Source organism: Kitasatospora sp. NPDC088783, assembly GCF_044750705.1.
In the GTDB taxonomy this organism is placed as follows: Bacteria; Actinomycetota; Actinomycetes; order Streptomycetales; family Streptomycetaceae; genus Kitasatospora; species Kitasatospora fiedleri.
The window spans coordinates 751435-806953 of the sequence record NZ_JBIVKJ010000003.1 but is presented as its reverse complement, the minus strand read 5'-3'; the positions used below and the strand labels follow the sequence as shown (position 1 = coordinate 806953).

General features: G+C 74.1%; 55 protein-coding genes and 1 riboswitch (2 of these 56 running past the window's edge). Of the genes, 39 read left to right on the top strand and 16 right to left on the bottom strand.

The annotated features are described in order from the left end of the window. The 3 genes from ACIP60_RS12175 to ACIP60_RS12165 all read left to right on the top strand — a co-directional run. Nucleotides 1-513, top strand: the 3' portion of a protein-coding gene (locus ACIP60_RS12175; RefSeq protein ID WP_282202210.1) for an ABC transporter substrate-binding protein. 6 nt of this gene lie to the left of the window's left edge; the window shows 513 of its 519 coding nt (coding positions 7-519); the start codon falls outside the window, past its left edge; the stop codon is at nucleotides 511-513. 60 nt (nucleotides 514-573) lie between these two features. Continuing rightward, a complete protein-coding gene (locus ACIP60_RS12170; RefSeq protein ID WP_400682544.1) occupies nucleotides 574-1524 on the top strand; it encodes an asparaginase in 951 nt (316 codons plus the stop codon). A 152-nt stretch (nucleotides 1525-1676) separates the two neighbouring features. Beyond that, the gene (locus ACIP60_RS12165) at nucleotides 1677-1898 is read left to right on the top strand and encodes a dodecin (RefSeq protein WP_400682541.1); all 222 of its coding nucleotides are present in this window, start codon (nucleotides 1677-1679) and stop codon (nucleotides 1896-1898) included. Nucleotides 1899-2046: 148 nt separating this feature from the next. Here the strand turns inward: ACIP60_RS12165 and ACIP60_RS12160 are convergent, their stop codons facing one another. Continuing rightward, complete coding sequence (locus tag ACIP60_RS12160; RefSeq protein ID WP_030458155.1) at nucleotides 2047-2538, bottom strand: inorganic diphosphatase; 492 nt, start codon at nucleotides 2536-2538, stop codon at nucleotides 2047-2049. Between the two features lie 76 nt (nucleotides 2539-2614). On the opposite strand from ACIP60_RS12160, the gene dacB reads away from it, so the two are divergent. The 6 genes from dacB (at nucleotide 2615) to folE (ending at nucleotide 10777) form a co-directional block, all read left to right on the top strand. Further along, nucleotides 2615-4192, top strand: a complete 1578-nt coding sequence (gene dacB, locus ACIP60_RS12155) for a D-alanyl-D-alanine carboxypeptidase/D-alanyl-D-alanine-endopeptidase (protein WP_400682537.1) — start codon at nucleotides 2615-2617, stop codon at nucleotides 4190-4192. A gap of 376 nt (nucleotides 4193-4568) precedes the next feature. Beyond that, nucleotides 4569-5741: a zinc-dependent metalloprotease gene (locus tag ACIP60_RS12150; RefSeq protein ID WP_400682535.1), complete on the top strand. Its 1173-nt coding sequence runs from the start codon at nucleotides 4569-4571 to the stop codon at nucleotides 5739-5741. A gap of 276 nt (nucleotides 5742-6017) precedes the next feature. After that, nucleotides 6018-7151, top strand: coding sequence for a tRNA lysidine(34) synthetase TilS (gene tilS, locus ACIP60_RS12145; protein ID WP_400682532.1), 1134 nt, complete (start codon nucleotides 6018-6020; stop codon nucleotides 7149-7151). Nucleotides 7152-7229: 78 nt separating this feature from the next. Next, nucleotides 7230-7769: a hypoxanthine phosphoribosyltransferase gene (gene hpt, locus ACIP60_RS12140; RefSeq protein ID WP_400682712.1), complete on the top strand. Its 540-nt coding sequence runs from the start codon at nucleotides 7230-7232 to the stop codon at nucleotides 7767-7769. 223 nt (nucleotides 7770-7992) lie between these two features. Continuing rightward, the gene (ftsH, locus tag ACIP60_RS12135) at nucleotides 7993-10035 is read left to right on the top strand and encodes an ATP-dependent zinc metalloprotease FtsH (protein ID WP_400682530.1); all 2043 of its coding nucleotides are present in this window, start codon (nucleotides 7993-7995) and stop codon (nucleotides 10033-10035) included. 133 nt (nucleotides 10036-10168) lie between these two features. Further along, nucleotides 10169-10777: a GTP cyclohydrolase I FolE gene (gene folE, locus ACIP60_RS12130; RefSeq protein WP_111554814.1), complete on the top strand. Its 609-nt coding sequence runs from the start codon at nucleotides 10169-10171 to the stop codon at nucleotides 10775-10777. Between the two features lie 72 nt (nucleotides 10778-10849). Here folE and ACIP60_RS12125 read toward each other — a convergent pair whose 3' ends face one another. Beyond that, complete coding sequence (locus ACIP60_RS12125; RefSeq protein WP_400682528.1) at nucleotides 10850-12031, bottom strand: alpha/beta hydrolase; 1182 nt, start codon at nucleotides 12029-12031, stop codon at nucleotides 10850-10852. A 391-nt stretch (nucleotides 12032-12422) separates the two neighbouring features. Between ACIP60_RS12125 and ACIP60_RS12120 the strand changes: the two genes are divergently transcribed. From ACIP60_RS12120 to ACIP60_RS12090, 7 genes are all read left to right on the top strand, one after another. Beyond that, nucleotides 12423-14267, top strand: a complete 1845-nt coding sequence (locus ACIP60_RS12120) for a phosphatidylglycerol lysyltransferase domain-containing protein (RefSeq protein ID WP_400682525.1) — start codon at nucleotides 12423-12425, stop codon at nucleotides 14265-14267. Between the two features lie 137 nt (nucleotides 14268-14404). Further along, nucleotides 14405-15271, top strand: a complete 867-nt coding sequence (folP, locus tag ACIP60_RS12115) for a dihydropteroate synthase (RefSeq protein ID WP_400682523.1) — start codon at nucleotides 14405-14407, stop codon at nucleotides 15269-15271. 2 nt (nucleotides 15272-15273) lie between these two features. Further along, a complete protein-coding gene (locus ACIP60_RS12110; RefSeq protein WP_100836831.1) occupies nucleotides 15274-15774 on the top strand; it encodes a nuclear transport factor 2 family protein in 501 nt (166 codons plus the stop codon). A 164-nt stretch (nucleotides 15775-15938) separates the two neighbouring features. Next, on the top strand, nucleotides 15939-16298 hold the full coding sequence (gene folB, locus ACIP60_RS12105) for a dihydroneopterin aldolase (protein ID WP_100838542.1): 360 nt from the start codon (nucleotides 15939-15941) through the stop codon (nucleotides 16296-16298). A gap of 35 nt (nucleotides 16299-16333) precedes the next feature. Then, nucleotides 16334-16933 (top strand): 2-amino-4-hydroxy-6-hydroxymethyldihydropteridine diphosphokinase, encoded by a 600-nt coding sequence (gene folK / locus ACIP60_RS12100; protein ID WP_111554808.1) that lies wholly within the window; start codon nucleotides 16334-16336, stop codon nucleotides 16931-16933. A gap of 122 nt (nucleotides 16934-17055) precedes the next feature. Then, on the top strand, nucleotides 17056-17553 hold the full coding sequence (locus tag ACIP60_RS12095) for a DUF3180 domain-containing protein (protein ID WP_400682520.1): 498 nt from the start codon (nucleotides 17056-17058) through the stop codon (nucleotides 17551-17553). Nucleotides 17554-17657: 104 nt separating this feature from the next. Next, entirely contained in the window at nucleotides 17658-18662 is a 1005-nt protein-coding gene (locus ACIP60_RS12090) for a hypothetical protein (protein WP_400682519.1), read from the top strand. A gap of 64 nt (nucleotides 18663-18726) precedes the next feature. Here ACIP60_RS12090 and ACIP60_RS12085 read toward each other — a convergent pair whose 3' ends face one another. Continuing rightward, on the bottom strand, nucleotides 18727-19302 hold the full coding sequence (locus tag ACIP60_RS12085) for a TerD family protein (protein ID WP_400682518.1): 576 nt from the start codon (nucleotides 19300-19302) through the stop codon (nucleotides 18727-18729). Between the two features lie 112 nt (nucleotides 19303-19414). Then, nucleotides 19415-19906, bottom strand: coding sequence for a hypothetical protein (locus ACIP60_RS12080; protein WP_100838541.1), 492 nt, complete (start codon nucleotides 19904-19906; stop codon nucleotides 19415-19417). A 62-nt stretch (nucleotides 19907-19968) separates the two neighbouring features. Here ACIP60_RS12080 and arfB point away from each other — a divergent pair, with 62 nt between their 5' ends. Next, nucleotides 19969-20397: an alternative ribosome rescue aminoacyl-tRNA hydrolase ArfB gene (arfB, locus tag ACIP60_RS12075; protein ID WP_100836825.1), complete on the top strand. Its 429-nt coding sequence runs from the start codon at nucleotides 19969-19971 to the stop codon at nucleotides 20395-20397. A gap of 7 nt (nucleotides 20398-20404) precedes the next feature. Here arfB and ACIP60_RS12070 read toward each other — a convergent pair whose 3' ends face one another. After that, entirely contained in the window at nucleotides 20405-20956 is a 552-nt protein-coding gene (locus ACIP60_RS12070) for a flavin reductase family protein (protein ID WP_400682517.1), read from the bottom strand. Between the two features lie 223 nt (nucleotides 20957-21179). Between ACIP60_RS12070 and ACIP60_RS12065 the strand changes: the two genes are divergently transcribed. Beyond that, nucleotides 21180-22967, top strand: coding sequence for a diguanylate cyclase domain-containing protein (locus tag ACIP60_RS12065; RefSeq protein WP_400682516.1), 1788 nt, complete (start codon nucleotides 21180-21182; stop codon nucleotides 22965-22967). Between the two features lie 77 nt (nucleotides 22968-23044). Then, entirely contained in the window at nucleotides 23045-24019 is a 975-nt protein-coding gene (locus tag ACIP60_RS12060) for a hypothetical protein (protein ID WP_400682514.1), read from the top strand. 46 nt (nucleotides 24020-24065) lie between these two features. Here ACIP60_RS12060 and ACIP60_RS12055 read toward each other — a convergent pair whose 3' ends face one another. The 4 genes from ACIP60_RS12055 to ACIP60_RS12040 all read right to left on the bottom strand — a co-directional run bounded on the left by ACIP60_RS12055 (nucleotide 24066) and on the right by ACIP60_RS12040 (nucleotide 28222). Continuing rightward, nucleotides 24066-24920, bottom strand: coding sequence for a ketose-bisphosphate aldolase (locus ACIP60_RS12055; RefSeq protein ID WP_400682513.1), 855 nt, complete (start codon nucleotides 24918-24920; stop codon nucleotides 24066-24068). A 94-nt stretch (nucleotides 24921-25014) separates the two neighbouring features. Further along, entirely contained in the window at nucleotides 25015-26190 is a 1176-nt protein-coding gene (nagA, locus tag ACIP60_RS12050) for an N-acetylglucosamine-6-phosphate deacetylase (protein WP_400682512.1), read from the bottom strand. Beyond that, a complete protein-coding gene (locus tag ACIP60_RS12045) occupies nucleotides 26187-27119 on the bottom strand; it encodes an ROK family protein (RefSeq protein ID WP_400682511.1) in 933 nt (310 codons plus the stop codon). The genes nagA and ACIP60_RS12045 overlap by 4 nt, the downstream gene beginning before the upstream one ends. Nucleotides 27120-27298: 179 nt before the next feature. After that, complete coding sequence (locus ACIP60_RS12040) at nucleotides 27299-28222, bottom strand: SIS domain-containing protein (RefSeq protein ID WP_400682509.1); 924 nt, start codon at nucleotides 28220-28222, stop codon at nucleotides 27299-27301. Nucleotides 28223-28390: 168 nt separating this feature from the next. Between ACIP60_RS12040 and ACIP60_RS12035 the strand changes: the two genes are divergently transcribed. The 4 genes from ACIP60_RS12035 (at nucleotide 28391) to otsB (ending at nucleotide 31774) form a co-directional block, all read left to right on the top strand. Beyond that, the gene (locus ACIP60_RS12035; RefSeq protein WP_400682508.1) at nucleotides 28391-29179 is read left to right on the top strand and encodes a DeoR/GlpR family DNA-binding transcription regulator; all 789 of its coding nucleotides are present in this window, start codon (nucleotides 28391-28393) and stop codon (nucleotides 29177-29179) included. A 184-nt stretch (nucleotides 29180-29363) separates the two neighbouring features. Beyond that, a complete protein-coding gene (locus ACIP60_RS12030; protein ID WP_400682507.1) occupies nucleotides 29364-30626 on the top strand; it encodes an extracellular solute-binding protein in 1263 nt (420 codons plus the stop codon). Nucleotides 30627-30651: 25 nt separating this feature from the next. Continuing rightward, nucleotides 30652-30882 carry a DUF3263 domain-containing protein gene (locus ACIP60_RS12025; RefSeq protein WP_400682505.1) on the top strand — a complete coding sequence of 77 codons (231 nt, stop codon included), beginning with the start codon at nucleotides 30652-30654 and terminating at the stop codon, nucleotides 30880-30882. 46 nt (nucleotides 30883-30928) lie between these two features. After that, nucleotides 30929-31774, top strand: a complete 846-nt coding sequence (gene otsB, locus ACIP60_RS12020) for a trehalose-phosphatase (RefSeq protein ID WP_400682503.1) — start codon at nucleotides 30929-30931, stop codon at nucleotides 31772-31774. An 81-nt stretch (nucleotides 31775-31855) separates the two neighbouring features. Here the strand turns inward: otsB and ACIP60_RS12015 are convergent, their stop codons facing one another. Further along, nucleotides 31856-33322, bottom strand: a complete 1467-nt coding sequence (locus ACIP60_RS12015; RefSeq protein ID WP_400682502.1) for a trehalose-6-phosphate synthase — start codon at nucleotides 33320-33322, stop codon at nucleotides 31856-31858. Between the two features lie 107 nt (nucleotides 33323-33429). Further along, the gene (locus tag ACIP60_RS12010; protein ID WP_100836814.1) at nucleotides 33430-34428 is read right to left on the bottom strand and encodes a glucosyl-3-phosphoglycerate synthase; all 999 of its coding nucleotides are present in this window, start codon (nucleotides 34426-34428) and stop codon (nucleotides 33430-33432) included. 148 nt (nucleotides 34429-34576) lie between these two features. After that, nucleotides 34577-34704: riboswitch (SAM riboswitch) on the top strand. Between the two features lie 17 nt (nucleotides 34705-34721). Between ACIP60_RS12010 and thrC the strand changes: the two genes are divergently transcribed. The 7 genes from thrC to ACIP60_RS11975 all read left to right on the top strand — a co-directional run bounded on the left by thrC (nucleotide 34722) and on the right by ACIP60_RS11975 (nucleotide 40463). After that, the gene (gene thrC, locus ACIP60_RS12005; protein ID WP_199846992.1) at nucleotides 34722-36002 is read left to right on the top strand and encodes a threonine synthase; all 1281 of its coding nucleotides are present in this window, start codon (nucleotides 34722-34724) and stop codon (nucleotides 36000-36002) included. Nucleotides 36003-36042: 40 nt separating this feature from the next. Beyond that, a complete protein-coding gene (locus tag ACIP60_RS12000; protein WP_111554793.1) occupies nucleotides 36043-36321 on the top strand; it encodes a MoaD/ThiS family protein in 279 nt (92 codons plus the stop codon). A 560-nt stretch (nucleotides 36322-36881) separates the two neighbouring features. Next, the gene (locus ACIP60_RS11995) at nucleotides 36882-37088 is read left to right on the top strand and encodes a cold-shock protein (protein WP_014137493.1); all 207 of its coding nucleotides are present in this window, start codon (nucleotides 36882-36884) and stop codon (nucleotides 37086-37088) included. A gap of 323 nt (nucleotides 37089-37411) precedes the next feature. Continuing rightward, nucleotides 37412-39034 (top strand): chaperonin GroEL, encoded by a 1623-nt coding sequence (groL, locus tag ACIP60_RS11990; protein WP_100836811.1) that lies wholly within the window; start codon nucleotides 37412-37414, stop codon nucleotides 39032-39034. Between the two features lie 196 nt (nucleotides 39035-39230). Further along, nucleotides 39231-39812, top strand: a complete 582-nt coding sequence (locus ACIP60_RS11985) for a Uma2 family endonuclease (protein WP_400682501.1) — start codon at nucleotides 39231-39233, stop codon at nucleotides 39810-39812. 22 nt (nucleotides 39813-39834) lie between these two features. Continuing rightward, the gene (locus tag ACIP60_RS11980) at nucleotides 39835-40197 is read left to right on the top strand and encodes a hypothetical protein (RefSeq protein WP_100836809.1); all 363 of its coding nucleotides are present in this window, start codon (nucleotides 39835-39837) and stop codon (nucleotides 40195-40197) included. Further along, the gene (locus tag ACIP60_RS11975) at nucleotides 40194-40463 is read left to right on the top strand and encodes a DUF4031 domain-containing protein (protein ID WP_400682500.1); all 270 of its coding nucleotides are present in this window, start codon (nucleotides 40194-40196) and stop codon (nucleotides 40461-40463) included. The genes ACIP60_RS11980 and ACIP60_RS11975 overlap by 4 nt, the downstream gene beginning before the upstream one ends. A gap of 29 nt (nucleotides 40464-40492) precedes the next feature. Here the strand turns inward: ACIP60_RS11975 and ACIP60_RS11970 are convergent, their stop codons facing one another. Further along, nucleotides 40493-41122, bottom strand: coding sequence for a hypothetical protein (locus ACIP60_RS11970; protein WP_400682499.1), 630 nt, complete (start codon nucleotides 41120-41122; stop codon nucleotides 40493-40495). Between the two features lie 164 nt (nucleotides 41123-41286). On the opposite strand from ACIP60_RS11970, the gene ACIP60_RS11965 reads away from it, so the two are divergent. The 5 genes from ACIP60_RS11965 (at nucleotide 41287) to ACIP60_RS11945 (ending at nucleotide 46931) form a co-directional block, all read left to right on the top strand. After that, nucleotides 41287-41988 carry an ABC transporter ATP-binding protein gene (locus tag ACIP60_RS11965; protein WP_400682498.1) on the top strand — a complete coding sequence of 234 codons (702 nt, stop codon included), beginning with the start codon at nucleotides 41287-41289 and terminating at the stop codon, nucleotides 41986-41988. After that, the gene (locus ACIP60_RS11960) at nucleotides 41985-44690 is read left to right on the top strand and encodes an FtsX-like permease family protein (protein ID WP_400682497.1); all 2706 of its coding nucleotides are present in this window, start codon (nucleotides 41985-41987) and stop codon (nucleotides 44688-44690) included. Before ACIP60_RS11965 ends, ACIP60_RS11960 begins: the two co-directional genes overlap by 4 nt. A gap of 80 nt (nucleotides 44691-44770) precedes the next feature. Beyond that, a complete protein-coding gene (locus ACIP60_RS11955; RefSeq protein WP_400682496.1) occupies nucleotides 44771-45115 on the top strand; it encodes a PadR family transcriptional regulator in 345 nt (114 codons plus the stop codon). Then, nucleotides 45112-46131 carry a hypothetical protein gene (locus ACIP60_RS11950; RefSeq protein WP_400682495.1) on the top strand — a complete coding sequence of 340 codons (1020 nt, stop codon included), beginning with the start codon at nucleotides 45112-45114 and terminating at the stop codon, nucleotides 46129-46131. The genes ACIP60_RS11955 and ACIP60_RS11950 overlap by 4 nt, the downstream gene beginning before the upstream one ends. A gap of 113 nt (nucleotides 46132-46244) precedes the next feature. Then, nucleotides 46245-46931 carry a copper homeostasis protein CutC gene (locus tag ACIP60_RS11945; RefSeq protein WP_400682494.1) on the top strand — a complete coding sequence of 229 codons (687 nt, stop codon included), beginning with the start codon at nucleotides 46245-46247 and terminating at the stop codon, nucleotides 46929-46931. A gap of 36 nt (nucleotides 46932-46967) precedes the next feature. Here the strand turns inward: ACIP60_RS11945 and ACIP60_RS11940 are convergent, their stop codons facing one another. After that, nucleotides 46968-49055, bottom strand: coding sequence for a HelD family protein (locus ACIP60_RS11940; RefSeq protein ID WP_400682492.1), 2088 nt, complete (start codon nucleotides 49053-49055; stop codon nucleotides 46968-46970). Nucleotides 49056-49371: 316 nt separating this feature from the next. Here ACIP60_RS11940 and ACIP60_RS11935 point away from each other — a divergent pair, with 316 nt between their 5' ends. Beyond that, nucleotides 49372-49536, top strand: coding sequence for a hypothetical protein (locus tag ACIP60_RS11935; protein ID WP_158585433.1), 165 nt, complete (start codon nucleotides 49372-49374; stop codon nucleotides 49534-49536). 37 nt (nucleotides 49537-49573) lie between these two features. On the opposite strand, the gene ACIP60_RS11930 is transcribed toward ACIP60_RS11935, so the two are convergent. Next, nucleotides 49574-51202 (bottom strand): DNA repair helicase XPB, encoded by a 1629-nt coding sequence (locus ACIP60_RS11930; RefSeq protein ID WP_400682490.1) that lies wholly within the window; start codon nucleotides 51200-51202, stop codon nucleotides 49574-49576. A 60-nt stretch (nucleotides 51203-51262) separates the two neighbouring features. Between ACIP60_RS11930 and ACIP60_RS11925 the strand changes: the two genes are divergently transcribed. The 3 genes from ACIP60_RS11925 (at nucleotide 51263) to ACIP60_RS11915 (ending at nucleotide 54904) form a co-directional block, all read left to right on the top strand. Beyond that, complete coding sequence (locus tag ACIP60_RS11925) at nucleotides 51263-52870, top strand: recombinase family protein (RefSeq protein WP_400682709.1); 1608 nt, start codon at nucleotides 51263-51265, stop codon at nucleotides 52868-52870. A 326-nt stretch (nucleotides 52871-53196) separates the two neighbouring features. After that, nucleotides 53197-53916 (top strand): hypothetical protein, encoded by a 720-nt coding sequence (locus ACIP60_RS11920; protein WP_400682489.1) that lies wholly within the window; start codon nucleotides 53197-53199, stop codon nucleotides 53914-53916. Between the two features lie 415 nt (nucleotides 53917-54331). Beyond that, a complete protein-coding gene (locus tag ACIP60_RS11915; protein ID WP_400682488.1) occupies nucleotides 54332-54904 on the top strand; it encodes a recombinase family protein in 573 nt (190 codons plus the stop codon). 411 nt (nucleotides 54905-55315) lie between these two features. Here the strand turns inward: ACIP60_RS11915 and ACIP60_RS11910 are convergent, their stop codons facing one another. Together ACIP60_RS11910 and ACIP60_RS11905 are read right to left on the bottom strand one after the other, a co-directional pair. Further along, nucleotides 55316-55504 (bottom strand): hypothetical protein, encoded by a 189-nt coding sequence (locus ACIP60_RS11910; RefSeq protein ID WP_400682487.1) that lies wholly within the window; start codon nucleotides 55502-55504, stop codon nucleotides 55316-55318. After that, nucleotides 55491-55519 carry the 3' end of a hypothetical protein gene (locus ACIP60_RS11905; RefSeq protein ID WP_400682486.1) on the bottom strand. Its footprint extends 103 nt past the window's final position, so 29 of the gene's 132 nt are visible here — the last part of the coding sequence; its start codon lies beyond the right edge, outside the window — the gene reads right to left on this strand; the stop codon is at nucleotides 55491-55493. Before ACIP60_RS11905 ends, ACIP60_RS11910 begins: the two co-directional genes overlap by 14 nt.

Here is a 55519-nt window from a genome sequence, read left to right as displayed (position 1 = left end):
GTGAGCGCGGTCGACGGGCTGGCCGGCCTGGCCCTGGAGGAACTGCGGGTGCTCCGCCGGGACGCGCTGGAGCAGGAGGCCGACCTGTCCTACCTGCGCCGCCTGCTGCACGGCCGGATGGACATCCTGCGGGCCGAACTCCAGCGCCGTGAGATCCCGCTGACGGGCGCGAGCGAGGCCCAGTGCGCGCTGCTGGACCGGCTGCCGGCCATCCTCGCCGACGCCCCGTCCGCGACCCGCCGCCCGGCCCGGCACCTCACCCTCGGCCCGCCGCGCGGCGAGCGCTACCGGCGGGAGGCGGACGCCCTGATGGGCGACGTCCAGCTGGCCGACCTGTCCGCGCACGCCACCGCCGACCTGCTGGCCGCGATCGAGCGGCTCGACGTGCACCAGCGCGAGGTCTCCGGCCGCCGCCACGCGCTCCAGCGCACCGCGGACGACTGCGGGGCGGAGATCACCCGCAGGTACCGTGAGGGGGAGGCCCGGGTCGACGACCTGCTCAGCGAGCGCTGAGCGGGGCGGACGCGGCCGGGGTCCACCCACCCTCACCGCACCCGCCCTGGAGAACCACCCGTGTCGCAGCCCGCCCCGCCCGCCCTCGCCGAGGTCATACGCTCCGGCTTCACCGAGGGCCGCCACCGCGGTTCGCTGGTCCTGCTCGACGCCGACGGCGCCGTCGAGTACGCGCTCGGCACCCCCGAGCTGCCGGTCTACCCGCGCTCCACCGCCAAGCCCTTCCAGGCGGTGGCCACCCTCCGGGCCGGCCTCGACCTGCGCGGCGAACAGCTCGCGCTGGCCGCCTCCAGCCACTCCGCCGAGCCCTTCCACCGCGCCGCCGTCCGCAGGGTGCTGGCCGACGCCGGCCTCACCGAGTCCGCCCTGCGGCTGCCCGCCGACCTCCCGCTGGACCCGGTGGAGGCCGAGGAGCTGCTGCGCTCCGGCGGGGAGCGCGCCCCGATCCTGATGGACTGCTCCGGCAAGCACGCCGCCTGGCTGGCCGCCTCCGCCGCCAACGGCTGGGACCTGGCGACCTACCTCGACCCGTCCCACCCGATCCAGGTGCTGGCCCGCACCGCCCTGGAGCAGGCCACCGGCGAACCGGCCGCCCACCTGGGCACCGACGGCTGCGGCGCCCCGCTGCTGGCCGTCTCGCTCACCGGCCTGGCCCGCGGCTACCGCGCCCTGCTGCTGGCCGACCCCGGCACCGAGCGGCGCCGGGTCGCCGACGCGATGCGCGCCCACCCCGAGTACGTGGCGGGCACCCGCCGGGCCGACACCTGGCTGATGCGGGCGGTGCCCGGGGCGCTGTCCAAGATGGGCGCCGAGGCCGTCCAGGTGGTGGCGCTGGCCGACGGCCGGGCCCTCGCCTTCAAGATCGAGGACGGCGCGGAGCGCGCCCGCGGCCCGGTGCTGGCCGCCGCGCTGCGCCGACTGGGCGTCCAGGACCCGGTGCTGGACCGGATCGCCGCCGCCCCGCTGCACGGCGGCGGGAACGTGGTCGGCGAGGTCCGCGCGGCGTTCTGAGAGCCCGTCGGCGCCCCGGTCGAGCCCCGGTCGAGACCCCGCCGACGCCGCGGCCGACGCCCCGTCGGCGGAAGCCGGGATGCCCGGGGCGGCGCTTCGGTGCACGGTGGACGGCGGGGGAGCCACCCGTCGCCGCACAGGGAGAGACCGCCATGACCGACCACACCTACCGGGTCACCGAGATCGTCGGGTCCTCGCACGAGGGCGTGGACGCCGCGATCCGCAACGGCCTCACCCGGGCGAACCGGACGCTGCGCAACCTGGACTGGTTCGAGGTGGTCCAGGTCCGCGGCCACCTCAAGGACGGCGAGGTCGAGCACTACCAGGTCGGCCTCAAGGTCGGCTTCCGGCTCGACGACAACGACGGCACCTGAGGACCGTCCGGGCGCACCGGGAAGGCACCGGGAACGCACCGGGCACGCAGCGGAAGCGCCACCGGGAAGCAGCAGGGGCGGGAGCCCGGAAACTCCGGACTCCCGCCCCTGCGCGTGCGGTGCGGGCCACCCCGAGGGGTGTCACGGCTCAGTGGCCGCCCTGCTCCTCCAGGCGCTTGATCGAGGCCGTGATCTCGGCCTCGGCCTCGGCGCGGCCGACCCAGTCGGCGCCCTGGACGGACTTGCCCGGCTCCAGGTCCTTGTAGACCTCGAAGAAGTGCTGGATCTCCAGGCGGTCGAACTCCGACACGTCCTGGAGGTCCTGGAGGTGCGACCAGCGCGGGTCGGTCGCCGGGACGCACAGCAGCTTGTCGTCGCCGCCGGCCTCGTCGGTCATGTGGAACATGCCGATGGCGCGGCACTTGATCAGGCAGCCCGGGAAGGTCGGCTCCTCCAGGATGACCAGCGCGTCCAGCGGGTCGCCGTCGTCCGCGAGGGTGCCCTCGACGTAGCCGTAGTCGGCCGGGTAGCGGGTCGAGGTGAAGAGCATGCGGTCCAGACGGAGCCGACCGGTCTCATGGTCGACCTCGTACTTGTTGCGCGAGCCCTTCGGGATCTCGATCAGGACGTCGAACTCCAACGGTTCCTCCAAGGGTTGGGACTGACAGAATCAAGTGTCTCCTACGGCGGGGTGTGCTCGGGAAAGGGGCCGGTCGGTGAGAGCAGGGACAGGGGTGGGACGCGGGCGCAGAGCCGCCCTGGCAGCCGCGCTGGGGGTGGTGCTGGCCGCCGGGACCCTGGCCGCCGACCCGGCCCTGGCCCAGCCCACGCCGGGCGCCGGGACGAGTCGGCCCGCCGGGGACGGCCACGGCCGGAGCGAGGACCGGCAGGGCGGCGACGCCGGCGACCACGGCGACGGCAAGGGCGGCGGCAAGGGCGAAGGCGGCAAGGGCGACGGCCGGCAGCACCGGGACGACCGGCACCGGGCCGTCCCGGTCAAGGGCCCGGTGCTGGCCGAGGGCGACGCCGCCGACAGCAAGGCCCCGACCGGCGGCGGGCTGCGCACCGCGCTCGGCGGCACCGTCCAGGACAAGGCGCTGGGCACCCTGAACTTCGCGGTCGCCGACGCTGCCACCGGTGAGTTCCTGTTCGGCGCGCAGGAGAACACCCCGGCCACGCCCGCCTCCACCACCAAGCTCGCCACCGCGGTCGCCGCCCTGGCCCTGCTGCCCGCCGAGCAGCGGATCGCCACCACCGTGGTCCGGGGCGCCGCCCCGGGCGAGATCACCCTGGTCGGCGGCGGCGACCCCACCCTGACCGCCCTGCCCGCCGACCAGGTCCGGATCGGCGGCCTGCCCGTCGACCCGGACAGCGCCCCCGCCTCGGTGGCCGAGCTGGCCCACCGCACCGCCACCGCGCTCAAGGCCGCCGGCACCACCGAGGTGCGGCTCTCGTACGACACCTCGCTCTACACCGGCCCGCTGCTGCACAAGGACCACGACGCGATGAACATCGCCGCGGTCACCCCGCTGATGGTCGACGAGGGCCGGATCGACCCGCGCTCGCCCGACGAGGCCCCGGCCCGGGTGTTCGACCCCGCCGGGCAGGCCGCCGACTCCTTCGCCGGCTTCCTCAGGGCGGAGGGCGTCGCCGTGCAGGGCAAGCCCGCCGCGGCCACCGCGCCCGCCACCGCGCCCGCCGGGACGGCCGCGGGCACGGCCGCCGCGACCGAACTGGCCCGGGTGGAGTCGCCGACGATCGGGCGGCTGGTCGAGCGGATGCTCACCACCTCCGACAACACGCTGGCCGAGGCGGTCGCCCGGCAGGCCGCGATCGCCGCGAAGCAGCCCGCCAGCTTCGAGGGCGCGGCGAAGGCGGTCAGCACCGAACTGGCCGGGCTCGGAGTCCCGTTGGACGGCGTGGTGCTCACCGACGGCAGCGGCCTGGCCAAGGCCAACCTGATCCCGCCGATCACCCTGGTCAAGCTGCTCGCCGCGGCCGCCGCCCCCGCCCACCCGGAGCTGCGCCCGGTGATCACCGGCCTCCCGGTCGCCGGATTCTCCGGCACCCTGGTGAACCGTTTCGGCGCGAAGTCCGGCGCGGCGGAGGCCGCCGGCATCGTCCGCGCCAAGACCGGCACCCTCCAGGGCGTCAACACCCTGGCGGGCACCGTGGTCGACGCCGACGGCCGCGTCCTGGCCTTCGCCCTGATGACCCGCACCGACGCCGACCCCACCGCGGCCCGCGCCGCCGTCGACCGCATCGTCGCCAAGATCGCCGCCTGCGGCTGCTGACCCCCGCCGGTCCGGCCGGGCGGTGCGCGGCTCCGGGGCGGTGACGGGGCGGCTGTTTCCCGGGGCGGGCGCGGCGTCCTGCGGACGGCCGCGCGCGGACCGGTCGCCGCCGACCTCGCGCAGCCCTGGTCGGACGGGGATGCCCGCCGGGTGGAGTGCCCCCGCCGGGCCGCAGCCGCCCCGCCGCTCCCCGCCGGGCCGGACCGCCGGGGCGCGGGCGGCCCGGGGACGGGGGAGCGGCGGCCGCTGTGCGGTGGGTGGGCCGGGCCCGGGGTGCTCCCGGTGTCCGGCGGCGGAGCGTTGACGGGGTGTCACGGCACGGAGCGGCGAGGGTGCGCGCCTCCCCCGGGCGGGGGTGAGCACGTACGGTGAAGACATGACGAGCGCGAGCGGCAGTGCGGAGATGGTCGACTGGAATCTCGCCGTGGCGACCGCGGTGCGGCTCGCCCGGCCGGGGCCGCGGATCGGGCGGGACGAGGCCCGGGCGGCCGTCGCCGAGTTGCGCCGGCACGCGGCGGAGGCCGAGCGGCACGTGCGCGAGTACACCCGGATGGGGTCGACCGGGGTGGCGGGCACGCCGGTGCTGGTGGTGGACCGGCCGGGCTGGGTGCGGGCCAACGTGGCGGGCTTCCGGACGGTGGTGCGCCCGCTGACCGAGAAGCTGGCGGCCCGCCGGGAGGGCGGCGGCCGGGGCGCGGCGGCGGCCGGTTCGGCGGGGGCGAAGGCCACCGGGGTGGAGGTCGGCGTGGTGCTGGCCTTCCTGTCGGCGAAGGTGCTCGGCCAGTACGAGACCTTCGCCCCGGCCGAGCTGCCGAGCGCCCCGGACAGCCCGGAGGGCCTGTTCGACCAGCCCCGGCGCGGTCTGGCCGCCCCGCCCGGGCGGCTGCTGCTGGTGGCGCCGAACATCGTCCAGGTGGAGCGCGAACTCGACGTCGCCCCGCACGACTTCCGGCTCTGGGTGTGCCTGCACGAGGAGACCCACCGGACCCAGTTCACCGCGGTGCCGTGGCTGCGCGACCACATCCAGTCCGAGGTGCAGGAGTTCCTGGCGCAGACCGACGTCGACCCGGCGGCCTTCCTGGAGCGGCTGCGCGAGGCGCTCGGCGGCCTGCCGCTCCCGGGCCTGGGCGGCCGGCGCGAGGGCCGCGCGGGCCGGGAGGGCGCGCCCAGCGTGACCGACCTGGTGCAGACGCCCGCGCAGCGGGAGATCCTGTCCCGGCTGACGGCGGTGATGTCGCTGCTGGAGGGCCACGCGGACGTGGTGATGGACGGGGTGGGGCCCGCGGTGGTGCCCTCGGTGGCGGAGATCCGGGAGAAGTTCCAGCGCCGCCGCGACCGCGGCAGCGGCCGGCTCGACCTGGCGCTGCGCCGGCTGCTCGGGATGGACGCCAAGCTGCGGCAGTACCAGGACGGCGCGGTGTTCGTCCGGGGCGTGGTGGAGCGGGTCGGGATGGACGGCTTCAACCGGGTCTGGACCTCGCCGAACACGCTGCCCACCAAGGAGGAGATCCACGACCCGGCGTCCTGGGTGGCCCGGGTCACCGGCTGACCAGGCTCACCGGGGCTCACCGGGGCTCACCGGGGCTCACCGGCCGGGCCCGTCCGGACCGGTCGGGCCCGGTCACGACCGGTCCCTCCGTCCGGTGAGTCGTACACCTGAGGCAGCCGTAACGTTTCTCCATTCACCCGTACGTGGGACGGTGGATCCGCCGTTGGCGCGGGTGGCGTGGGCGGTGGCCGGATTCTGCGACCATCTGTGAGCGCCTGGTGACCGAGAGCTGACAGGCGGCCGACACAACCCTCCCTCCGCCAAGGAGTGCCAACCATGGGCCCACACCCCGCTGTCGCGGCGATACGCCTCGCCGTCCGCCGTACCCTCGCCGAACTCGCCGCGGAGGCGGGTGTCGTCCCCGGCGGGCAGGCCCGCCCGCGGACGCCCGCGCCCGTGCCGGTGCCCGCGCTGGCCGGCACCGCGACGGTGCCCGGCACGCTGATCGGCAACGCCCGCCGGCACCCCTCCGGCCTGCCCCGCACGCCCGCCGCGCCAGGCTCCCCGCTGGTGCTGGTGGCGGTCTCCGGCGGCGCCGACTCGATGGCGCTGGCCACCGCCACGGCCTTCGAGGCCCCCAAGCTCGGCCTGCGGGTCGGCGCGGTCACCGTCGACCACGGCCTGCAGGCCGGTTCGGCCGAGCGGGCCGAGCAGGTCGCCGTCCGGCTGCGCGAGCTCGGCCTGGACCCGGTGGAGGCGGTCGCCGTCCGGGTGGGCCGCGAGGGCGGCCCGGAGAACGCCGCCCGGGACGCCCGCTACGCCGCGCTCGACCTGGCCGCCGAGCGGCACGGCGCGCTCGCCGTCCTGCTCGGCCACACCCGCGACGACCAGGCGGAGACCGTGCTGCTGGGCCTGGCCCGCGGCTCCGGGGCCCGCTCGCTGGCCGGGATGCCCGCCCAGAAGGGCCGCTACCGCCGCCCGCTGCTGGAGCTGGACCGGGCCGCCACCCGGCGGGCCTGCGCCGCGCAGTCCATCCCGGTCTGGGACGACCCGCACAACACCGACCCGGCGTACACCCGCTCCCGGGTCCGGCACGAGGTGCTGCCGGTGCTGGAGAAGCACCTGGGCGGCGGCGTGGTGGAGGCGCTGGCCCGCACCGCCCGGCTGTTCCGCGACGACGCCGACGCCCTCGACCAGTGGGCCGCCCTCGCCGAGCGCGACCTGCGCTCCCCGGACGGCGCCCTGGACGCGGGCAAGCTCGCCGAACTGCCCCCCGCGGTCCGCCGCCGGGTGCTGCGCCGGGCCGCGCTGCGCGCGGGCTGCCCGGCCGGCGACCTGTTCGCCCGGCACCTGGAGAGCGTGGACCTGCTGGTCACCGGCTGGCGCGGCCAGGGCCCGCTGCACCTACCCGGGGGCGTCGAAGCCGTGCGCCGGTGTGGCACGCTGGTGTTTCGGCGGCAGGGCGACTGAGCACGAACAGGTCGTACCGCCGCCGCCGAACCCAGACCCCGAACGTTTGAGGACGTATCCCCGGTGGACCAGAACGACATGGGCGCAGACCTCGCGAAGGTGCTCATCAGCAAGGACGAGATCGACGCCAAGCTGGTGGAGCTGGCCGCGCGGATCGACCAGGACTACGCGGGTAAGGACCTCCTGCTGGTGGGCGTCCTCAAGGGCGCCGTGATGGTGATGGCCGACCTGGCCCGGACGCTGCACAGCCAGGTCACCATGGACTGGATGGCCGTCTCCTCGTACGGGATGGGCACCAAGTCCTCCGGCGTGGTGCGGATCCTCAAGGACCTGGACACCGACATCGCCGGCAAGGACGTGCTGATCGTCGAGGACATCATCGACTCCGGCCTGACGCTGTCCTGGCTGCTCGGCAACCTGGGCTCGCGCGGCCCGGCCTCGCTCAAGGTCTGCACCCTGCTGCGCAAGCCGGACGCGGCCAAGGTGGAGATCGACGTCGAGTACGTCGGGTTCGACATCCCCAACGAGTTCGTGGTCGGCTACGGCCTGGACTACGCGGAGAAGCTGCGCAACCTGCCGTTCATCGGCACGCTCGCGCCCCACGTGTACGGCGGCTGAACCGTTCGGGCGACGGGTGGGAACAGTGCCCCGTTCCCACCCGTTGTGCGGGGGTAGGAAAATAGCCCGCACCGTGGTGCGATCCCGCCGGGACCGGGGGTCGCTGCGGTACGGTCCAATCAAACGCTCGTCTTACGAGCACATATCGGATGCGCCGAGGCCCCACAGCCGAGCAGCGCCCGTTGAACTGGCAGGAGGGACGGGGCGGTGACGCCCCGCATGGATGGACGTCAAGCGATACTTCCGTGCGCCGATCATGTGGGTCGTGCTGGCCGCCCTCGCCGTGTTCGCATTGATGGAGCTCGTCTCGGATTCGAGCGGCTACAAAACTGCGGACACCGGGCAGATCGTCAGCGCCATCGACAACAACCAGGTGAAGTCGGCGCAGCTCACCACCGGTGACTCGAACCTCATCAAGATCCAGCTGCAGGACGGCCAGAAGCTGAAGGCCGGCTCGAACGGCAAGTCGCCGTCCGGCACCCGCTTCCAGGCCTCCTACACCGGCGAGCAGCAGGCCGCCGATCTGGCCAAGACACTCCAGGACAAGTACGCCGGCGGGCAGATCGCCGACGGCTACACGGTCAGCCCCGAGAAGCAGTCGACGATCGTCAGCCTGCTCTTCTCGATGCTCCCGATCGTGATCATCGTCCTGGTCTTCCTGTTCCTGATGAACCAGATGCAGGGCGGCGGCTCCCGGGTCATGCAGTTCGGCAAGTCCAAGGCCAAACTGCTCACCAAGGACACCCCGAAGACCACCTTCGCGGACGTCGCGGGCGCCGACGAGGCGGTCGAGGAGCTCCACGAGATCAAGGAGTTCCTCCAGGAACCGGCCAAGTTCCAGGCGGTCGGCGCCAAGATCCCCAAGGGCGTGCTGCTGTACGGCCCGCCCGGCACCGGCAAGACCCTGCTGGCCCGCGCCGTCGCGGGCGAGGCGGGCGTGCCGTTCTACTCGATCTCGGGCTCCGACTTCGTCGAGATGTTCGTCGGCGTCGGCGCCAGCCGGGTCCGCGACCTGTTCGAGCAGGCCAAGGCGAACGCCCCGGCGATCATCTTCGTCGACGAGATCGACGCCGTCGGCCGGCACCGCGGCGCGGGCCTCGGCGGCGGCCACGACGAGCGCGAGCAGACCCTCAACCAGCTGCTGGTCGAGATGGACGGCTTCGACGTCAAGGGCGGCGTCATCCTGATCGCCGCCACCAACCGCCCCGACATCCTGGACCCGGCGCTGCTGCGCCCCGGCCGCTTCGACCGGCAGATCGCCGTCGACCGCCCGGACCTCCAGGGCCGACTGGACATCCTCAAGGTGCACCAGAAGGGCAAGCCGATCGCGCCGGACGTCGACCTCTCGGCCGTCGCCAAGCGCACCCCCGGCTTCACCGGCGCCGACCTGTCGAACGTGCTGAACGAGGCGGCGCTGCTCACCGCGCGCTCCGAGAAGAAGCTGATCGACAACCAGACGCTGGACGAGGCGATCGACCGCGTCGTGGCCGGTCCGCAGAAGCGCTCGCGGATCATGTCCGAGAAGGAGAAGAAGATCACCGCGTACCACGAGGGCGGCCACGCCCTGGTCGCGGCGGCCTGCAACTACTCCGACCCGGTGCACAAGATCACCATCCTGTCCCGGGGCCGCGCCCTGGGCTACACGATGGTGCTGCCGGACGAGGACAAGTACTCGACCACCCGCAACGAGATGCTCGACCAGCTGTCCTACATGCTGGGCGGCCGGGCGGCGGAGGAGCTGGTCTTCCACGACCCGACCACCGGCGCCTCGAACGACATCGAGAAGGCCACCGCCACCGCGCGGGCCATGGTCACCCAGTACGGCATGAGCGAGCGCCTGGGCGCGATCAAGTTCGGCACCTCCGACTCCGAGCCGTTCCTCGGCCGTGAGATGGGCCACCAGCGCGACTACTCGGAAGAGGTCGCCGGGCTGGTGGACGAGGAGGTCAAGAAGCTGATCGAGACCGCGCACAACGACGCCTGGGAGATCCTGGTCGAGAACCGGGACGTGCTGGACAACCTGGTGCTCGAACTGCTGGAGAAGGAGACGCTGAACAAGGAGCAGATCGCCGAGATCTTCACTCCGGTGATCAAGCGTCCCCCGCGTCCGGCCTGGACCGGGTCGGCCCGCCGCACCCCGTCCACCCGGCCGCCGGTGCAGTCGCCGAAGGAGCTGGCGCTGACCAACGGCGCCGCCCCGGCCGCGGGTGACCCGGTCGACGTCGTGAAGCTCCCGCCGGTCGACGGCGGCCAGGTCGAGAGCTGATCGGGCCGACCACCGGTTCGGAATGGATGCCGCGTTTCCGGGGTTTGTACCCTGGAGGCGCGGCATTCGTGCTGCGCCGACCCTCTCCACCCGCTTGACCGAGATTTCCCGACTGACGAGCAGCGAGGCACGCATGATCGATCCGGTGACGCTCGACGGTGAGTCCCCCGTCCGCGAGTTCGACCAGAAGCGGGCCGAGAACGCCGTCCGCGAGCTGCTCCTCGCCGTCGGGGAGGACCCGGACCGCGAGGGGCTGCTGGAGACCCCGGCCCGGGTGGCCCGCGCCTACCGGGAGATATTCGCCGGCCTGTGGCAGCAGCCGGAGGACGTGCTGACCACCACCTTCGACCTCGGCCACGACGAGATGGTGCTGGTCAAGGACATCGAGGTGTACTCCACCTGCGAGCACCACCTGGTGCCGTTCCGCGGCGTCGCGCACGTCGGCTACATCCCGTCCACCAGCGGCAAGATCACCGGCCTGTCCAAGCTGGCCCGGCTGGTCGACGTGTACGCCCGCCGGCCGCAGGTGCAGGAGCGGCTGACCAGCCAGGTCGCCGACGCGCTGATGCGCATCCTGGAGCCGCGCGGCGCGATCGTGGTGTTCGAGTGCGAGCACATGTGCATGTCGATGCGCGGCATCCGCAAGCCCGGCGCCAAGACGCTCACCTCCGCCGTCCGCGGCCAGCTGCGCGACCCGGCCACCCGCAACGAGGCGATGAGCCTGATCATCGGCGGTCGCTGACGCACCGCCGGCCCGCTGACCGGGGCGCCACCCGCACGGGTGGCGCCCCGGTGCGTCTCCGGGAGCGGGGGCTCAGGAGTGCGGCTCGCGGTCCGGCGGCGGGTCGAGGTGGTCGCCCAGCCACTCCAGGGTGGCGGGCAGCTCGCGCCGCCAGGTCTCGAAGGAGTGCCCGCCGTCGGGCAGGAAGATCGAGTCCACCTTCAGCTCGGGGTGGGCCGCGGCCACCTGCCGGGCCGCGGCCAGGAACCGCTCGGTGGCCGCGAAGTCGGCCTCGGCCCGGGTGGAGACCAGCAGCAGGTCGGCCCGCGGCGCGGGCAGGTTCCTCAGCCGCCAGGTCAGGTCGGACCGCCGGGCGGCGTCCTGGTCGCCGCGGAACAGGTCGCCGTCCGTCCAGCGGTCGTTCGGGACGGTGTAGTCGGCGTGCATCCCGGCCGCGGTCCGGAACGTGCCGGGGTGCCGCATCGCCAGCCGCAGCGCGCAGGACCCGCCGGTGGAGTAGCCGAACACGCCCCAGGAGTCCGCCGAGCGGCTGACCCGGTACGCGGAGCGGACCGCCGCCGGGACGTCCTCGGCGAACCAGGTCTCCGCCTTCGGCCCGCCCGGGACGTCCACGCACTCGGTGTTGCGCGGCGGGGCCACGGTCGGACGGGCCATCACGATCACGGTCGGCGCCAGCTTCCCGGCGCGCTGCAGCTCGGCGGCGGTCCGCGGCAGCCGCAGCCCCTCGACCAGGTGCAGCGAGGGCCCGGGGTAGCCGGCCAGGGCGAGCAGCACCGGGAAGCGCTCGCGGACGTAGCGCGGGTTGAAGTACTCCGGCGGCAGGTAGACGAAGACCTGGTCGGACAGGCCGGAGGCGGGGCCGGTGATCCGCACCGAGTCGACCCGGCCGACCTCCTCCGGCGGCCCGGCGGGCAGCACCTCCTTGACGGTCTCCAGCCCGCCCTCGTCGGTGGGCCGCACCAGCTGCCCGGTCTCCGGCGCGGCGCCCGGCACCTGCGCGGCGACCGGCGCGAGCGCCGCGGCGCCGGGGTGCAGCAGGTCGTTCCAGGAGCTGTAGAAGCCGTAGGCGTTGTTCACCGACAGCAGCAGCACCCCCAGGACGGCCAGTTGGGTGACCGACAGCAGGGCGAGCCGGCCGAGCACCGGCAGCGGGCGCTGCCGGGCCAGCCGGGGCCACAGCCACAGGGTGCCGAGCAGGGCGGCCGCGGCCGCCGCGGTCAGCGCGTACACCAACGTCCGGCTGGTCAGCTCCATGCCTTCCGGTCCCTCCTCGACTCCCGCCCCGCCATCGTCATCTGACGGACCGTCGGAAGCGATTCGGGGTACGCTGACCGGGCGTCGGATGCCCGTGCGAATACGTGCCGCGGGTGGGGGAACCGCCGCACTGGGCCGCGGCGTCCATCGGGATGCCGGACGCGCCGAACCGCCGGACAGGCGGTCACGGGTGCGGTCGGGCCGGGGCGCCGTGTCCCCCGGACCGATGAGCGCAACCGTTCGAACCGGGCCCCCGGCGAGCGGACCCGAACCTCCCGTGGACCGCGCTTGACGTGCGGATTGCCAGAAAAAGGAACAGTCATGAGAGTCCATCACGCCCCGGCTCCCGGAGTGCGCGCCCAGCGCCCCGGTGCCTCTAGGCTGAGTTTCCATGAGCGCTCCCGTGTCCGCTGAGACGACCCCCGACGCACCCCGCCCGCGCGGTCTGCGGGCGCTCCGCAACCAGGCCGCCGCGGTGCCGCGGGCCTGGCTGCCGGGGGCGGTCGGGTACGCCTGCCTGGCCATCGGCCTGATCGACATCGCCTGCGCGGTCTCCCCCAGGCTGCGGTTCACCAGGGTGCACACCGTGGTCGGCCAGCTGCCCGGCGGCACCACCACGCTGGCCGCCGCCGGCACCCTGATGGTCGGCGTGCTGCTGGTGCTGCTGGCGCACGCGCTGCGCCGCCGCAAGGCGCGGGCCTGGCGGGCGGTGTGCGCGCTGCTGCCGGTCGGCGCGGCGCTGCACCTGCTGCGCTGGCACCAGTTCGGGCAGGCCGCGATCTCGCTGGCGCTGCTCGCGGTGATGCTGGTGCACCGGCGCGAGTTCTACGCCAAGGCCGACCCGCGCACCCGCTGGCGCGCGGTGCTCAACTTCGCCGTGCTCGGCGTCGTCTCGGTGCTGCTCGGCCTGGTCGTGGTCTCGGTCCGCTGGAAGGCGGAGATCGGCGACCCGTCGCTGTTCCAGCGGCTGGAGCAGGTCGGCTACGGCCTGTTCGGCTTCGGCGGCCCGATCCACTACACCTCCGACCGGATCGCCGACCTGGTCGGCTACTCGCTCGGCGCGCTCGGCCTGGTCACCGCCCTCACCACCGCGTACCTGGCGCTGCGCCCGGAGAAGCCCGAGCCCGAGCTCACCCCCGAGGACGAGCTGCGGGTCCGCGAGCTGCTGGCCCGGCACGGCCGGCGCGACTCGCTCGGCTACTTCGCGCTGCGCCGCGACAAGAGCGTGCTGTTCTCGCCGACCGGCAAGGCCGCGATCTCCTACCGGGTGGTCTCCGGCGTGATGCTGGCCTCCGGCGACCCGGTCGGCGACGTCGAGGCGTGGCCCGGCGCGATCAAGGTCTTCATGACGACCGCCCGCGAGCACGCCTGGGTGCCCGCCGTGATGGGCTGCTCCGAGGTCGGCGGCGAGGTGTGGACCCGGGAGGCCGGGCTGGACGCGCTCGAACTCGGCGACGAGGCGATCGTCGACACCGCCTCCTTCTCGCTCTCCGGCCGCGCGATGCGCAACGTCCGCCAGATGGTCAAGCGGATCGAGCGCAACGGCTACTCCTGCAAGGTCCGCCGGGTCGGCGACCTCACCCTCGACGAGAAGCGGCAGATCGGCGACGCGGCGGCCCGCTGGCGCGGCACCGACACCGAGCGCGGCTTCTCCATGGCGCTCGGCCGGTTCGGCGACGCCGGGGACGACGACTGCGTGGTCGTCACCGCGCACAAGGCCCCCGAGGAGGGGGAGGCGGGCGCCGACGCCGCCGACGACCTGAAGGCGGTGCTGCACTTCGTCCCGTGGGGCGAGGACGGCATCTCGCTGGAGCTGATGCGCCGCGACCGGGAGGCCGACCCCGGCCTCAACGAGCTGCTGATCGTCGCCGCCCTCCAGGAGGTCGGGGCGATGGGCGTGCGGCGGGTCTCGCTGAACTTCGCGATGTTCCGCTCGGCGCTCGCCCGCGGCGAGCGGATCGGGGCGGGCCCGGTGCTGCGGGCCTGGCGCGGGCTGCTGGTGTTCCTCTCGCGCTGGTTCCAGATCGAGTCGCTGTACAAGTTCAACGCGAAGTTCCAGCCGAGCTGGGAGCCGCGCTTCCTGGTCTACCCGCACACCCGGGACCTGCCGCGGATCGGCTTCGCCGCGATGCAGGCGGAGGCGTTCATCACCCTCGGCATGCCGCGCTTCGGCCGCAAGCGGCAGCGCCAGAGCCTGACGGCGGAGCCCGCGGCGCAGTTGGGCAGGGCCGCGTAGGCGCGCGGCGGGGTCGCGGGGCGGGCGGCGGCCCGCCGCCTCCTCGCGACCCCGCGGCGGGCGCCGGGCCGGTCGCGCGGTTCCCCGCGCCCCCGTCGGCCCCGCCCGGGGGAGTCGTTCCACCCGGTGCGTCGATAATGGGACGCATGAGCGAGAACGTCCCCGGTCTGCCCGTCCTTGAGCGCTGCGCGGTGATGGGAGTGGTCAACGTCACGCCGGACTCGTTCTCGGACGGGGGGCTGTGGCTGGACCCGGCGCGGGCGGTGGCGCACGGGCTGGACCTGGTGGCGCGCGGGGCGGACCTGGTGGACGTGGGCGGGGAGTCGACCCGGCCGGGTGCGGTGCGGGTGACCGAGGCGGAGGAGCTGCGCCGGGTGGTGCCGGTGGTCACCGAGCTGGCCCGGGCCGGGGCGGTGGTCTCGGTGGACACCATGCGGGCGGGCGTCGCCGCGGCGGCCCTCGCGGCGGGCGCCCGGCTGGTCAACGACGTGTCCGGCGGGCTCGCCGACCCGGAGATGGCCGGGGTGGTGGCCGACACCGGCGCGCCGTTCGTGGTGATGCACTGGCGCGGCCAGTCCGCGGACATGGACGCCCGCGCGGTGTACGGCGACGTGGTCGCGGACGTGGTGCGCGAGCTGACCGTCCGGGTGGAGGAGCTGCTGGCCGCGGGGGTGAAGGAGGAGCAGCTGATCCTCGACCCGGGCCTGGGGTTCGCCAAGACCGGCGCGCACAACTGGGCCCTGCTGGGCCGGCTGGACGCGCTGACGGCGATGGGACGGCCGGTGCTGGTGGCGGCTTCGCGCAAGCGCTTCCTGGGTACGCTGCTGGCCAACCCGGAAACCGGGGAGCTGCGCCCGGCGCGGCAGCGGGACGACGCCACGGCGGCGGTCTCGGTGCTGGCGGCGAGGGCGGGCGCCTGGGCGGTGCGGGTGCATGACGTGTCCGGCACGGCTGACGCCGTACGAGTCGTCGCGGCCTGGCAGCAGGCGGCGCAGAGGGGGTAGACGTGGCGGATGCAGTGAGTGGCGGCAACGACCGGGCGGCGGCGCCGGAGGCGGACGGGGAAGCGGTCCTGGCGGTCAACCAGGCGCTGTACGAGGCGCTGGAGAACGGCGACCTGGAGGCCGTCGAGGCGATCTGGCTGGGGCCGGACGAGGCGGACGACAAGAGCGGGGTGTTCTGCGTCCACCCGGGGTGGCCGGCGCTGATCGGCCGGGCCCAGGTGACCCGCTCGTACATGCTGATCATGGCGAACACCGAGTACATCCAGTTCTTCCTGACCGACGTCGAGGTGGACGTGCAGGGCGACGTGGCCCTGGTGACCTGCACGGAGAACATCCTGTCCGGCGGCGAGCCGGAGGAGGAGGGCGAGCTGGGGCCGCTGGTGGGCGGCAAGGTGGTGTCGACGAACCTGTTCCGGCGGACGCCGGCGGGCTGGAAGCTGTGGTCGCACCACGGCTCGCCGGTGCTCACCAGCGGGGACGACGAGGACGACGAGGACGAGTAGCGCCGCGGCGTCAAGGGCCGCGGCGGCCGGTCCGATCGGGTGGGCGGACGGGGAGGCGGTCCCGGGCGGTCGGTGCTCGAAGGTAGATTCGAGGGGCGGCGGGCGACGGTGCCCGCCGTTCCCCGCCCCGGCGGGGCCGTCAGCTGGGAGCAGTGATTCTTTTGCTGGACCGCGTCACCCTGCGCGGGCTCCGTGCCCGGGGCCACCACGGCGTCTTCGAACGGGAGCGGGTCGAGGGGCAGACCTTCGTGGTCGACCTGACGCTGTTCCTCGACACCCGGCCGGCCGCCGCGGGCGACGACCTGACCCGCACCGCCCACTACGGCGTGATCGCGGAGGAGGTCACCGCGGTGATCGCGGGCGACCCGGTCGACCTGATCGAGACGCTGGCCCAGCGGATCGCCGACCAGTGCCTGCGCCACGAGGTGGTCGAGGAGGTCGAGGTCACCGTGCACAAGCCGGACGCCCCGATCACCGTCCCGTTCGACGACGTCACCATCACGATCCGCCGGGGCCGCGCCTGACCGCGCCCGGTGGAGCCCGAGCAGAGGGAACTCCATTGGCCACGACCGACCCGACCGCCACGCCGACCACGTTCGACCTGCAGGGCAGGGTGGACCGCGTGGAGTCCACCCTGCACGACTCCCGCACCGCCGCCGTCGCGCTCGGCAGCAACCTGGGCAACCGCCTGGAGACCCTCCAGGGCGCCGTCGACGCGCTGGCGGACACCCCGGGGGTGCGGGTGACCGCGCTGTCCGCGGTGTACGAGACGGACGCCGTCGGCGGCCCCGAGGACCAGCCGAGCTACTTCAACGCCGTCGCCGTGCTGCGCACCTCGCTGCCCCCGCGGGACCTGCTGGAGCGGGCCAACGCGGTGGAGGACGCGTTCGGCCGGGTCCGCACCGTCCACTGGGGCCCGCGCACCCTGGACGTCGACGTGCTCGCCTACGAGGGCGTCACCAGCGACGACCCGCACCTGACGCTGCCCCACCCGCGGGCGCACGAGCGGGCGTTCGTGCTGGCGCCCTGGCAGGACGCCGACCCGGCGGCCGAGGTACCGGGCCGCGGCCCGGTCGCCGAGCTGCTGGCGGGCCTGGGCGGGGCCGGGGCGCAGGGCGTGCGGCTCCGCGCCGACCTGCAGCTGCGGCTGCCCGAGTAGCCCGGTCGGCGCCCGGGAACTTCCGGGCGCACGCGGGCGTAGCTCCCTGCGGGTGCGGCCGGGCCGGTACGGTGGCCTGGTCGTGACCCCGCCGTCGTCCCACTGGAAGGAAGCCCGTCCGCGTGAAGCCGCTCCGTCTCCGTCTGCTGCTCGGCATCACCGCGATCACCGGGCTGCTGTCCTGGGGGGGCGCCCGGCTGTGGGACTCGCTGGACACGCTGCCCGGGGTGCCCGCCTACGCGCCGTACGTGCTGGCGGCGGTCGCCGTGGTGCTGCTGGCCGCGGCGCTCTCGCTGCGCTCGCGGCTCAAGGCGGTGCGCGAGCGGCAGCCCGGCGCCAAGGGCGTCGACCCGCTGCACGCGGCCCGGGCGCTGGTGCTGGGACAGGCCAGCGCGCTGGTGTCGGCGGTGGTGACCGGGATCTACGCGGGCGTCGGGGTGTTCCTGCTCGGCTCGCTGGACATCGCGGCCCGCCGGACGCAGGCGGCCACCGCGCTGTTCGCGGTGCTCGCCGGGGCGGCGGTGATCGCGGTGGCGCTGTGGCTGCAGCACATCTGCGAGCTGCCCGACGACCACGACGACCCCGAGCACCCGCGCGGGACGGCCGCCTCCCCGCACTGACGGTCCGTCACCGGGCCGTCGCCGTCCGTGGTTCTCGCGGACTGTCAAGGCCCGAATGGGGGGCGAGGCTGACAGCGCCGTGATTCGCACGCTAGTTTCTAGCCATGTCTCGCGGACGCCACCGTCATTCCTCCGTCCTCGGCCGGCTGCTGCCGCCGGTCGCCTCCGGTGTGCTCGTGGTCGCGGCGCTGGCCGCGCTGGTGGCCAGTCCGGATCAGGTGGTGGCCCGCTCGGTGGGCGTCGCCGCGGTCGTCGCGGTGGTCGGCCTGGCCCTGGTGCTGCGCCAGCGCGACCGGGCCGCCCGGACCTCCGCCCAGCTGGCCGTGGTGCGCCGGATGCGGGCCGAGGAGCGCTACGAGGAGCAGATCGCCGAGGCCGAGTACGCGGCCGAGGTCGCCGAGGAGCGCGCCACCCGGTTCGGACGGCGGCTGACCGCGGAGAAGTCCCGGCTGGCCAAGGCCGAGACCGAGATCGCCCGGCTGCTGCGCGAGCGCGCCGTGATGGTCGCCGAGCAGGCCCTGAAGGAGGCCGAGGCGGCCCGCGAGGCCGTGGAGGCCGCCCGCCCCAAGCACCCCGTCACGCCCGCCTCCTACGTCCGCGCGCAGGCCGCGCTGCGGCACCTGGAGCGGCAGGCGGCGGTCGCCGAGGCGCGCCGCGCGGTGGACGAGCGGGCCCAGGTCGAGCTGCGCCCGAAGATGCCGGAGCCGGTGCCGGCGGCCGCGGCCGCCGCGCTGCGCCCGGTCGGCCCGGCGCTGCCCGGGCCGGAGCAGCGCCCGGCCGTCCCCGCGCCGCAGCGCCCGCGGGCCACGGCGTTCAGCTTCTTCGGCCGCCCCGGCGCGGCCCGGGCCGCGCTGCGCTCCGGCGCCGCGGCCCCCGCGGTCGGCGACCTGGCGGACGTGGTGGGCGACGAGGCGCTGGCCGACAGCGAGCGCTACGCGGTGACGGCCGGCGCCCCGGTGGACGCCGCGCAGCCGCCGCACCAGGCGGTGGAGCAGCCGCCGAGCCACCAGCACGCCGAGTCGGACACCGAGTCCGAGGTGGTCGACCTGACCGCGCACGACGAGACCGAGCTGCTGGAGCTGCCCGAGCTGCGGGCCGGCCGCTCCTGACCGCGCCCCACCACGCGAACGGCCCCCGGAGGATTCCGGGGGCCGTTCGCGTGGTGGCGCCGGGTCAGACGTTGACGCCGAAGTCCTGGGCGATGCCGACCAGGCCGGAGGCGTAGCCCTGGCCGATGGCGCGGAACTTCCACTCGTCGCCGTTGCGGTACAGCTCGCCGAAGATCATCGCGGTCTCGGTGGCGGCGTCCTCGGAGAGGTCGTAGCGGGCGATCTCGGTGCCGCCGGCCTGGTTGAGCACCCGGATGTAGGCGTTGCGGACCTGGCCGAAGCTCTGGCCGCGGTTGATGCCGTCGTAGATGGTCACCGGGAAGACGATCTTGGTGACGTCGGCGGGCAGCGCGGCCAGGTTGACGTTGATCGACTCGTCGTCGCCCGCGCCCTCGCCGGTGCGGTTGTCGCCGGTGTGCACGACGCTGCTGTCCGGGGTGCTGGTGTTGTTGAAGAACACGAAGTGCCGGTCCGAGTAGACCTTGCCTTCGCCGTTCAGGACGATCGCGCTGGCGTCCAGGTCGAACTCGGCGCCGGTGGTGGTGCGCACGTCCCAGCCGAGGCCGACGGTGACCGCGGTCAGGCCGGGGGCCTCCTTGGTCAGCGAGACGTTGCCACCCTTGGAGAGGCTCACGGGCATGGTCTGTGGTGTCCCTTCGGTCGGTTTTGCCCAGAGAACGCCGGACGGGCCGCGATTGGTTCCACCGGTTGGTGGACGGACGGTTCTCCCCCGGACGGCGTTCGGGCCGTGATCAGATTCTCGGGTAACGGCCCTGGACGGTCCAGACGTTCGGGTTGTCGGCGAGCCCCTCGTGCAGCTCGGTCAGGTCGGCCAGCACGTCCTGCAGGAAGTCCCGGGCCTCGCGGCGCAGTTCGGCGTGCCGGACCACCAGCGGCTCGTCCTCGGGGCGCCAGGTCGCGGTGATCTCCACCCAGCCGAACCGGCGGGCGAAGCGCAGCAGTTCGGTGTTCTGGGTGAAGTCCAGGTCCTCGGTGCGCACCCGGGCCTCCCGGCTGCCCCGCGGGTCCTGGTCGAGCCGCTCGGCGATGTCGCACACCGCCCAGGCGAAGTCCAGCACCGGCACCCAGCCCCAGCGGGTCTCCAGCCCGGCGCCCTCGTCCGTCTCCAGGTACACGTCGCCCGCGAACAGGTCGTGCCGCAGCGAGCGGACCGACGCGGTGCGGTAGTCGGTCTGCGGGGGGTCGGGGAGGCGGGTGGACAGCGAGTAGCCGAGCTCGATCACGCCCGCCATTGTGCCCGCTTAACCAGGTGACGGGGGCCGGGGGCGGGCGGGATGATGGGCGCATGACTGAGCCCGTGCGCGTACGGGGCTCGGTGGTCGTCCCCGACGCCGAGCTCGTCTGGCGCTTCTCGCGGTCCTCCGGCCCCGGCGGACAGCACGTGAACACCTCCGACTCCCGGGTCGAGCTGCGCTGGGACCTCGCCTCCTCCGACGCGCTGCCGGCGGTGTGGAAGGAGCGCGCCCTGGAGCGGCTGGCCTCCCGGCTGGTGGACGGGGTGCTGGTGGTCCGGGCCTCCGAGCACCGCTCGCAGTGGCGCAACCGGGAGGTGGCCGCGGCCCGGCTGGCCGCGCTGCTGGGGGAGGCCACCGCGCCGCCGCCGAAGGCCCGGCGGGCCACCAAGCCCAGCCGGGGCATGGTCGAGCGGCGGCTGGAGACCAAGCGGCACCGCTCGGGGCTCAAGCAGGGCCGGGGCCGGATCCGCCCGGAGTGACGGGACGTCAGCCCAGCTGCCGGTAGCCGCCGCGCAGGTACAGCAGCGGCCGTCCGGCCGGGGCCGGCACCTCGGCGGCCAGGACGCGGCCGAGCACCAGGGTGTGGTCGCCGGCCGCGATCCGCTGCTCGGTGCGGCACTCCACGGTGGCCAGCGCGCCGTCGATCAGCGGGGCGCCCGCGTGCGGGCCGCGGTGCCAGGCGGCGTCGGCGAACAGCAGCCGGTCGCTGAGCCGCCCCTTCATGGCGAACCGGGAGGCGAGCGCGCGGTGCTCCTCGCCGAGCAGCGACACCGCCCAGGTCTCGGCCCGGGCCAGCAGCTCGTCCATCCGGGAGTCGGTGCGGAGCGAGACCAGCACCAGCGGCGGCTCCAGCGACACCGACAGGAACGAGGTCGCGGTCATCCCCGCGTCCTCGTCGTCCTCGGGGTCGTGCACGGTCAGCAGCGAGACGCCCGCGGCGAGTTGGCCGAGGGCGGCCCGGAACTCCTCGGGGGCGGCGCCGGCCGCCGCGGGGGCGGGGGCCGCGGGGGCGGCGGGGGACTGCGGAGAGCTGTACACGTACCGCACGGTAGTCGCCGGTCGGGCGTGCCGGTATCGGGCCGTGGTCGTAGGTCCGCTCGGCCTTTGGTCGCCAACTCCTTGATCATTGTGTGATTTGAGTCACAGTCACCGGCTATTGCTGACCGAGCGTGCCTATCGCAGTGCTCGCTGTGATTCAGTTCTTCTGGCAATCGGACGACAACCTTTCAAGAACCATCCGAAGCAGCCGGGGAGCCCCCGCATGGAAGCCGAGTCGGAGCCCTACGTCCGCCTCGCGACCCTCCGCACCTTGCACCGGGTCGTGGCGGACCTCAACGCTGCCCGGAGCCTGGCGGGAACCCTGCAGGCGGTCGTCGAGGGCGCGGTCCACGGGCTCGGGTTCGACGCCGCCGCGGTCAGCCTGGTGCGCCCCGACGGCGACCTCGTGGTCGCCGCCGTCTGGGAGATCGAGGAGAACGCCTTCGGCGGCCCCACCGTCCTGCTCGGCCAGGTCGGCTCCCGCGAGTCCTGGGAGCGGATGCTCCAGGTCGCCGACCACTGGGGCACCCTGCGCTTCCTGCCGCACGACCGCGGCTGGGCGATCGCCACCGACGTCCCCACCTGGACCGGCGACGGCCCGATGCCCGTCTACGGCAACGACTGGCACCCCGCCGACGTGCTGCTCGCCCCGATGTACAGCGCCGGCGGCGACCTGCTCGGCATCCTCTCGGTGGACCGCCCGCGCAGCGGCAAGCGCCCCGGCGCCTGGACCCGCGAGGCGCTGGAGATGTTCTCCCTGCAGGCCTCCATAGCCATCGGCAACGCCCGGCTGCGGGCCGAGATGCAGCGCGCCCTGGCCCGGCTGGAGAAGGAGCAGCAGGCCCTGCGGGCCAGCGAGGAGTCCTTCCGGCAGGCCTTCGAGTACGCCCCCAGCGGGATGGCCATCACCGAGCTGCACGGCGACGCGATGGGCCAGCTCAGCCGGGTCAACGACGCCCTGTGCCGACTGCTCGGCCGTCCCCGCGCCGCCCTGCGCCAGCAGCGCTTCGTCGACCTGGTCCACCCCGACGACCTCGACCTGCTGCTGCGCACCAGCGCCGAGGGCGGCCGCGCCGAACTGCGGCTGGCCCGCCGGGACGGCGGCTACCAGTGGGTCTGCCTGCGCAACTCGGTGGTCGCCGACGCCGCCGAGGGCCCCAGCTTCCTGCTGACCCACGTCGAGGACATCGAGGACCGCAAGCGCCACGAGCTCCAGCTCGCCCACCGGGCCAGCCACGACGCGCTCACCGGCCTGCCGAACGGCGCCGAGCTGCGGGCCCGGCTGGCCCGCCGGCTCTGTCCGGTCGCCCCGACCCCGGCGATACCCGGCCAGGCACCGCCCCCCGACGCCCCCCACCAGCCCTCCCACGCCGCCGCGGACGGCCGCCCGGCCCCCGGGGCGCCCGACGCCCTCGCGCACGGCTACGCGGCCCCCGACGGGCCCCTGGAGCGCGACCTGGCCGCCTTCCCCGACGACCGGCCGCCGTACCCCGGCGCCCCCGCCCACCACGTGCACGCGGTGGTCCCCGCCGAGCAGCCCGCCGGCGACCTGTGGCACGGCCACCGCCGCGGCGCCCCCGCCGGCGAGCGCGGCCTGGCCGTCCTCTACTGCGACCTCGACGGGTTCAAGCTGGTCAACGACCGGCACGGGCACAACACCGGCGACGCCGTCCTGATCGAGATCGCCCGCCGCCTCCAGCAGGTCGTCCGGGAGGGCGACACGGTGGCCCGGATGAGCGGCGACGAGTTCGTCGTCCTGGCCGACAACATCGGCCGCGAGGAGGCCAAGGAGCTGGCCGGGCGGCTGCGCGGGGCGATCCTGCCGCCGATGCGGATCGACAACCGGGCGGTGCGGGTCGGCGTCAGCCTGGGCATCGGCTGGGCCGGGTGCGGCATGAGCATCGACGAGGTGCTGCACTCCGCGGACGAGCGGATGTACGACGAGAAGCGCACCCGCGGCGGCGCCGCCCGCGGCTCGCGCGGCGAGCGCTCGCACCGCCGGGCGGGCTGAACCGCTTCGCCCCCGCTCAGCCGGGCCAGGTAGGGTGCCCTGGGTACAGAGACCATCCAGCTCCAGGGGAGTCGACCGTGACCACGCCCGGTGACAACGGCGCACCGCCCGAAGACGCGGTCCAGGACGACCCCTTCGCGTACCTCTACCGCCCGGCGGAGGGCGAGCAGCCCGTCGCGGAGCGGCCCCGCAGCGGCTACAGCCGCCCGATGGAGGTCGGCCGCGCCAGCTACGGCGAGCGCCCCGTCCACCCGCAGGCCGGCCCCGCCGGGTACGGCCAGGCCCCCGGGCAGCCTGCCGGCCAGTTCCCCGGGTCGGAGCCCACCTCCGCGCTGCCCCAGCAGTCCCGCTACGCCGAGCGCTCCCGGCCCCGGCCCGGCGAGGAGAAGCCCGCGGGCCGCGGCAAGGCCGCGATCATCGGCGCCGTCGCGGTGGTCGCCGCGGTCGCCATCGGCGCGGGCGTCGCGCTCTCCACCGGCGACCCGGACGGCAAGCCCAAGTCCGGCGCCGCCGCCCAGTCCGCGCCCGCCGCCCCGTCCGGCGGCGTCACGGCCGCCGCGGGCAGCGCCGGCCCCTCGGCCGACTCCTCGCCCAGCACCACCGCGCTCTCCGGCGGGACGGACGTCGCCGACGCCGCCGGCATGAAGCTCGGCGGCGGCAGCACGGTCGCCGGGCAGGTCGCGGGCGCGAAGGCGGCCGGCGGCAAGTACGTCGACGGGCTCGGCACGGTGGGCGCCTCGGTCTCCTGGGACGTGAACGTGCCCGCCGCCGGCACCTTCCAGATCTGGCTGCGCTTCAACAACAGCGGCCCGAACGCCACCGCCACCGTCGCGGTGGACGGCAAGCCGACCTACACCCCGATAAAGCTCAACAACTACAGCCCCGGCCTGCCGCCGGAGAGCTCCTGGTACTCCTCCTGGGTCAGCGGCACCGTGGCCCAGCCCGGCCCGCACACCATCTCGGTGACCTGCCAGGCCGACAACCAGTGCGGCTTCCTGCTCGACCAGATCGCGGTCACCCCGAACGGCACCTCGAAGGTCCAGGGCTGGTAGCCCGTCCCGGCCGGGCGCGGTGCGTCCGGCCGGAACGGTGCGCGGGTCAGCGGCCGGCGACCACCCGGGCCAGGTGCTCGACGGTCCGGGCCATCGCGTCGCGGGCGGCGGCCAGGCCGGGCCGGGGGTCGGTGGCCCCGGGGTGGGCGGCCAGGTGGGCGCGGACGGCCGGGGTGTAGGCGAGGTTGAGCGCCGTCCCGATGTTGATCTTCACCATGCCGGCGGCGACCGCCTCGGCCAGGGCGTCGTCGGGCACCCCGGAACTGCCGTGCAGCACCAGCGGGACGGGGACGGCGGCGGCCAGGGCGCGGATCAGCGCGTGGTCCAGGGCGGCGGTCCGGGAGGTCATCGCGTGCGAGGAGCCGACCGCGACGGCCAGCGCGTCGACGCCGGTCTCGGCCACGTAGCGGGCGGCCTCGTCCGGGTCGGTGCGGGCGCCGGGGGCGTGCGCGCCGAGCGGGGGCTCGCCGTCCTTGCCGCCGACCCGGCCGAGTTCGGCCTCCACGTGCAGCCCGTGGCGGTGCGCCCAGGCGGTGGCCTCGGCGGTGGCCTTGACGTTCTCGTCGTGCGGCAGCGCGGAGGCGTCGAACATCGCGGAGGAGAACCCGGCGGCGGGGGCCGCGCGCAGCAGGTCGGCGTCCTCGACGTGGTCGAGGTGGAGCGAGACGGGGACGCGGGCGGCGGCGGCCACCTCGGCGCAGGCGCGGGCGATCGGCAGCAGCCGGCCGCCGCGGTGGGCGACGGCGTTCTGGCTGAGCTGGAGGACCACGGGCGTGGCCGCGGCCTCGGCGCCGGCGGCGATGGCCTCGGCGTGCTCCAGGGTGATCACGTTGAAGGCGGGCAGGCCGCGCCGGTCGGCGACGGCGGCGGCGAGCAGGTCGGAGGTGCGGGCGAGCGGCAAGGGGTGCTCCCGGTGGGGTGAGTAGCGAGGCGCAGGTTCCGCTGCTCACCCCCGTGACCGGGAGGACCGGGGCCGCCGGAGGGGCGGCGCCGGGTCAGGCCGGATTGCCGGCCCGGGCGAAGCGGTCCGCGCCGACGATCCACTCGCCGCGGCGCATCACCGCGACGAGTTCGTGACTGTCGGAGTCGAGGACGACCAGGTCGGCGTTCTTTCCGGCCTCCAGGGTGCCGATGGTGTCGCCCAGGCCGAGCAGCCGGGCGGGGACGGTGGACAGCGAGGTGACGGCCTGGTTCAGGGACAGGCCGAGGACGGTGACGGCGCGCCGGAAGGCGACGTCCAGGGTGAGGGTGGAGCCCGCGATGGAGCCGCCCTCGACCAGCCGGGCCACGCCGTCCTCGACCCGGACCTGGAGCGGGCCGAGCGGGTACAGGCCGTCGCCCATGCCGGCCGCGCCCATCGCGTCGGTGATCAGCGCGACGCGGTCGGCGCCGGCCGTGCCGTAGGCCAGCTCGACCACCGAGGGGTGGAGGTGGACGCCGTCGTTGACCAGCTCGACGGTGACCCGCTCGTCCTCCAGCAGGGCGACGATCGGGCCGGGGGCGCGGTGCTGGATGCCCGGCATCGCGTTGAACAGGTGGGTGGCGACGGTGGCGCCGGCGTCGATCGCCCGCAGGGTGACCTCGTAGTCGGAGTCGGTGTGGCCGACGGCGGCGATGATGCCGAGGTCGGACAGCATCCGCACCGACTCCAGGCCGCCGGGCAGCTCCGGGGCCAGGGTGAACATCTTCGTGTGGCCGCGGCCCGCGTCGGCGAGCTTGCGCACCAGCGCCGGGTCCGGGTCGCGCAGCAGGTCGGGGCGGTGGGCGCCGCACCGGTTGTGCGAGATGAACGGGCCCTCGAAGTGGATGCCGGCCAGGACGCCGTCCTCGACGAGTTCGGAGAGCACCGCCGCCTGGCGGCAGACCTCGTCGATCTCGCCGGTGACGGTGGAGGCCATCGTCGTGGTGGTGCCGTGCTCCAGGTGCGTGCGGGCGGCGGTGAGCGCCTCCTCGGCGATCCCGGAGGCGTACGAGGCGCCGCCGCCGCCGTGCACGTGCAGGTCGACGAAGCCGGGGACGACGGTGTACCCGGTGAGGTCGAGGTCGTCCGGTTCCGCCTCGCCGCCGAGGCCCGCGATGCGGGTGCCCCCGACGGAGAGCCGGCCGGCGTCGATCACGCCGCCGGGCAGGACCAGTCGGGCTCCGGCCAGTGCAGTACGGTCCGCGGTCACGCGGTCACCTCCATGGAGAGCAGATCCCAGGCGAGCAAGCCGGCGCCCAGGGACGCGGCGGTGTCTTTGAGCATGGCCGGAACGACCTCGGGGGGCATCTGGAAGGTCAGGCGCTCGGTCACCGCGGCGCGCAGCGGCGTGAAGAGCGTGTCGCCCGCCTCGGCCAGCCCGCCGCCGACGATCACCGTGGACGGGTCGAGCAGGCTCTGGGCCAGCACGATGCCGTCGGCGAGCGCGTCCACCGCCTCCTGCCAGACCTCGACCGCCCGCGGGTCGCCGGCGTCGACGGCGCTCGCGCAGGCGGCGGCGTCGGCCTCCGGGTCGCCGCTGGCGGCGGCCCAGGCCCGGGAGACCGCGGAGGCCGAGGCCAGGGTCTCCAGGCAGCCGCGGGCGCCGCAGCCGCACTGCGGGCCGCCGGGGCGGACCACCACGTGGCCGATCTCGCCGCCGTAGCCGTGGGCGCCGGCCTCGATGGTGCCGTGGATGCCGATCGCCCCGGCGATGCCGGTGCCCAGCGCGATGAACAGGAAGCGGTCGACCCCCCGCCCGGCGCCGATCCGGCCCTCGGCGAGGCCGCCGGAGCGGACGTCGTGGCCGAGGGCGACCGGGATGCCGCCGAGGCGCTCGCCGAGCAGCTTGCGCATCGGCAGGTCCCGCCAGCCGAGGTTGGCGGAGAAGACCGCGATCCCGTTCCCCTCGTCGATCGTCCCCGGCACGGCGACGCCCGCCGCGAGGGGGGCGGCACCGAACCGGGTGCGGCCCTCCCGCGCCAGGTCGGCGGCGAAGTCGAGGATGGTGGCGACGACGGCGTCGGGGCCGTGCTCCCGCCCGGTCGGTCGGCGTGCTTCGAACAGCACGGAGCCGTCCTGGGCGACCAGCGCGGCCTTCATGCCGGTGCCGCCTACATCGAGTGCGATGACGTGCTTCACGGGGGACAGTTTCCCTTGGCCGGGTCTAAGAGGTCTAGTCCAGTTGCTCGATTGCTCTGGTCCTGAGAGGTGAGGTTTATCGCTCTTTGCCGTCTCCTGGGGGGTTTGCGTGTCGGGGTCGTGACCCGCGGTGCGGTCGGCGGGGGCCGGGCCGGGGGTGCGCCGGGGCCGGGCCGGGGTCAGCCGAGCACGATCGAGCGGGTCAGGTTGCGCGGCTCGTCCGGGTTCAGGCCGCGGTGCCCGGCCAGCGCGACGGCCAGCCGGTGCACCCGGACCAGGTCGGCCAGCGGGTCCAGGCCGTCCGCTCCGGAGTCGGCCACCAGCCGGCCGCCGACCGCGCCGACCTCGTCCGCCAGGCCCGCGGGCAGCGCGCCGAACATCCAGGCGGCCCGGCCCGGGGCGGTGATCGAGATCGGGCCGTGCCGGTACTCCATCGCCGGGTACGCCTCGGTCCAGGCGAGCGCGGCCTCGCGCATCTTCAGCCCGGCCTCCTGGGCCAGGCCGTTGGTCCAGCCCGCGCCGAGGAAGGAGACCTGCTCCAGCTCCACCAGCTCCCGCGGCACCTGCCAGGCCACCGCCCGCTCGGCGTCCGCGGCGGCCCGGTCGACCGGGGCGACCCCGGCCGGGAGGGCGTCCTCGCACTCCAGGTGGGCCCGGAGCAGGGCCAGCACGGTGGTGGCGAAGCGGGTCTGCACCACCGAGCGCTCGTCGGCGAAGCCCAGGTCGACCAGGTGGTCGGCGGTCGCCGCCACCGGCTGGTCCACGCAGGCGGTGATCGCGGTGCTCGGCAGGCCGGTGGCGGCCAGCAGCCGCAGCACCTCGGTGGTGGTGCCGGAGCGGGTGATCGCCAGCACCCGGTCGTAGCGGCGCCGGTGCGGGAACTCGGAGGCGGCGAAGGCGTCGGTCTCGCCGTGGCCGCCGGCCTCGCGCAGGGCGGCGTACGCCTGGGCCATGAACCAGGAGGTGCCGCAGCCCACCACGGCCACCCGCTCGCCGCGCCGCGGCAGGCCGGCCGGGCCGCTCGCCGCCAGCGCCGCGGCGGCGCGCCAGTTCTCGGGCTGGGTGGCGATCTCTTCGTCGGTCAGGGACAGGTACTGCGACATGGGTGCGGACTCCTTCGGCGGCCGGCTGGACTGCGCATTGAGTGCGCAAAGCTGATTGATTTATAGCCGTTTCGAGCATGATTTTACAATGAGTGGGAGGGGGGCGAGGTGTGCAAAGCTTTCCCGACCGTGCGCGGAGCGTGCGGGCGAGTGCGGGAGGAGCGGACGGTGTCGAGGTACGAACGGTGGAACGCGCTACTGGAGTTGCTGGCCGAGCACGGCAAGCTGGACGTCGAGGAGGCGGCCGACGCGCTGGACGTCTCGGCCGCGACCATCCGCCGCGACCTCGACCAGCTGGCCCGCCAGCAGATGCTCACCCGTACCCGCGGCGGCGCGGTGGCGCACAGCGTCTCCTACGACCTGCCGCTGCGCTACAAGACCGCCCGCAACGCCGACGCCAAGCAGCGGATCGGCTCCCTGGTGGCCGGCCTGATCGCCCCCGGCGAGGTGGTCGGCCTCAACGGCGGCACCACCACCACCGAGGTGGCCCGGGCGCTGGCCGTCCGGCCCGACCTGGCCGAGCACCCCGAGGGCGGCCAGAGCCTCACCGTGGTCACCAACGCGCTCAACATCGCCAACGAGCTGACGGTCCGTCCGCAGGTGAAGATCGTGGTCACCGGCGGCGTCGCCCGCCCCCAGTCGTACGAGCTGATCGGCCCGCTGGCGGCCCAGGTGCTCGGCGAACTCGCCCTGGACACCGCGGTGCTGGGCGTGGACGGGCTCGACACCGAGCACGGCGCGACCGCCCACCACGAGGGCGAGGCGGCGGTCAACCGGCTGCTCGCCGAGCGGGCCCGGCGGGTGGTGGTGGCCGCCGACTCCTCCAAGCTGGGCCACCGCGCCTTCGCCCGGATCTGCGGGCTGGAGGCGGTCGACACCCTGGTCACCGACAGCCAGGTGCCGCAGGAGCTGGCGGACGCCTTCGCCGACGCCGGGATCGCCGTCCTGACGGCCTGAACGCCCGGGCGGCCCGCGCACGTCGGCGGCCCCGCCGTCCGGATACCGGACGGTGGGGGCACCGGCGTTGCGCGGGGCGCAACGGGATCTGACACTTCGATAACTTCCGTCCCTACAGGTCTGGACCACTGCGCGCGGTAGCTGCCAGGGTCGCCGCTGTCACCCTCCTGAAGGCGGTACCCCCGTGAAGCGATCAGCGCTGCTCCCCCTGCCCCTCGTCGGATGCCTGCTGCTGGCCGGCTGCGGCGTCCTGTCCGGCGGGGGCGACGTGACGCTCGACCTGGTCGCGGCCGACTACGGCACCGACGCCTCCAACAGCAGCAGCGTCTACTGGAACAAGGTGGCCCGGGACTTCGAGGCCGCCAACTCCGGCGTCAAGGTGCACGTCGACGTGGTCTCCTGGGACGACATCGACAAGCACGTCGCCGACCTGATCGCCAAGGGGAGGACCCCCGACATCGTGCAGACCGGCGGCTTCGCCGACCAGGTCGCCGCCGACCGGCTCTACCCCGTCGGCGACGTGCTCTCCATGGAGGCCCAGGCCAACCTGCTGAGCTCGTTCAGCAAGGCCGGCCAGGTGCTCGGCAGCCAGTACGGCATCCCGTTCATCTCCTCCAGCCGGGTGTTCGTCTACAACAAGACCATCTTCGAGAAGGCCGGCATCACCGCCCCGCCCGTCACCTGGGACGACCTGCGCAAGGACGCCGACCTGATCAAGAGCAAGGTCCCGGGCGTCACCCCCTACGCGCTGCCGCTCGGACCCGAGGAGGCCCAGGCCGAGTCGATGATCTGGACGATGAGCGGCGGCGGCGAACTCTCCGACAGCGTCGGCAACTACACCATCGACAGCCAGCAGAACCGCGACACCTTCAAGTGGCTGCGCACCAACCTGGTCGACCGGGGCCTGACCTACGACGACCCCGGCCAGGTCAACCGGAAGGACGCCTTCGCCGCCTTCGCCAAGGGCGAGGTCGCCATGCTCAACGGCCACCCCGGGCTGATCAAGGCCGCGACCGACGCCGGCGTCCAGTACGGCACCGCCGCGGTCCCGCGCCGGAGCAAGGAGGTCAAGGAGGTCGCCTTCGGCGTGGCCGACTGGCTGATGGCCTTCAAGGCCAACGGGCACCGGGCGGAGATCAAGAAGTTCCTGAACTTCACCCTCTCCAAGCAGAACACCCTGGCCTTCGACGAGGAGTACAACCTGCTCCCGGTCACCCAGGACACCCTCGACGACATGTCCGCCAACCCCGCCCACCAGGACCTCGCGCAGTTCCTGCAGAACCTGCCCACCGCCAGCTTCTACCCCTACGGCGACCCGTCCTGGGACAAGGTCAGCAGCATGATCAAGCAGCAGATGGGCAAGGCCGTGAAGTCCGGCGGCGAGCAGGTGCTCGGCGAGCTCCAGACCACCGCCGTCGCGGAGGCGGCCAAGGCCCGCCAGGGCTGACGGTCCCGGGGCATAGCCTGGACGCATGGCCGAACTGACCGAACGCGACCGGGCGGTGCTCGCCCTGGAAGCCCGCGGGTGGCGGACCGCCGGCGCCAAGGAGCAGGCGATCCGGCAGGAGCTCGGCATCTCCGCCACCCGCTACTACCAGCTGCTCAACGCCCTGCTCGACCGGACCGAGGCGCTCGCCCACGACCCGGTCCTGGTCAACCGGCTGCGCCGGGTCCGGCAGGCGCGGCGCGACGCCCGGCAGTGAGCCCGCGGGAGGGCTGCCGACCCCCGCCGGCGGGTAGCGTCGGGGCATGGGAATCGCCGAACAGATCACGACCGAGGCAGGGCGGACCGGACTGGCGGGCCTGCTCGCCGACCCGAAGTCCGCCGTGGTGGGGCTCGACTTCGACGGCACGCTCGCCCCGATCGTCGCCGACCCCGAGCGGGCCCGCGCCCATCCGGGCGTCGTGCCCGCCCTCTCCGCGCTCGCCCCGCTGATCGGCGCGGTCGTCGTGGTCACCGGGCGCCCGGCCGCGACCGCCGCCGCCTACGGCGGCTTCGCCGCCGCCCCCGGACTGGAGCAGCTCACCGTCCTCGGCCACTACGGCGCCGAACGCTGGGACGCCCGCACCGACGCCGTCACCGCCGCCCCGCCCCCGCCCGGGGTGGCCGCCGTCCGGGACGAACTCCCCTCGCTGCTGCGGGAGCTGGGCGCGCCCGAGGGCACCTTCGTGGAGGACAAGGAGCGCGCGCTGGCCGTCCACACCCGGCGCGCCCCCGAGCCGGACGCGCTGCTGGAGCGGCTGCGCGGCCCGCTCGGCGAGCTGGCGCGGCGGCACGGGCTGGTCGTCGAGCCCGGCCGGATGGTCGTCGAACTGCGCCCGCCGGGGATCGACAAGGGGGTCGCCCTGCGCGGCTTCCTGGCCGAGCGGGACGCGGGCCCGGTCCTCTTCGCCGGCGACGACCTCGGCGACCTCGCCGCCTACGCGGAGGTCGCCGCCCGCCGCGCGGCCGGCCACCCCGGCCTGCTGGTGTGCAGCGGGCCCGTCACCGGCGAACCGCCGGTCGCCGAACTCGCCGAGCGCGCCGACCTGGTGGTGGCGGGGCCGGCCGGGATCGTCGACCTGCTGAACGGGCTCACCGAGCTGCTGCGGTAGCGGGGCGCGCACCGGCGGGGGCGCGGCGGTCCTCCCGCGCGCCCGCGGTTCCGCGTACGCCGTGCGGTTCAGGTCGTGCGTTCAGAGCGCCTTGAGCTGGTCCAGGAACCACTGCTGGGGCGGCAGGGCGGTGGCTGCGGCGGCCAGGCGCTCGGTGCGGTCGGCGCGTTCGGCGGCGGGCATGGCGAGCGCCTCGGCGAGGGCGTCGGCGGTGGCGACCACGTCGAACGGGTTGACCGTGATCGCGTCCTCGGCGAGCTCCGCGTGGGCGCCGGCCTCGCGGGACAGCACGAGGGCGCAGCCCCGGTCCGAGACGACCGGGACCTCCTTGGCGACCAGGTTCATGCCGTCGCGGATCGGGTTGACCAGGGCGACGTCGGCGAGCCGGTAGGCGGCCAGCGAGCGCGGGAAGTCGTCGTCGACGTGCAGCAGGACCGGCTGCCAGTCGCCGGTGCCGAACTCGGCGTTGACCTCCTCGGCGACGCGCCGCACGGCGGCGGTGTAGTCGCGGTACTCGGCGAGGTCGGTGCGCGAGGGGTAGGCGAAGGCGATGTGGACGACGTTGCCCAGCCACTCGGGGCGGGTGCGCAGCAGGTGCCGGTAGGCGAGCAGGCCGCGGACGATGTTCTTGCTGAGCTCGGTGCGGTCGACCCGGACGATGGTGCGCCGGTCGCCGACGGCCGCGCGCAGGGCGGCGAGGCGCTCGTCGACGTCGGGCCGGTGGGCGCGTTCGCGCAGGAACTCGCCATCGGCCCCGAGGCCGTGCACGCCCAGCCGGGTGGTGCGGCCGCCGTGCGTGACGGTGAGTGCCTCGCGGTCGACGCGCGCGCCGAGCAGGGCCTCGCAGCAGTCGGCGAAGGCGAGCGCCCAGCGGCGGGTGAGGAAGGCGGCCCGGTCGGCGCCGAGGATGCCCTCCAGGACGGCGGCGGCGACGTCGTCGGGCAGCAGCCGGTAGTAGTCCGGCGGGGCCCAGGGGGTGTGCGAGAAGTGACCGATCCGCAGGTCGGGGCGGAGTTCCCGGAGCAGCGCGGGGGCCAGCGAGAGGTGGTAGTCCTGCACCAGGACGGCCGCGCCGGGGGCGGCCTCGGCGGCGAGCGCCTCGGCGAAGGCGGTGTTGTACGCCCGGTAGGCGTCCCACTCGGTGCGGAAGTCGGCGTCGAAGGCGGGCTGCACGGGCGTCTGGTAGAGCAGGTGGTGGACGAACCAGAGGGTCGAGTTGGCGACGCCGTTGTAGGCGCGGGCGAAGGTCTCCGGATCGATGTCCAGCATCCGGACGGCCTGTCCGCCGACGTCGTGGCCGGCCCGGTCGAGGCGCCCGTCGGGGGCCTGCCGGGCGGCGGTGCGGTCGGCGTCGGAGAGCGCGGCGCAGACCCAGACCGCGTTCGGGTCGTCGATGGCGGAGAGCCCGGAGACCAGGCCGCCGCCGCCTCTGCGGAGGGTCAGCGCGCCGTCGTCCTCCGTGCGGAAGGACACCGGGCCGCGGTTGGAGGCCACCAGGATCGGGGCGGCTCCGGACTGCTGGGAGCGTTCGGACACGTGATCGGCCATACAGCCAACCTTGCCGTGCGATCACCGGACCAAACCACTCGGCGCGGTCCGCGGCAGGTGAACAGTGGGGGCGGGGCCGCCGGACCGCGCCGCCCGGGGCCGGGCGGTCAGCGGTCGCGGTACTCGGGGACGGTGGCCATCGGGGGGCGTTCGGTGGCCGGGACAGGGTGGGTGCGGGGGGTGAAGCCGGCCGGGGTGCGGGTGTACTGGGTGAGCAGCGGGCGGACCAGGTCGGGGTCGGCCTTGAGGCGGTGGGCGCGGTCCAGCCGCTCCAGGGCGGTGCGGTAGATGGTGGCGGCCATCCGGCCGAGGGCCTGGCCGTCCTGGTGCCGGTGGTGCCGCACGCCCACGTCGACCTGGGCCAGCGCGTCCAGCCCGGCCAGCTCCAGGGCGTCCACCAGCAGGCCGAGCTCGACGCCGTAGCCGGTCGGGAAGGGCAGCCGCTCCAGCAGGCCGCGGCGGGCCGCGTACTCGCCGCCGAGCGGCTGGACGAAGCCCGCGAGCTGCGGCCAGTGCAGGCTGAGCAGCGGGCGGGCGACCAGTTCGGTGACCCGGCCGCCGCCGGCCGGGACGACGGCGCCGTCGGCCTCGAACGGCCGGTCGTACATGGCCTTGACCAGGTGCAGGCCGGGGTCGGTGAGCAGCGGGCCGATGATGCCGGAGACGAACGCCGGGTCGAACTCGCGCAGGTCGGCGTCGACGAAGCAGACGATCGCGCCGCTGGTGGCGAGCAGCGAGCGCCACAGCACCTCGCCCTTGCCGGGCTCGGCGGGCAGCCGGGGCAGCAGCGCGTCGCGGTGCACCACCCGGGCGCCGGCCGCGGCCGCGGCGGCGGCGGTGCCGTCCCGCGAGCCGGAGTCGACCACCACCAGCTCGTCCACCAGGGGGACGCGCTCGACCAGCTCGGCCCGGATCGCGGCGACGATCTCGCCGACGGTGGACTCCTCGTCCAGCGCGGGCAGCACCACGCTCACCGTGCCGGCCGCCCCGGCGGCGCGCTTGGCGGCCAGCAGCAGGTCGAGCGGCCGGTCGGCGGCCGTCCACGAACGGCGGCGCAGCCAGTCGGCCACCTCCGGCAGTACCCCGGGCTCGGGCTGCTCCGGCACGTCTCGCTCCCTGTCTCGGTTCGTCTCGGTTCGTCTCGGGTGTCGGACGCGGGGGTCGGTCCGAGCGGGCCTTCGGATACAGTCTTGGTATCGCGATCGCGCCTTCGCACCCGGGGGTCGCTCGCAGCGTACGACCACAACTTCACAGAGCTCATCCAGAGGGACTGAGGGAACGGCCCGTTGAAGTCCCGGCAACCCTCCCGCGCGGCCTGCAGGCCCGGCGGGACAGGTGCCAATTCCGTCCCGGACGCGACCGCGATCCGGGGAAGATGAGGAGAAAGGGCCTCGCCACCATGGCTGTTGACACCGCCGCACCCACCACCGTCGACCTCGGTCCGGCGACCGCGCTGTCCTGTCGCGAGTGCGGTGCGCGCTCCCCGCTCGGCCCGGACTTCGCCTGTCCCGAGTGTTTCGGCCCGCTGGAGATCGCCTACGACTACACGGGCTACGACGCCGAGGAGCTGCGCAAGCGGATCGAGGCCGGCCCGGCGTCGATCTGGCGCTACGCCCCGCTGCTGCCCGTCCCGGCCGACGTGGCCGGCAAGCCGAACCTGAACCCGGGCTGGACCCCGCTGGTCAAGGCCGACAACCTGGGCCGCGAGCTGGGCTTCACCGCGCAGCTGCACGTCAAGGACGACTCGGGCAACCCGACCCACTCCTTCAAGGACCGGGTGGTGGCCTGCGCGATCGAGGCCGCCCGGGCCTTCGAGTTCACCACGCTCTCCTGCTCCTCCACCGGCAACCTGGCCGGCGCGGTGGGCGCCGCCGCCGCCCGGGCCGGCTTCAAGTCCTGCGTGTTCATCCCGCACGACCTGGAGCAGGGCAAGGTCGTGATGGCCGGGGTGTACGGCGGCGAGCTGGTCGGCATCGACGGCAACTACGACGACGTGAACCGTTTCTGCTCCGAGCTGATCGGCGACCCGGCCGGCGAGGGCTGGGGCTTCGTGAACGTCAACCTGCGCCCGTACTACGGCGAGGGCTCCAAGACCCTGGCGTTCGAGATCTGCGAGCAGCTCGGCTGGCGGCTGCCCGACCAGATCGTCATCCCGATCGCCTCCGGCTCCCAGCTCACCAAGATCGACAAGGGCCTGCAGGAGCTGATCAAGCTCGGCCTGGTCGAGGACAAGCCCTACAAGATCTTCGGCGCCCAGGCCGAGGGGTGCTCCCCGGTCTCCGCGGCCTTCAAGGCCGGCCGCGACGTGATCAAGCCGGTCAAGCCGGACACCATCGCCAAGTCGCTGGCGATCGGCAACCCGGCCGACGGCCCGTACGTGCTGGACATCGCCCGCCGCACCGGCGGCGCGGTCGAGGACGTCACCGACGCCGAGGTGGTCGAGGCGATCAAGCTGCTCGCCCGCACCGAGGGGATCTTCGCCGAGACCGCGGGCGGCGTCACCGTCGGCGTGCTGAAGAAGCTGGTCGAGAACGGCCTGCTCGACCCGTCCAAGGAGACCGTCGCGATCAACACCGGCGACGGCCTCAAGACCCTCGACGCGGTCGCCGACGCCGGCATGACCGCCGTGATCCGCCCGACGCTGGAGTCCTTCCGCGCCGCCGGCCTCGCCACCGCCTGACCCCCAGCCGTAGGACACCCCACGCCCCGAGGAGCACCGCATGAGCGCCACCGTCCGCATCCCGACCATCCTGCGCACCTACACCGGCGGCGCCGCCGAGGTGACCGCCGAGGGCGCCACCCTGGCCGCCGTCATCGCGGACCTGGAGGCGAACCACGCCGGCATCGCCGCCCGGCTGCTGGACGACGGCGGCAAGCTGCGCCGCTTCGTCAACGTGTACGTGAACGACGACGACGTGCGCTTCGCCGAGGGCCTGGAGACCGAGATCAAGGACGGCGCCTCGGTGTCGATCATTCCGGCGGTGGCCGGCGGCTGCTGACCCGGCCCGCATTCCCGCAGCCGCCGCCCGGTCCGGAATTCAATTACCCGGACCGGGCGGCGGCTCCGTGCGTACCGCGGCCAATGGGCCGCGCACCTGCGGTTCTCCCGTCCGGCGGGCCGCCGGAATTCCGCCGGGGCCCGGGGAGTAGAGTGCCGGGCAGGGCCGTTCCCCTCCCCGGCCCGGTTCAATCCTCGATTACCGCACCGCGCCCCGCCCGGCCGGGCCGCCTCCCGTCCCGCGCCCCGAGACGTGCGCCGGGCGGCTTTCCCCGCCTTCTGTCAGGCCGCCGTCAGAATTGTTCCGGCGTTTTGCGGTGACGCGTCCGTTATGTCCCGCCGCAATTGTCGGCGGATGCGCCTTTCGCCCGGGACATCCCCCGCCGGGTGGCGGGTTTCCCCGGAAATTGGGCCTGTTGCAGAGGGCGCATATCCGGATACATTCAGCCGCGACAGAGGCTGCGCCGTACGGGGGGGAGTCCCCAGGCCGGTCTTCCAGACCTCCGGGTCCGCGTCCTGCGGATCTCTGAAGGGCCCAGCACAGCACAAGGGGAGTTCGGAATGGCTCAGGGCACCGTCAAGTGGTTCAACGCCGAGAAGGGCTACGGCTTCATCGCGGTCGACGGTGGAGCGGACGTGTTCGTCCACTACAGCGCGATCCAGATGGACGGCTACCGCACCCTGGAAGAGGGCCAGCGGGTCGAGTTCGAGATCTCGCAGGGTCAGAAGGGTCCGCAGGCCGACATGGTCCGCGCCGCCGGCGCCTGACGGCCCCGGCAGACCCGCACGCACCGAAACCGCGGGCCCGCCCCCGACGCGACGCGTCCGGGGCGGGCCCGCGGGCTTTCCGGGGCCGCCCGGGCCACCAGCGGGTTTCCCGGCGGGGCGGTCGGCGGGGGCCGAATGGGCTTGCACTCGCCACCCCAGAGTGCTAATCATTGGCGTTAGCACTCACAGCGTGAGAGTGACAAACGGACCGGGCCGGTGAGGCCCCGGAAGCGGTAGGGGAAGGGACCCCCGCTCTCCTGGGCCGTCCGTCGCGGGCACCCCTTGGTCCGAGCAGTCGACCGTGTCCCGGAGGACCACTTCTGATGGCCAAGATCATCGCCTTTGACGAGGAAGCCCGCCGCGGCCTTGAGCGTGGCATGAACCAGCTTGCCGACGCCGTGAAGGTCACGCTCGGCCCCAAGGGTCGCAACGTCGTCCTGGAGAAGAAGTGGGGCGCCCCCACGATCACCAACGACGGTGTCTCCATCGCCAAGGAGATCGAGCTCGAGGACCCGTACGAGAAGATCGGCGCCGAGCTGGTCAAGGAGGTCGCCAAGAAGACCGACGACGTCGCGGGTGACGGCACCACCACCGCCACCGTGCTGGCCCAGGCGCTCGTCCGCGAGGGTCTGCGCAACGTCGCCGCCGGCGCCAACCCGATGGCCCTCAAGCGCGGCATCGAGAAGGCCGTCGCCGCCGTCTCCGACCAGCTGCTGGCCCAGGCCAAGGACGTGGAGACCAAGGAGCAGATCGCCTCCACCGCCTCCATCTCGGCCGCCGACACCCAGATCGGCGAGCTCATCGCCGAGGCCATGGACAAGGTCGGCAAGGAAGGCGTCATCACCGTCGAGGAGAGCAACACCTTCGGCCTGGAGCTCGAGCTCACCGAGGGCATGCGCTTCGACAAGGGCTACATCTCCGCCTACTTCGCCACCGACCTGGAGCGCATGGAGGCGAGCTTCGAGGACCCGTACATCCTCATCGCCAACTCCAAGATCTCCTCGGTCAAGGACCTCCTCCCGCTGCTGGAGAAGGTCATGCAGAGCGGCAAGCCGCTCGTCATCATCGCCGAGGACGTCGAGGGCGAGGCCCTCTCCACCCTGGTCGTGAACAAGATCCGCGGCACCTTCAAGTCCGTCGCCGTCAAGGCCCCGGGCTTCGGCGACCGCCGCAAGGCCATGCTCGGCGACATCGCCATCCTGACCGGCGGCACCGTGATCTCCGAGGAGGTCGGCCTCAAGCTCGAGAACGCCGGCCTGGACCTGCTGGGCACCGCCCGCAAGGTCGTCATCACCAAGGACGAGACCACCATCGTCGACGGCGGCGGCGACAGCGACCAGGTCGCCGGCCGGGTCAACCAGATCCGCGCCGAGATCGAGAACTCCGACTCGGACTACGACCGCGAGAAGCTCCAGGAGCGCCTGGCGAAGCTCGCGGGCGGCGTGGCCGTCATCAAGGCCGGCGCCGCGACCGAGGTCGAGCTCAAGGAGCGCAAGCACCGCATCGAGGACGCGGTGCGCAACGCCAAGGCCGCCGTCGAGGAGGGCATCGTCGCCGGTGGTGGCGTCGCCCTGCTCCAGGCCGGTGTCGCGTTCGAGAAGCTGGAGCTGGAGGGCGACGAGGCCACCGGTGCCAACATCGTCCGCGTGGCCCTGGAGGCCCCGATCAAGCAGATCGCGACCAACGCCGGCCTCGAGGGCGGCGTCGTGGTCGAGAAGGTCCGCAACCTGCCCGCCGGCCACGGCCTGAACGCCGCGACCAACGAGTACGTCGACCTGATCGCCTCCGGCATCATCGACCCCGCCAAGGTCACCCGCTCCGCCCTGCAGAACGCCGCCTCCATCGCGGCGCTCTTCCTCACCACCGAGGCCGTCATCGCCGACAAGCCGGAGAAGGCCGCTGCGGCCGCCGGCGGCGGCATGCCGGGCGGTGACATGGACTTCTGATCCGCCCGCCGGTTCCCACCGGCCCGGATCGGTCAGTCTCACGCCGTGAGGGCGGCCTCCTTCGGGAGGCCGCCCTCACGGCGTTCTCGCCGGGGTCACCCCTTCGTGGGACGCTGGGGCCATGGACGGTTTCGGCGGCTTCGGGCCCGACTACCTTGAGGGCGAACAGCGTCATGAGGAAGAGGGGAGGCCGACGATGGCGGTCATGGCGGTCGAGTCGGACCAGCAGTGGTCCTACCTGCTGGACACCTGGCGGGAGCTGGACGCCCCCGAGGGCTGGCGCACCGAGATCGAGGGAGGCCGGATCCAGTTGGTGCCACCGCCGGACAATCAGCACAACCGCATCGCCGAGAAGATCCACCGGGCCCTCGTGCGGCACCTGTCCGACGAGGTCGGCGTCTACCAGACGCTCGGAACGCAGATCGCCAGGCTGGAGAAGCTGTACATCCCCGACCTGGTCGTGGTGGACGAGACGCTCCTCGCCGGGGAGGACAACGTGCCGATCGACGCGTCGGACGTCCTGCTGGCCGTCGAGATCACCTCGCGCAGCACGGCCCGGCAGGACCGGACGAAGAAGCTCTGGGGCTACGCGCACGCGCCCGTCCCGCTCTACCTGCTGATCGACCGCTTCGACCAGCCGGGGCCGACGGTGACGCTCTACTCCGAGCCCTCCGACGGCGCGTACGGGCAGAGCGTGCGGGTGCCGTTCGGCAAGCCGGTCGAGTTGCCCGAGCCGTTCGGGATCGAGCTGGACACGGCGGGCTTCCCGGTGCCGTAGCCGGGTGCGGGACAATGGGCGGATGGCCAGTAGTCCCGACCTCGAAACCGCCCTGCACAACGCGCGGGCGCTGATCCTCGCCGACCTCACCGCCCGGGACGTCGCCGACGCGGCGATCGTCTCGTTGGTGGAGGACGCCGTGACGCACCGCCGCTGGTGGCTCGAACAGTGGCCGGACGGGCGGGAGTTCGTGCTCGGGCTGATCGCGCAGGACGTGCAGGACGCGCTGTTGGAGTCGTACGGACGGTGGCCGCTGTGCACCGCGTGCGCGGTGGAGGAGGACGACCCGCACGCGCTCGGGGTCGAGCCCGAGCTGGGGCCGGACCCGCACTGGGTGTGCGGCAAGCGCGGCGTGGTGGTGGCCCCGGTCGGGGGGCTGGTGTGATCCTGGTCGACCCGCCGGAGCGGCCCGGCCGCGGCAGGCGGTGGCCGCACCTGGCCGGTGACGTCCCGTTGGTGGAACCGCACGCCTTCGCGGCCGAGTCGGGCGCCCCCGCGGAGGGCTTCGACCGCGACCTCCCCCGGCCTCCGATCGGGGGGACCCCCTTCGACACCCCGGCGGCCTGGTACGAGCGGGCGCCGGTGCGGAGCCGGGAGCTGGTGGCCCGGCTGACGGCGGCGGGGCTGCGGGTGCGGAGGGCGCGCGGCTAGCGTCCGGTGCCGCACCGGTGCGGGGCGGGTCAGCGTTCGAGGTCGGCGAGTTCCGCGTGCAGGTTGCGGCGGGCCGGGGCGTCGTAGCGGGCGCGGGCCTCGGGGGTGCGGTAGAGGGCGGGGAGCGCGAGGAGCTGGCGCAGGATCGCGGCGCGGCCCGCGCGGAAGGCGTCCGGGGGGACGAAGGAGTACTCGTCGCGGACGGCGGCGGCGTAGGCGGCGTACGCCTCGGGCGGGCCGCCGAGGACGGCGAGGTCGGCGTCGCAGAGGACTTCGCCGTTGCGGTCGCCGGGGGCGGGGTGGTGGTCGGCGGTGAGCCGGACCAGGCGGTCGACCTCGTGGACCAGGGGTTCGGGCAGGCCGGCCTCGCGCAGGGCGCGGCAGGCGAGGGCGGCGCTGCGTTCCTCGTTCTCGGAGCGGTCGGGGCGGTAGACGGCGTCGTGGAACCAGGCGGCGAGGCGGACGGCGTCGGGGTCGTCGGCGTGGGCGGCGAGTTCGTCGACGCGGTCGAGGACGGCTTGCAGGTGGGTGGTGGTGTGGTAGCGGCGCTGCGGCTCGGCCCAGCGGGCGAGCAGGTCGCGGGCGTAGGGCTCGGGGTCGGCGGTGGCTCCGCAGCGGGTGAGCAGGTCGTGCCAGCGCGCGGACAGCGGTGCGGTCATGGCGGCCATTGTGCTCCCCCGGTCGGGGCCGTCCCGGTCGCGGTGGGCGGATGTGACCCAGCTTATATGTAGTTCACCGACTTATGACGCAGGCTTGAGTCATCGCCGTCCGGCCGCTATACATACTCGGTATGCAAGACGTTCCGCTGTTCCGAGGGGGAGCCATGACCGGATCGAACGCGCAGGCCGTGCTGCGCCTGGAGGGGGTCGGCCGGGTGCACGGCCGGGGCGCGGCCGAGGTGCACGCGCTGCACCCGATCGACCTGGAGGTGCGGGCCGGGGAGTTCCTGGCCGTGATGGGCCCGTCCGGCTCGGGCAAGTCCACCCTGCTGGCGCTGGCCGGCGGGCTGGACCGGCCGTCCAGCGGCCGGGTGCTGGTGGAGGGCGCCCCGCTGGCGGGGCTGAGCCGGGCGAAGCTGGCCGACGTGCGCCGCCGCTCGGTGGGCTACGTGTTCCAGTCGTACAACCTGATCCCGTCCCTGACGGCGGCCGAGAACATCGCGCTGCCGCGCGAGCTGGAGGGCGTCCCGGCCCGCACCGCCCGCGCCGAGGCGCTGGAGGTGCTCGCCGAACTGGGCGTCGCCGAACTGGCCGACCGCTTCCCGGAGGACATGTCCGGCGGCCAGCAGCAGCGGGTCGCGATCGGCCGGGCGCTCTCCGGCGACCGGCGGCTGGTGCTGGCCGACGAGCCGACCGGCGCGCTGGACTCGGCGACCGGCGAGGCGGTGCTGGAGGTGCTGCGGACCCGCTGCGACGCCGGGGCGGCCGTCATGATGGTCACCCACGACGCGAGCCACGCCGCCTGGGCGGACCGGGTGGTCTTCCTGCGCGACGGCCGGGTCGCCGAAGAGGCGGTGCGCCGGTGAGCGCCCTGCGCGCGGTGCTGCGGATGGCCCGCCGCGACGCCTGGCGGGCCAAGGGCCGCAGCGCCCTGGTCGCCGCGATGATCGCGCTGCCGGTGCTCGGCGCGACCGGCGTGGACGTGGTGCACCGCAGCGGGCAGCTGACCGCCGCCGAGCGCTCCGACCGGCTGATGGGCCGGGCCGACGCCCTGGTCGGCGCGTACGACCCGGGCCGGACGATCGAGCAGGCGGTCTTCCCCGGCGACGGGGTCCGCACCCTGCCGCAGCGCCCGGACGCCCCGCCCGGAGCCGAGCAGCAGCGCGCCGCGAGCACCGAACCGGCCGCCCTGCTGAGCGAGTTGCTGCCGCCCGGCAGCACCCTGACCCCGGCCCGCACCGGCCCGGTCGCCGCCGTGCGGAGCCGGGACGGCCTGGCCCCCGTCGACACCTTCGAGGCCGACCTGACCGGACGGCTCTGGCAGGGCCGGATCGACCTGGTCTCCGGCCGGGCCCCCGCCGCCCCGCACGAGGCCGCCGCCACCCGGGCCTTCCTGGAGACCACCGGCCTGCGGATCGGCGACACCGTCACCGTCCGCGGCCTGGAGTCCACCCCGTTCACCCTGACCGGCACCGTCGAGCACCCCGGCGACCTGAACGCCTCCGAACTGGTCGCCCGCCCCGGCGAGTTGTACCGGCAGCTGGACGAGGCGCAGGTGGCCGCCGGGCTCGCCCCGCAGACCCCGTCCGCCGAGCAGGCCGCCGCCCGCAAGGCCGCCTGGCTGGTCACCCTGCCCGCCGGGGCCGCGCTCGGCTGGGAGCAGGTGCGCGAACTCAACCGGTACGGCTACACCCTGACCAGCCGCCAGGTCGCCGCCCACCCGCCCGCCGAGGCGTTGGCGCGGCAGGAGGCCGTCGGCGCCCGGGACGAACGCGAACGCACCCTGATGACCGCCGCCACCACCGCCGCGATGGCGCTGCTGGAGGTCGCCCTGCTGGCCGGACCGGCGTTCGCCGTCGGCGCCCGCCGGGCCCGCCGCCAACTCGCCCTGCTGGGCGCGGCCGGCGGCCGCCCCGGCCACGTGCGGGCCGTGGTGCTCGGCGGCGGCCTGGTGCTCGGCGCGGTCGGCGCGGCGGCCGGCGGCGTGCTCGGCGCGCTCCTGGTGGCCGTGCTGCGCCCCCGGCTGGAGGAGTGGGGCGGCAGCCGGTTCGGACAACTGGCGCTGCGTCCGGCCGAACTGCTGCCGATCGCCGCCGTCGGCGTCCTCACCGCCGTGCTGGCGGCCCTGCTGCCCGCGCTCCAGGCCGGCCGCTGCGAGGTGCTGGTCGGGCTGACCGACCGCGACCCGGTGCGCCGGGCCTCCCGCCGGACGCCGCTGCTGGGCCTGGCCGCCGTCCTGCTGGGCGCCGCGCTGGCGCTGTACGGGGCGGTGGCCGGGCAGGTCGCCGGACCGCCGGTGCTGGCCGGGCTGAGCGTGCGCACGCTGTCCGTGCTGGGCGGCGCGGTGCTCGCCGAACTCGGCCTGCTGCTGTTCACCCCGCTGCTGCTCGCGCTGCTCGGCCGGCTCTCCCGCCGACTGCCGGTCGGCCCCCGGCTGGCGCTGCGCGACGCCGCCCGGCACCGCTCCCGCACCGCGCCCGCGGTGGCCGCCGTGCTCGCCGCCGTCGCCGGGGCGGTCGCGGTCGGCGTGCACACGACCGGCGCGGAGGTCCAGGACCGGGCCGCCTACCGGCTGGAGCAGCCGGTCGGCGCCGTCCGGCTCGTCCTGCACGGCGACGAGCAGGCGATGTCCCCACTGCGGGCCGCCCTGCCGCAGGACCTGCCGGACCTCGGCGAGCGCGCCGACCTCTACCAGGCGCAGTACGTGTTCTGCGAGGGCTGCAAGGGCCTGGTGTACGCCGCGGGCGGGCCCTCGCGCTACGACGCGGGCGACATCGGCCGCCCGCTGGTGGTCGGCGACACCGCGGCGCTGCACAACCTGCTGGCGCTGCGCGACCAACGCGCGCAGGACGCGCTGCTCGGCGGGAAGGCCGTGGTCACCGACCCGTCCTACCTGCACGACGGCCGGGTCGTGCTGCGGATGCAGGGCAACGGGCAGCAGGTCACCGAGGTGCGGCTCGACGCGGTGCTGGTCGAGCGTCCGGCCGCGCAGCGCTACACGCCGGTGCTGGTCGCCCCCGACACGATCCGCCGGCTGGGCCTGACCGTCGAGCCCGCCGGGGCGGTCTGGCTGCCGTCCGCGCCGGTCGGCGAGCGGGCCGAGCAGCGCGCCGCCGCCACCGTGGCCCGGCTCGCCCCGCACGCGGAGTTCGGGGTGGAGCGCGGCTTCGTGCCGCAGGACAGCACGGTGCGGCTCGCGCTCACCGGCTTCGCCGCCCTGGTGGTGCTCGGCGCGGCCGTGGTCTCCACCGCGCTGGCCGCCGCCGACGCCCGCCGCGAGCGCGCGCTGCTCTCCGCGATCGGCGCCCGCCCGCGCACCCGGCGCACCGTCGCCGGGCTGCAGGCCGGGCTGATCGCCCTGCTCGGCGCGCTGCTCGGCACCGTCAGCGGCTTCGTCCCGGCGTTCGCCCTGCTGCGCTCCCGGGCCGCCGGGGTGCCGGGCGGTCCGGCGGTGAGCCTGGCCGACGTGCCGTGGACGACCGTCGCGCTGCTCGCCCTGGGCCTGCCGCTGCTGGCCGGGCTGCTCGGCGCGCTGCGCCGGGACGACCTCACCGGGTGGCGGGGGTGAGGCGGGGCTCCGGGCGCGGGTGAATCGGGGCGCCGGGCGCGGGTGGCGTGGATAGTACGGTTGGCGATATATGTAGTCGTATGACTGAACGCGCCATGCAGGAACCCACCCTGCTGCTGCTCACCGCCCTCGCGGACGCCCCCCGGCACGGGTACGCGCTGATCCAGGAGATCGACGCGATCTCCGGGGGGCGGGTGCGGATGCGCACCGGCACCCTGTACGGCGCGCTCGACCGGCTGCTCCAGCAGGGCCTGATCGCGGTCGCCGCCGAGGAGATCGTCGACGGCCGGGCCCGCCGCACGTACGCGCTCACCGACGGCGGGCGCGACCTGCTCGCCGCCGAGGCCGAGCGCCTGCGCTCCGTCGCCGCCGAGGCCCAGCGCCGCCTCGGCGGCACCGCCGCACCCCGGGGGGCCACCGCGTGAGCGCCGTCGTCCCCGGCGGGCACCGGGCCGGTGTCGCCCTGCGCACCGTCCTCGCGCTGTACCCCGCCCGCTACCGCCGCGACCGGGGCGCCGAACTCGCCGAGGTGTTCGCCGACACCACCGCCGGGGCCGGGCGGCTGGCCACCGCCCGCGAGGCGTTCGACCTCGCCGCCTACGGCCTGCGGCTGCGCACCGGCCTCACCTCCACCGCGCGCGGCGGCCGGCTGCTGGCCGCCGCCGCGCCGCTGCTGGCCGGCACCCTGTTCGGGCTCCTCGCGCTCCCCGGCGACGTGCGCTTCTGGCGGGTGCCGGCCGCCGCCCGGGCCGGGTTCGACGCCCCCTGGCGGCAACTGCCCGACAACCTCGCCCTGTTGGGCCTGGCCGTCGTCCCCGTACTGCTGGCCGCCGCCGCGGCGTTCGGCGCCTGGCGGGCGGTCCGGACGCTGGCCGCGACCGTCGCCCTGCTCGCCGCCGTCCGGCTCGCGGTCGCGGCGTTCACCGCCCCCACCACCTGGGTGCTGCTCCTGGACGCCACCGCCCTGCTGCCCTACCTCGCCGCGGGCGCGCTGCTCCTCGCCGCCCCCGCCGACCTGCTGGAACGGCCCAGCCGCCTGCTGGTCGCGGCCGGGGCGGGCGCCGGGCTGCTGGTGACGAGGGCTCAGGGCGGCTACGACACCTGGCACCTGATGGACGGGTGGATGCCGCTGCTGCTCCTGCTCGCCCCGCTGCTGCTGATCCTGTGCGCCGCCCGCGAGCGGCTGCTGCCCGCGGCGATCGGCCTGGCCGTCCTGCCGCTGACCGCCTGGTTCAGCCTGTTCAGCCTCTGGGAGCAGGTCGGCGGAATGTGGCGGCTGGCACCGCTGGCGGCGGCCGGCGCGCTCGGGCTGCTGCTCACCGGACAGGCGCTGTCGGCCGGCCGGGAGGCCCGGGAGGAACGGAACGGTCCGGACGGCTTGGACGGCTTGGACGGCCTGGACGGCCTGCACGGTCCCGGCGGCCGGGCGGAACTCTCCTAGCGGGACGAACGGTGCGCCAACGGGGCGCGGCCGGAACGCGATCGGCGGGAGAAGCGGGGCCGAACGGCGGCGGGGGCTCGCCCGCCGCCTGCCGATGTGGCAGGCTATCCGATATGTCTAGACCAATGTTCGAAGTCATCGCGCTGACCCCCCAGGACGCCCGGGCCGCCGAGTCGGGCGGCGCCGACCGCCTCGAACTGGTCACCGACATGGCCGCCGACGGGCTCACCCCCACCACCAGGGACTTCGCCGCGATCCGCGCCGCCGTCGACCTCCCGCTGCGGGTCATGCTCCGCATCCGCGACGGCTTCACCCCCGGCGACCTCGACGACCTGCTCGCCCGCACCGCCGCGCTGCGGGCCGAGGGCGCCGAGGAGTTCGTGCTCGGCTTCCTCACCCCCGACGGCGCGGTCGACCTCACCGCGACCCGGGCCGTCGCCGAGGCCGTCTCCGGCTGCCGCTGGACCTTCCACCGGGCGATCGACCACAGCGCCGACCGCTCCGAGGTCCGCGCCGCCGTCGCCGACCTCCCCGGCCTCGACACCTTCCTCACCTCCGGCGCGGCCGGCGGCGTCGACGCCGGCCGCGAGGTCCTGCTCGGCGAACTCGCCAAGTCCGGCGAGCCCGGCTACCGCCAGCGGATCCTGGTCGGCGGCGGCCTGCGCGCCGAGCACGTCCCCGAGCTGCGCGCCGCGGGCTTCGACGCCTTCCACATCGGCGGCGCGGCCCGCGAGGGCGGCTGGGCGGGCGCGGTCGACCCGGCGAAGGTCGCGCAGTGGCGCGAGCTCATCGGCACCTGAGCCGGTAGGGGCGCGGGGTAACCGCGCCCCTGACCGCTAGGCCAGTTCGGCCGGCAGCGGCTGTGCGTGCAGCACCGTCAGGCCGGAGACCGCGCGGGTCAGCGAGACGTAGAGGCGGCGCAGGCCGGTGCGGTGGTCGGGCTCGCCCGCGACGATCGCGGCGGGTTCGTCGAGGACCACGTGGTCGTACTCGAGGCCCTTGGCGAGCGAGGCCGGGACGAGGGTGAGGCGGGCCTCGGCGGTGGTCTCGGTGCCGGGGTCGAGGAAGGGCAGCCCCGCGGCGGTGAGCGCCGCGGCGAGCGCCGGGACGCGGGCGTCCGCGGCGATCAGGCCGACCGAGCCCTCGTGGCCGAGCGCCGCGCGGCAGGCGGCCAGGACGGCCGCGTCCAGCCCGTCCAGCCCCTCCGACCCGTCCGGGACGTGCCGGAGGGCGAGCGAGCCGGGCAGGTCGCGGACCGAGGTGGCGGGGGCCAGGCCGGGGGCGATCGCGGGGAGCAGCCGGGAGGCGTAGGCGATCACCTCGCCGGGGACGCGGAAGCCCTGGGTCAGCTCCTCGACGTGCGCGCCGTCCTTGCCGAGGTGGTGCAGGGCCTCCGGCCAACTGCCGGTGGCCCACGGGGTGGTGCCCTGGGCGAGGTCGCCGAGGACGGTCGCCGAGCCGGTGGTGCAGCGGCGGCCGACCGCCCGGTACTGCATGGGGGAGAGGTCCTGGGCCTCGTCGACGACCACGTGGCCGAGCGAGGGGGTGCGGTGCACCAGGTCGGCGGCCTCGTCGATCAGCACGGCGTCGGCGGCGGACCAGGGCGCGGTGCGGGCGGAGCGCGGGGGCTTGGCCCAGAGCAGGGCGGCCTGCTCATCGGCGTCCAGCACGCCGTCCGCCGCGGCGGCCAGGAAGTCGGCGTCGCCGAGCAGCCGGTGCACCAGCTTGACCGGGTCGACGGCGGGCCAGCACGCCTTGACGGTGGCCTTGACCGCCGCGTTGCGGGCGACGGCGTCCTGCACCCGGTCGTCCGGGGCCTCGCCGCCCTGCTCCATCTTCACCAGCACGGCGTGCGCGATCCGCTGCGGCAGCGCCTCCAGAGCGGCCCCGTAGCGGATCTCCCGGGCCATCAACTCCCGGACGATCTCCTCCAGTTCGTATGCGGGAACCCGCCAGCGGCGGGAGCCGCGGACGACCACGCAAGGTTCGGTGGGCAGCGTGATGCCGGCCCGCACCGCGTTGCGCAGGACGCGGGCCATCCGGGCGTCGCCCTTGATCCGGGCGGTGCCGGCGCTGTCGGCGCCGCGGACCTCGACGTGGCCGACCAGCTCCTGCACGGTGGCCTGGGCGACGTCCAGCTCGCCGAGGGCGGGCAGCACCTGCTCGATGTACCGGAGGAAGGAGCGGTTCGGGCCGACCACCAGGGTGCCGGTGCGGGCCAGGCGCTCGCGGTGCGCGTACAGCAGGTAGGCGACGCGGTGCAGGCCGACGGCGGTCTTCCCGGTGCCGGGGGCGCCCTGGACGCAGATGGTGCCGGTGACGTCGGCGCGGACGATCTCGTCCTGCTCGGGCTGGATGGTGGCGACGATGTCGCGCATCGGGCCGACGCGGGGCTTCTCGATCTCGGCGGCGAGCAGCGCGGAGCGGGTGTCGGCCTCGTCCGGGTCGGAGAGGTTCTCGTCCTCGTAGGCGGTCAGTTCGCCGCCGGTGTAGCCGAACCGGCGGCGCTTGGCGACGTCCATCGGCTCGGTGCGGCTGGCCCGGTAGAACGGCTGGGAGACCGGGGCGCGCCAGTCGATCACCATCGGGTCGCCGTCGGCGTCGTGCACGTGCCGGCGGCCGATGTAGAAGCGCTCGCCGCCGCCGCCCTCGGACTCGGACGCGCTGATCGCGTGCAGGTAGTCGAGGCGGCCGAAGAACAGCGGGGTGTGCGCGAGGTCGGCCAGCGCCTTGATCCGCTCGTCGACCTGCCGCTGCAGCACCTGGGCGGAGACCCAGGTGCCCGCCACGTCGCGCAGGTCGAGCGCCTCGACGTCCTCGCGCATCGCCTTCAGCGCGGCCCGGGAGGCGGCCAGGTGGGAGCGTTCGCGGCCGAGCGGATCGGTGTCGGCGGCGAGCGTGTCGGTGGGGGTGGGGGAGTGCACGGCGGACCTTCCCGGCCGCCCGGCAGAAGGGGGGCGGCGGACTCGTCTGGGCTCACGGTGAAAGGACACCGGCCGGTTCCCGAGCGGCCGGCACTCCCACGGCTGCCGGAGGCGCTGGCACCACGGTTCGGGAGGGGCAGACGGACGATCCTAGACCCGGTGCCCACCGGGTGCGAATCCTTTTCCGGGCCCGTCCCCCGGGGGAGTCCCCGGTACCGGGGTAGGGGGACGTACACCCCGGGGACGAGACGCGCCACCGCGGGCTCGGGCCTTTGGGCCGATGCGCCGGCCCCGTTCGTGAACCTACCGTGGAGACATGAGGACCGAACGAGTGAACCCCCAGCTCAACGGCGTCCACGGCGCCCACCCCGCCGCGGAGCGCCGCCGCCACCCGGTGGCCAACGCCGTCCGCAACGTCGGCATCGTGCTCGACACCGCCGCGCGCGTGCTCTTCCTCGGGCGCGACGGCGTCAGGCTCTGACCGCGGGCCGGCGGGCAGGCCGGCCGCGGGCCGGCGGCTACAGGTCGTCCGCGTCGACGATCCGGTACGCGTAGCCCTGCTCGGCCAGGAAGCGCTGGCGGTGCGCCGCGAAGTCCTGGTCGACGGTGTCCCGGGCGACCACCGAGTAGAAGTGCGCCGCGTGCCCGTCCGCCTTCGGGCGCAGCACCCGGCCCAGCCGCTGGGCCTCCTCCTGGCGGGAGCCGAACGTCCCCGACACCTGGATCGCGACGGTGGCCTCCGGCAGGTCGATCGAGAAGTTCGCGACCTTCGAGACCACCAGCACGCCGATCTCCTTCGACCGGAACGCCTCGAACAGCTTCTCCCGCTGGGCGTTCGAGGTCTCGCCCTTGATCACCGGGGCGTCCAGCGCCTCGCCCAGCTCGTCCAGCTGGTCGATGTACTGGCCGATCACCAGGGTCTGGTCGCCCTCGTGCTTCTTCACCAGCCGCTCCACCACCCGGCGCTTGGTCGCCGTGGTCGAGCAGAACCGGTACTTCTCCTCCGGCTCGGCCGTCGCGTAGGCCAGGCGCTCGGAGTCGGTCAGCGTCACCCGCACCTCGCAGCAGTCGGCGGGCGCGATGTAGCCCTGCGCCTCGATCTCCTTCCACGGGGCGTCGAACCGCTTGGGGCCGATCAGCGAGAACACGTCGCCCTCCCGGCCGTCCTCGCGCACCAGCGTCGCGGTCAGGCCGAGCCGGCGGCGGGCCTGCAGGTCGGCGGTGAACTTGAACACCGGCGCGGGCAGCAGGTGCACCTCGTCGTACACCACCAGGCCCCAGTTGCGGGCGTCGAACAGCTCCAGGTGCGCGTACACGCCCTTCCGCTTGGTCGTCATCACCTGGTAGGTGGCGATGGTGACCGGGCGGATCTCCTTGCGGGTGCCGCTGTACTCGCCGATCTCGTCCTCGGTCAGCGAGGTCCGCTTCACCAGCTCGTGCTTCCACTGCCGGGCCGAGACGGTGTTGGTCACCAGGATCAGCGTGGTCGACTTGGCCTCCGCCATCGCCGCCGCGCCCACCAGCGTCTTGCCCGCGCCGCACGGCAGCACGACCACGCCGGAGCCGCCGTGCCAGAACCCGTCCACCGCGTGCCGCTGGTACGGGCGCAGCTGCCAGCCGTCCTCCCGCAGCTCGATCGGGTGCGCCTCGCCGTCCACGTACCCGGCGTGGTCCTCGGCCGGCCAGCCCAGCTTCAGCAGCACCTGCTTGACCTGCCCGCGCTCCGAGGGGTGCACCAGCACGGTGTCCGGGTCGACCCGGGCCCCCACCAGCTGGGCGATCTTCTTCGAGCGCAGCACCTCCTCCAGCACCGGCCGGTCGGTGGTGGTCAGCACCAGCCCGTGCACCGGGTGCTTCTGCAACTGCAGCCGCCCGTAGCGCGCCATGGTGTCCGCGACGTCCACCAGCAGGGCGTGCGGCACCGGGTAGCGCGAGTACTTCACCAGCGCGTCCACCACCTGCTCCGCGTCGTGCCCCGCCGCCCGCGCGTTCCACAGCCCCAGCGGCGTCACCCGGTACGTGTGCACGTGCTCCGGCGCCCGCTCCAGCTCGGCGAACGGCGCGATCACCCGCCGGCACTCCGCCGCCTGCGAGTGGTCGACCTCCAACAGCAGCGTCTTGTCGCTCTGGACGATCAAACAGGACACACATACCTCCGTGGATAGGATCGCCAGGTGACAGAGACAACCACTGCCACTGCTCGGGCCATGCCCCGTGCCCGTCGCCGGAAGGGCGTTCCGGCCAGCGCACCCGGAATGCGCGCAGCCCTCTATGTTCGCCTATCGCGAGAGACCGAGGAAACCACGTCCCCCGAGCGCCAGCGGGCAGCCTGCGAGGCACTGTGCGAAGCCCGGGGATGGACCGTCGTGATGGTCGAGGACGACATCGACGTGTCCGGTTTCTCGCGCGGGCTGGAGCGTCCGGGACTCCAGCGCATTCTTTCGAGGCTACCCGAGCTCGATGTGGTGGTGTTCTTCAAGATCGACCGTCTCGCGCGCTCCACGGTGGACTTCGCCGAGATCATGCGGATCACCGAGGCACAGGGCGTGGCGCTGGCCTCGGCGACCGAACCGCTGGACCTCACGTCGTCCATGGGGCGCGCCATGGCCAAGGTGATCGCCGTCTTCGCGGAGCTGGAGTCGGACACGATCGGGATGCGCGTCTCCAGCGCCCATGAACACCTGCGCCGCGAAGGCCGCTACACCGGGGGACGGGTGCCGTACGGGTACCGCGTCGTCCCGAATCCGGACGGTGCGGGCAAGGTGCTGGAGGTCAACCCGGATGAGGCCAGGACGGTCCACGGGATCGTGGAACGCATCCTGGCCAAGGACTCCCTGATGACCGTCGCGGTGGACCTGACGAAGGCGGGCGTACCCTCGCCCGGCCACAGCTCACGGCAGACGACCGGGAAGCGGAGCGACTCGAAGAAGTGGTACACGACCACGCTGCGCAGCCTGCTCACCAATCCGCAGTTGCTCGGTCAGGTGATCGAGGACGGGAAGCCCATCCTGCGGACGGACGGCCTGCCGCTGGTCAGCCGCACACCCATCCTCGACATGGACACCTGGCAGGCCCTCCAGGACGAACTGACGCGGCGCGCCAACCCCGGTGACCGGCGGCGGGAAGGAACATCGCTGTTGCGCGGCGTCGCGCACTGCGCGCTGTGCGGCTTCCGGATGTACACCTTCGTCGCGCGCGGACGCGTCCGGTACCGCTGTATCGGTCGCCTGAAGAAGCGCCAGGGCGGCGAGCAGATCGACTGCTACGGCGTGAGCATCGCCGGTGAGGCGATGGAGAACCACGTGGAGGAGCAGTTCCTCAAGTCGTTCGGTCGGTTCGCCGTGGTGCGGATGGTCGAGCACGCCGGAGAGGACTTCCGGCCGCAGATCAGGCAGGCCCGGGAAGCACTGGCCGACCTTGAGGCGGACCGGTACGACCGTGGCCTGTTCAAGGGGGAGGACGGCGCGAACCGCTTCGCCACGCAGTACGCCAAGCTCGAAGAGCGCATCGCCTCACTGGAGGACAAACAGCGCCACGCCAAGCCCGCCGGGGTCACGGCGGTTCCGACCGGGCTGACGCACGCACAACTGTGGAAGGCGGCGGACACGGCGGGCAAGCGGGACCTGCTGCTGAACGCGGGGACGTACGTCGAGGTCTCGCCGGCTAAGAAGGGCGGCCGCAGGCTCGACACGTCCCGCTTGGCGGTCCACTTCGGCATGGACGGACAGATCCGGCGTGCCGATGCAGAGGGCAGGGACGTGGAAGAGGCGATCCGCGAGCAAGTGCAGCAGGAGGCCGCAGACGCGGACTGGTAGTCCTGTCGGGATCTGCTCGGCCCCGTTCGACCCTTGGTGGTCGGGCGGGGTTTCTTCGTACTGGTGGACGAGTGTGCAGCCGTTCTGTGCCGGGTGGTGGTGCGGTGACGGAGAATAGCGCGTTTCCGTTCTCCCTAGTACTTTATTTGTTTGTTTGTTTTATCCTCTCTTTTCACCTAAACATGTTCTGACCTGCTGTTACTGGACAGCGGGGAGTCACTTGGAGACTGGCATTCAGTCCTTGTTGGTCCACTTTGGCTCCCCTCTTGCAAGACAGTGGGGTGAAATGACGTGCACATTTTCAAGGGGGACTTTTGGGTAAGTACATGGATGACGCGCTCGCCCGTCGGGCATGGGACGCTGCCGCTGGTGTGGCGACGCGGTACCCGGACGCACCGGCTGTGCCGTTCGCCTGGAGCGGGGCGCGATGGGAGACGCCGGGCGGGGAGTGGCGCGACCTGCCGCTGATCCGCCGGGGCATGGGCGAGTGGCTGGCGAGCCTCGCGGACTGGCTGCTGCGCGAGAACGCGACGCCCCTGCGGGTTGCCGAAGAGGTCGAGGCGCTGCGCCGTGAGGAGCGGCATTTCCAGACTGCGGAGGACTTCAGCACCGACCCAGAGGCGAGGCGGCATTTGAAGTGGAAGCGTGAGGCAACCCGCCGCGTGATCGACGCCAGGGTGGTACCGCCCATGACCGTGGAACTGGAGTTGATCCGGGCGATGGAGGCGGTGTCGGGCGAGATGCTGTCGGCCACGGATATCCGGGCGACTCAACTCCTTTCGCTGGCTTCGCAGTTCGATGCCTTCCGGACTCCGATGCGTGATCCGGCGGACTGGGTGGCGCACCTGGTTCCCGCTCCGCGTAGTGAGCACGTGCGCACCTCGCTGGTGTGGGAGGCGTTCACGGTGGCGGAGCCGGTGTTGGCCGGGGCGCTGGGGAGTCGGACGGGCAAGCGCCTGTTGTTCGCTGCGATGGACAAGCGGTTCGGTGCCAGGCGCAAGCTGGGCGGCTACGACGGTTGGCGGGGTGTGGCGCTGACCGGCTGACGGGTGGAGGTGGACCCGCGCTGTCCCGGCTCCGTGACCGCTGACGTATGGCAGGTGGGGCTGTGTACGTGTTTCGGGAGCGTGGGGCAGGCGGGTGCTCCCCTTCGCACCAGGGAGTGAGCGGCAGGGAGGGCGTTCGCCGGTACCGCAACCTCGGGCGTTTGCGCGGCCCCGGGGGAGTACCTCCCCTTCGCTCCGCTGCGGCGCGGCAGGGAGGGAAAACTCTCACGTGGCCCGTTGGACTGTTTCGGTGGGCATGTGACGCAGGGTCACTCTGGTCCGGCGTCTCAGAAACGATGGTTTATGAGACGGTCGGCGAACAGGTCCCGAAGGGGGCGTAAAGGCGTTCAAAACCCGTCTCAAAACCCCTTGAAAGCTCTTGTGATTATGAGACGAGTTATGAGACGGTTGGGTCATGACGAAGAACGCCGGACACATGATCGGCTACGCCCGAGTCTCCACCGACGACCAAGAAGCGCAGCTCCAGCGCGACGCGCTGACCGAAGCGGGCTGCTCCCGGATCTTCACGGACAAGGCCAGCGGGAAGAACACCGACCGTCCGGAGCTTGCCACCGTCCTGGACTACGTGCGCCCCGGCGACACCCTGTGCGTGTGGAAGCTGGACCGGTTCGCCCGTTCGCTGATTGACCTAGTGACGATGGTGGACGCCCTGTCGGCCCGTGGCATCGGCTTCAAGGTGCTGACGGGTGCGCTGGCGAGCATCAACCCGAACACCCCTGACGGGCGGCTCATGCTCCAAGTCGTGGGCGCTATGGCGGAGTTCGAGCGGAGCTTGATCAAGGATCGCACCCGGGCCGGTTTGGACGCTGCCAAGGCGCAGGGGCGCACCGGTGGTCGGCCGAACGTGCTGAGCGCTGACAAGCTCGCCGCCGCCCGTGCCCGCCAGGCGAAGGGAGAGAGCGTCACGGCCATCGCCAAGGCACTCGGCGTGAGCCGCGCGACCTTGTACCGCCACCTCGGGGAGTAGCACCGCTGCGCCGCCCCGGAGCCGTCCACCTGTTGCGGGTGGGCGGCTCTTCCCATGTCCGGGCGGGGGAGGTGAGGGCGCTGCGGAAGTTCGCCCCGGTGCCCGCCAGCGATCCCGGTCCCAGCTCGCCGTGCGCACCCTGAGTGCGGCGCCGTTTTTGGACGCCCGGTCAGGGCTGCTCTGGGTGGTAGACGGCCCACAGGTGCCCGCTGCCGTCGGCGAACCTCCGGTGCCCGTAGCGGTCGGAGCGGCCCAGGACGGAGAGCACTTCGAGCTGGTCCACCTCGCTATCTTCGGAGTGCACGGGAAGCCTGATGCGGACCCCCCCGGGGACTTCCGTCACCTGTACCTCCGCGCCCGTCAGCACTGCCAACCGCGAGGCCGCTTCCCAAGCCCGGCGGTACGCCTCCGTCATCGCTCCTCCGCCGTGTGTTTTGGCGGGGCCAGCTCCTCCAGTGCGGTGATGCCTTCGCGCCCGTCCCGCAGGTGCCGGACGAACACCCCGCAGGCGTGCACCGAGATCACCCGCACCGCCTGGCCGGAGCGCTGGTCGTAGGCTTCTCGTCCCTCTTCGGGCTCCCAGTGCTCAGGAGTGCTCATCCGCCCACCTCTCGG

Coding starts and splice junctions, on each gene's coding strand:
- ACIP60_RS12165 (WP_400682541.1), top strand. CDS start 1,677: ATGACCGACCACACCTACCGGGTCACCGAGATCGTCGGGTCCTCGCAC.
- ACIP60_RS12150 (WP_400682535.1), top strand. CDS start 4,569: ATGACGAGCGCGAGCGGCAGTGCGGAGATGGTCGACTGGAATCTCGCC.
- tilS (WP_400682532.1), top strand. CDS start 6,018: ATGGGCCCACACCCCGCTGTCGCGGCGATACGCCTCGCCGTCCGCCGT.
- hpt (WP_400682712.1), top strand. CDS start 7,230: ATGGGCGCAGACCTCGCGAAGGTGCTCATCAGCAAGGACGAGATCGAC.
- ftsH (WP_400682530.1), top strand. CDS start 7,993: ATGGACGTCAAGCGATACTTCCGTGCGCCGATCATGTGGGTCGTGCTG.
- folE (WP_111554814.1), top strand. CDS start 10,169: ATGATCGATCCGGTGACGCTCGACGGTGAGTCCCCCGTCCGCGAGTTC.
- ACIP60_RS12125 (WP_400682528.1), bottom strand. CDS start 12,031: ATGGAGCTGACCAGCCGGACGTTGGTGTACGCGCTGACCGCGGCGGCC.
- ACIP60_RS12120 (WP_400682525.1), top strand. CDS start 12,423: ATGAGCGCTCCCGTGTCCGCTGAGACGACCCCCGACGCACCCCGCCCG.
- folP (WP_400682523.1), top strand. CDS start 14,405: ATGGGACGCATGAGCGAGAACGTCCCCGGTCTGCCCGTCCTTGAGCGC.
- ACIP60_RS12090 (WP_400682519.1), top strand. CDS start 17,658: ATGTCTCGCGGACGCCACCGTCATTCCTCCGTCCTCGGCCGGCTGCTG.
- ACIP60_RS12085 (WP_400682518.1), bottom strand. CDS start 19,302: ATGCCCGTGAGCCTCTCCAAGGGTGGCAACGTCTCGCTGACCAAGGAG.
- arfB (WP_100836825.1), top strand. CDS start 19,969: ATGACTGAGCCCGTGCGCGTACGGGGCTCGGTGGTCGTCCCCGACGCC.
- ACIP60_RS12065 (WP_400682516.1), top strand. CDS start 21,180: ATGGAAGCCGAGTCGGAGCCCTACGTCCGCCTCGCGACCCTCCGCACC.
- ACIP60_RS12040 (WP_400682509.1), bottom strand. CDS start 28,222: ATGTCGCAGTACCTGTCCCTGACCGACGAAGAGATCGCCACCCAGCCC.
- ACIP60_RS12025 (WP_400682505.1), top strand. CDS start 30,652: ATGGCCGAACTGACCGAACGCGACCGGGCGGTGCTCGCCCTGGAAGCC.
- otsB (WP_400682503.1), top strand. CDS start 30,929: ATGGGAATCGCCGAACAGATCACGACCGAGGCAGGGCGGACCGGACTG.
- ACIP60_RS12015 (WP_400682502.1), bottom strand. CDS start 33,322: ATGGCCGATCACGTGTCCGAACGCTCCCAGCAGTCCGGAGCCGCCCCG.
- thrC (WP_199846992.1), top strand. CDS start 34,722: ATGGCTGTTGACACCGCCGCACCCACCACCGTCGACCTCGGTCCGGCG.
- ACIP60_RS12000 (WP_111554793.1), top strand. CDS start 36,043: ATGAGCGCCACCGTCCGCATCCCGACCATCCTGCGCACCTACACCGGC.
- ACIP60_RS11995 (WP_014137493.1), top strand. CDS start 36,882: ATGGCTCAGGGCACCGTCAAGTGGTTCAACGCCGAGAAGGGCTACGGC.
- groL (WP_100836811.1), top strand. CDS start 37,412: ATGGCCAAGATCATCGCCTTTGACGAGGAAGCCCGCCGCGGCCTTGAG.
- ACIP60_RS11985 (WP_400682501.1), top strand. CDS start 39,231: ATGGCGGTCATGGCGGTCGAGTCGGACCAGCAGTGGTCCTACCTGCTG.
- ACIP60_RS11980 (WP_100836809.1), top strand. CDS start 39,835: ATGGCCAGTAGTCCCGACCTCGAAACCGCCCTGCACAACGCGCGGGCG.
- ACIP60_RS11970 (WP_400682499.1), bottom strand. CDS start 41,122: ATGACCGCACCGCTGTCCGCGCGCTGGCACGACCTGCTCACCCGCTGC.
- ACIP60_RS11965 (WP_400682498.1), top strand. CDS start 41,287: ATGACCGGATCGAACGCGCAGGCCGTGCTGCGCCTGGAGGGGGTCGGC.
- ACIP60_RS11955 (WP_400682496.1), top strand. CDS start 44,771: ATGACTGAACGCGCCATGCAGGAACCCACCCTGCTGCTGCTCACCGCC.
- ACIP60_RS11945 (WP_400682494.1), top strand. CDS start 46,245: ATGTCTAGACCAATGTTCGAAGTCATCGCGCTGACCCCCCAGGACGCC.
- ACIP60_RS11935 (WP_158585433.1), top strand. CDS start 49,372: ATGAGGACCGAACGAGTGAACCCCCAGCTCAACGGCGTCCACGGCGCC.
- ACIP60_RS11925 (WP_400682709.1), top strand. CDS start 51,263: ATGCCCCGTGCCCGTCGCCGGAAGGGCGTTCCGGCCAGCGCACCCGGA.
- ACIP60_RS11920 (WP_400682489.1), top strand. CDS start 53,197: ATGGATGACGCGCTCGCCCGTCGGGCATGGGACGCTGCCGCTGGTGTG.
- ACIP60_RS11915 (WP_400682488.1), top strand. CDS start 54,332: ATGACGAAGAACGCCGGACACATGATCGGCTACGCCCGAGTCTCCACC.
- ACIP60_RS11910 (WP_400682487.1), bottom strand. CDS start 55,504: ATGAGCACTCCTGAGCACTGGGAGCCCGAAGAGGGACGAGAAGCCTAC.